54 protein-coding genes and 1 pseudogene (2 of these 55 only partly in view) are annotated in these 56887 nt (G+C 64.4%); 27 read left to right on the top strand and 28 right to left on the bottom strand.

All coding sequences use genetic code 11. The features are described 5' to 3' along the window. Positions 1-39: the 3' end of a diguanylate cyclase gene (locus F6X37_RS18095; RefSeq protein ID WP_187612266.1), read on the top strand. Its footprint begins 1077 nt before the window's first position; the window shows 39 of its 1116 coding nt (coding positions 1078-1116); its start codon lies off the left edge, out of view; its stop codon occupies positions 37-39. A gap of 29 nt (positions 40-68) precedes the next feature. Here the strand turns inward: F6X37_RS18095 and F6X37_RS18090 are convergent, their stop codons facing one another. Next, a complete protein-coding gene (locus tag F6X37_RS18090; RefSeq protein ID WP_187612265.1) occupies positions 69-908 on the bottom strand; it encodes an SDR family NAD(P)-dependent oxidoreductase in 840 nt (279 codons plus the stop codon). 175 nt (positions 909-1083) lie between these two features. On the opposite strand from F6X37_RS18090, the gene F6X37_RS18085 reads away from it, so the two are divergent. Continuing rightward, the gene (locus F6X37_RS18085; RefSeq protein ID WP_187612264.1) at positions 1084-2019 is read left to right on the top strand and encodes a GlxA family transcriptional regulator; all 936 of its coding nucleotides are present in this window, start codon (positions 1084-1086) and stop codon (positions 2017-2019) included. A 101-nt stretch (positions 2020-2120) separates the two neighbouring features. Beyond that, entirely contained in the window at positions 2121-2546 is a 426-nt protein-coding gene (locus F6X37_RS18080; RefSeq protein ID WP_090805510.1) for an HIT family protein, read from the top strand. A gap of 204 nt (positions 2547-2750) precedes the next feature. On the opposite strand, the gene F6X37_RS37635 is transcribed toward F6X37_RS18080, so the two are convergent. Further along, positions 2751-2930, bottom strand: a complete 180-nt coding sequence (locus F6X37_RS37635; protein WP_316251983.1) for a hypothetical protein — start codon at positions 2928-2930, stop codon at positions 2751-2753. Positions 2931-3550: 620 nt separating this feature from the next. Here F6X37_RS37635 and sap1 point away from each other — a divergent pair. Further along, positions 3551-3889: a surface attachment protein Sap1 gene (gene sap1 / locus F6X37_RS18070; protein ID WP_018418921.1), complete on the top strand. Its 339-nt coding sequence runs from the start codon at positions 3551-3553 to the stop codon at positions 3887-3889. A 252-nt stretch (positions 3890-4141) separates the two neighbouring features. Here sap1 and araH read toward each other — a convergent pair whose 3' ends face one another. From araH to F6X37_RS18050, 4 genes are all read right to left on the bottom strand, one after another. Then, entirely contained in the window at positions 4142-5146 is a 1005-nt protein-coding gene (gene araH, locus F6X37_RS18065; protein ID WP_090802302.1) for an L-arabinose ABC transporter permease AraH, read from the bottom strand. A gap of 74 nt (positions 5147-5220) precedes the next feature. Next, complete coding sequence (gene araG, locus F6X37_RS18060; protein ID WP_187612262.1) at positions 5221-6780, bottom strand: L-arabinose ABC transporter ATP-binding protein AraG; 1560 nt, start codon at positions 6778-6780, stop codon at positions 5221-5223. Between the two features lie 92 nt (positions 6781-6872). Beyond that, positions 6873-7874, bottom strand: a complete 1002-nt coding sequence (locus tag F6X37_RS18055) for an arabinose ABC transporter substrate-binding protein (RefSeq protein WP_187612261.1) — start codon at positions 7872-7874, stop codon at positions 6873-6875. A gap of 160 nt (positions 7875-8034) precedes the next feature. Then, positions 8035-9483, bottom strand: a complete 1449-nt coding sequence (locus F6X37_RS18050) for an aldehyde dehydrogenase family protein (protein WP_187612260.1) — start codon at positions 9481-9483, stop codon at positions 8035-8037. A 171-nt stretch (positions 9484-9654) separates the two neighbouring features. Between F6X37_RS18050 and F6X37_RS18045 the strand changes: the two genes are divergently transcribed. After that, complete coding sequence (locus F6X37_RS18045; protein WP_090802307.1) at positions 9655-10632, top strand: LysR family transcriptional regulator; 978 nt, start codon at positions 9655-9657, stop codon at positions 10630-10632. Positions 10633-10774: 142 nt separating this feature from the next. Further along, positions 10775-11329 (top strand): YaeQ family protein, encoded by a 555-nt coding sequence (locus F6X37_RS18040; RefSeq protein WP_026228986.1) that lies wholly within the window; start codon positions 10775-10777, stop codon positions 11327-11329. Positions 11330-11373: 44 nt separating this feature from the next. On the opposite strand, the gene F6X37_RS18035 is transcribed toward F6X37_RS18040, so the two are convergent. Further along, positions 11374-11799 (bottom strand): VOC family protein, encoded by a 426-nt coding sequence (locus F6X37_RS18035; protein WP_184060970.1) that lies wholly within the window; start codon positions 11797-11799, stop codon positions 11374-11376. Between the two features lie 462 nt (positions 11800-12261). Here F6X37_RS18035 and ada point away from each other — a divergent pair, with 462 nt between their 5' ends. The 4 genes from ada (at position 12262) to F6X37_RS18015 (ending at position 16938) form a co-directional block, all read left to right on the top strand. Next, positions 12262-13452, top strand: a complete 1191-nt coding sequence (ada, locus tag F6X37_RS18030) for a bifunctional DNA-binding transcriptional regulator/O6-methylguanine-DNA methyltransferase Ada (protein ID WP_410451379.1) — start codon at positions 12262-12264, stop codon at positions 13450-13452. Further along, complete coding sequence (locus F6X37_RS18025; RefSeq protein ID WP_187612259.1) at positions 13449-14369, top strand: DNA-3-methyladenine glycosylase family protein; 921 nt, start codon at positions 13449-13451, stop codon at positions 14367-14369. Before ada ends, F6X37_RS18025 begins: the two co-directional genes overlap by 4 nt. Positions 14370-14582: 213 nt before the next feature. Continuing rightward, positions 14583-16199: a glutamate--cysteine ligase gene (gene gshA, locus F6X37_RS18020; protein WP_187612258.1), complete on the top strand. Its 1617-nt coding sequence runs from the start codon at positions 14583-14585 to the stop codon at positions 16197-16199. Positions 16200-16422: 223 nt separating this feature from the next. Further along, the gene (locus F6X37_RS18015; protein ID WP_187612257.1) at positions 16423-16938 is read left to right on the top strand and encodes a hypothetical protein; all 516 of its coding nucleotides are present in this window, start codon (positions 16423-16425) and stop codon (positions 16936-16938) included. A gap of 51 nt (positions 16939-16989) precedes the next feature. Here the strand turns inward: F6X37_RS18015 and F6X37_RS18010 are convergent, their stop codons facing one another. Both F6X37_RS18010 and F6X37_RS18005 read right to left on the bottom strand, forming a co-directional pair. Then, a complete protein-coding gene (locus F6X37_RS18010; protein ID WP_187612256.1) occupies positions 16990-18552 on the bottom strand; it encodes a DHA2 family efflux MFS transporter permease subunit in 1563 nt (520 codons plus the stop codon). Between the two features lie 211 nt (positions 18553-18763). Then, positions 18764-19270, bottom strand: a complete 507-nt coding sequence (locus F6X37_RS18005; protein ID WP_090802317.1) for a MarR family winged helix-turn-helix transcriptional regulator — start codon at positions 19268-19270, stop codon at positions 18764-18766. 258 nt (positions 19271-19528) lie between these two features. Between F6X37_RS18005 and F6X37_RS18000 the strand changes: the two genes are divergently transcribed. Beyond that, complete coding sequence (locus tag F6X37_RS18000; RefSeq protein WP_187612255.1) at positions 19529-19927, top strand: hypothetical protein; 399 nt, start codon at positions 19529-19531, stop codon at positions 19925-19927. 279 nt (positions 19928-20206) lie between these two features. Then, complete coding sequence (locus F6X37_RS17995; protein ID WP_187612254.1) at positions 20207-21811, top strand: efflux transporter outer membrane subunit; 1605 nt, start codon at positions 20207-20209, stop codon at positions 21809-21811. A gap of 138 nt (positions 21812-21949) precedes the next feature. Here the strand turns inward: F6X37_RS17995 and F6X37_RS17990 are convergent, their stop codons facing one another. The 8 genes from F6X37_RS17990 to gspG form a co-directional block, all read right to left on the bottom strand. Next, positions 21950-22729, bottom strand: coding sequence for a type II secretion system protein N (locus F6X37_RS17990; protein ID WP_187612253.1), 780 nt, complete (start codon positions 22727-22729; stop codon positions 21950-21952). A 28-nt stretch (positions 22730-22757) separates the two neighbouring features. Beyond that, complete coding sequence (locus tag F6X37_RS17985; RefSeq protein ID WP_090802323.1) at positions 22758-23261, bottom strand: type II secretion system protein M; 504 nt, start codon at positions 23259-23261, stop codon at positions 22758-22760. Continuing rightward, positions 23258-24667 carry a type II secretion system protein GspL gene (gspL, locus tag F6X37_RS17980; RefSeq protein ID WP_187612252.1) on the bottom strand — a complete coding sequence of 470 codons (1410 nt, stop codon included), beginning with the start codon at positions 24665-24667 and terminating at the stop codon, positions 23258-23260. The genes F6X37_RS17985 and gspL overlap by 4 nt, the downstream gene beginning before the upstream one ends. Positions 24668-24695: 28 nt before the next feature. Next, positions 24696-25811: a type II secretion system minor pseudopilin GspK gene (gene gspK / locus F6X37_RS17975; RefSeq protein WP_187612251.1), complete on the bottom strand. Its 1116-nt coding sequence runs from the start codon at positions 25809-25811 to the stop codon at positions 24696-24698. A 1-nt stretch (position 25812) separates the two neighbouring features. Next, the gene (locus tag F6X37_RS17970) at positions 25813-26487 is read right to left on the bottom strand and encodes a type II secretion system protein J (RefSeq protein ID WP_090802328.1); all 675 of its coding nucleotides are present in this window, start codon (positions 26485-26487) and stop codon (positions 25813-25815) included. Continuing rightward, positions 26465-26857, bottom strand: coding sequence for a type II secretion system minor pseudopilin GspI (gspI, locus tag F6X37_RS17965; protein WP_090805517.1), 393 nt, complete (start codon positions 26855-26857; stop codon positions 26465-26467). Before gspI ends, F6X37_RS17970 begins: the two co-directional genes overlap by 23 nt. A 52-nt stretch (positions 26858-26909) precedes the next feature. Beyond that, positions 26910-27437, bottom strand: a complete 528-nt coding sequence (locus tag F6X37_RS17960) for a GspH/FimT family pseudopilin (RefSeq protein WP_410451378.1) — start codon at positions 27435-27437, stop codon at positions 26910-26912. Positions 27438-27626: 189 nt separating this feature from the next. Beyond that, positions 27627-28091, bottom strand: a complete 465-nt coding sequence (gspG, locus tag F6X37_RS17955) for a type II secretion system major pseudopilin GspG (RefSeq protein ID WP_187612249.1) — start codon at positions 28089-28091, stop codon at positions 27627-27629. A gap of 135 nt (positions 28092-28226) precedes the next feature. Here gspG and F6X37_RS17950 point away from each other — a divergent pair, with 135 nt between their 5' ends. Further along, positions 28227-28640 (top strand): general secretion pathway protein GspC, encoded by a 414-nt coding sequence (locus F6X37_RS17950; RefSeq protein WP_187612248.1) that lies wholly within the window; start codon positions 28227-28229, stop codon positions 28638-28640. Positions 28641-28716: 76 nt separating this feature from the next. On the opposite strand, the gene gspF is transcribed toward F6X37_RS17950, so the two are convergent. The 3 genes from gspF to gspD are packed head-to-tail and all read right to left on the bottom strand — an operon-like array spanning position 28717 to position 33843. Then, positions 28717-29934 carry a type II secretion system inner membrane protein GspF gene (gene gspF, locus F6X37_RS17945; RefSeq protein ID WP_184036826.1) on the bottom strand — a complete coding sequence of 406 codons (1218 nt, stop codon included), beginning with the start codon at positions 29932-29934 and terminating at the stop codon, positions 28717-28719. Between the two features lie 4 nt (positions 29935-29938). Beyond that, on the bottom strand, positions 29939-31459 hold the full coding sequence (gene gspE / locus F6X37_RS17940; RefSeq protein WP_187612247.1) for a type II secretion system ATPase GspE: 1521 nt from the start codon (positions 31457-31459) through the stop codon (positions 29939-29941). Beyond that, complete coding sequence (gene gspD / locus F6X37_RS17935; RefSeq protein WP_187612246.1) at positions 31456-33843, bottom strand: type II secretion system secretin GspD; 2388 nt, start codon at positions 33841-33843, stop codon at positions 31456-31458. The genes gspE and gspD overlap by 4 nt, the downstream gene beginning before the upstream one ends. Before the next feature lie 497 nt (positions 33844-34340). Here gspD and F6X37_RS17930 point away from each other — a divergent pair, with 497 nt between their 5' ends. Continuing rightward, positions 34341-34784: a lytic transglycosylase domain-containing protein gene (locus tag F6X37_RS17930; protein WP_187612245.1), complete on the top strand. Its 444-nt coding sequence runs from the start codon at positions 34341-34343 to the stop codon at positions 34782-34784. Positions 34785-34929: 145 nt separating this feature from the next. Beyond that, positions 34930-36222, top strand: coding sequence for a GTP-binding protein (locus tag F6X37_RS17925; RefSeq protein ID WP_187612244.1), 1293 nt, complete (start codon positions 34930-34932; stop codon positions 36220-36222). Positions 36223-36369: 147 nt separating this feature from the next. On the opposite strand, the gene F6X37_RS17920 is transcribed toward F6X37_RS17925, so the two are convergent. After that, positions 36370-36648 carry an HU family DNA-binding protein gene (locus F6X37_RS17920; protein ID WP_018418891.1) on the bottom strand — a complete coding sequence of 93 codons (279 nt, stop codon included), beginning with the start codon at positions 36646-36648 and terminating at the stop codon, positions 36370-36372. 18 nt (positions 36649-36666) lie between these two features. Beyond that, complete coding sequence (locus tag F6X37_RS17915) at positions 36667-36864, bottom strand: hypothetical protein (RefSeq protein WP_090802341.1); 198 nt, start codon at positions 36862-36864, stop codon at positions 36667-36669. Positions 36865-37094: 230 nt separating this feature from the next. Here F6X37_RS17915 and mnmC point away from each other — a divergent pair, with 230 nt between their 5' ends. The 7 genes from mnmC (at position 37095) to F6X37_RS17880 (ending at position 46408) form a co-directional block, all read left to right on the top strand. Then, positions 37095-39062: a bifunctional tRNA (5-methylaminomethyl-2-thiouridine)(34)-methyltransferase MnmD/FAD-dependent 5-carboxymethylaminomethyl-2-thiouridine(34) oxidoreductase MnmC gene (gene mnmC, locus F6X37_RS17910; protein ID WP_187612243.1), complete on the top strand. Its 1968-nt coding sequence runs from the start codon at positions 37095-37097 to the stop codon at positions 39060-39062. A 904-nt stretch (positions 39063-39966) separates the two neighbouring features. Beyond that, positions 39967-41172 carry a cation:proton antiporter gene (locus F6X37_RS17905; protein WP_090802344.1) on the top strand — a complete coding sequence of 402 codons (1206 nt, stop codon included), beginning with the start codon at positions 39967-39969 and terminating at the stop codon, positions 41170-41172. A gap of 87 nt (positions 41173-41259) precedes the next feature. Next, positions 41260-42375, top strand: a complete 1116-nt coding sequence (locus F6X37_RS17900) for a YbdK family carboxylate-amine ligase (RefSeq protein WP_187612242.1) — start codon at positions 41260-41262, stop codon at positions 42373-42375. Positions 42376-42944: 569 nt separating this feature from the next. Next, positions 42945-43583 (top strand): MarR family winged helix-turn-helix transcriptional regulator, encoded by a 639-nt coding sequence (locus F6X37_RS17895; RefSeq protein WP_090802348.1) that lies wholly within the window; start codon positions 42945-42947, stop codon positions 43581-43583. Between the two features lie 142 nt (positions 43584-43725). Next, a complete protein-coding gene (locus F6X37_RS17890) occupies positions 43726-44439 on the top strand; it encodes a glutamine amidotransferase (RefSeq protein WP_187612241.1) in 714 nt (237 codons plus the stop codon). Positions 44440-44548: 109 nt separating this feature from the next. Further along, positions 44549-45661, top strand: a complete 1113-nt coding sequence (locus F6X37_RS17885; RefSeq protein ID WP_184036845.1) for an NADH:flavin oxidoreductase/NADH oxidase — start codon at positions 44549-44551, stop codon at positions 45659-45661. Between the two features lie 213 nt (positions 45662-45874). Further along, positions 45875-46408 (top strand): SET domain-containing protein, encoded by a 534-nt coding sequence (locus F6X37_RS17880; protein WP_187612240.1) that lies wholly within the window; start codon positions 45875-45877, stop codon positions 46406-46408. 83 nt (positions 46409-46491) lie between these two features. Here F6X37_RS17880 and F6X37_RS17875 read toward each other — a convergent pair whose 3' ends face one another. Continuing rightward, a complete protein-coding gene (locus F6X37_RS17875) occupies positions 46492-48006 on the bottom strand; it encodes a sensor histidine kinase (protein ID WP_187612239.1) in 1515 nt (504 codons plus the stop codon). 167 nt (positions 48007-48173) lie between these two features. Next, the gene (locus F6X37_RS17870; RefSeq protein ID WP_013090980.1) at positions 48174-48860 is read right to left on the bottom strand and encodes a response regulator transcription factor; all 687 of its coding nucleotides are present in this window, start codon (positions 48858-48860) and stop codon (positions 48174-48176) included. Positions 48861-49009: 149 nt separating this feature from the next. On the opposite strand from F6X37_RS17870, the gene F6X37_RS17865 reads away from it, so the two are divergent. After that, a complete protein-coding gene (locus tag F6X37_RS17865; protein WP_187612238.1) occupies positions 49010-49234 on the top strand; it encodes a DUF3717 domain-containing protein in 225 nt (74 codons plus the stop codon). Positions 49235-49338: 104 nt separating this feature from the next. Here the strand turns inward: F6X37_RS17865 and F6X37_RS17860 are convergent, their stop codons facing one another. Further along, a complete protein-coding gene (locus tag F6X37_RS17860) occupies positions 49339-49629 on the bottom strand; it encodes a 4a-hydroxytetrahydrobiopterin dehydratase (RefSeq protein WP_187612237.1) in 291 nt (96 codons plus the stop codon). A gap of 116 nt (positions 49630-49745) precedes the next feature. Continuing rightward, a pseudogene (locus F6X37_RS36395) lies at positions 49746-50138 on the bottom strand (phenylalanine 4-monooxygenase); the annotation flags it as partial. A gap of 243 nt (positions 50139-50381) precedes the next feature. On the opposite strand from F6X37_RS36395, the gene F6X37_RS17850 reads away from it, so the two are divergent. Then, on the top strand, positions 50382-50873 hold the full coding sequence (locus tag F6X37_RS17850; protein ID WP_187612236.1) for an Lrp/AsnC family transcriptional regulator: 492 nt from the start codon (positions 50382-50384) through the stop codon (positions 50871-50873). Between the two features lie 86 nt (positions 50874-50959). Here F6X37_RS17850 and F6X37_RS17845 read toward each other — a convergent pair whose 3' ends face one another. Both F6X37_RS17845 and F6X37_RS17840 read right to left on the bottom strand, forming a co-directional pair. Then, positions 50960-51496, bottom strand: a complete 537-nt coding sequence (locus tag F6X37_RS17845; protein ID WP_184051682.1) for a class IV adenylate cyclase — start codon at positions 51494-51496, stop codon at positions 50960-50962. A 235-nt stretch (positions 51497-51731) separates the two neighbouring features. Further along, positions 51732-52631 carry a LysR family transcriptional regulator gene (locus F6X37_RS17840; RefSeq protein WP_187612235.1) on the bottom strand — a complete coding sequence of 300 codons (900 nt, stop codon included), beginning with the start codon at positions 52629-52631 and terminating at the stop codon, positions 51732-51734. 145 nt (positions 52632-52776) lie between these two features. Between F6X37_RS17840 and F6X37_RS17835 the strand changes: the two genes are divergently transcribed. From F6X37_RS17835 to F6X37_RS17825, 3 genes are all read left to right on the top strand, one after another. Continuing rightward, positions 52777-54330 (top strand): CoA-acylating methylmalonate-semialdehyde dehydrogenase, encoded by a 1554-nt coding sequence (locus tag F6X37_RS17835; protein WP_262419954.1) that lies wholly within the window; start codon positions 52777-52779, stop codon positions 54328-54330. Between the two features lie 150 nt (positions 54331-54480). Further along, on the top strand, positions 54481-56196 hold the full coding sequence (locus F6X37_RS17830) for a GMC family oxidoreductase (RefSeq protein ID WP_187612234.1): 1716 nt from the start codon (positions 54481-54483) through the stop codon (positions 56194-56196). Between the two features lie 289 nt (positions 56197-56485). Next, positions 56486-56887: the 5' portion of an ABC transporter ATP-binding protein gene (locus tag F6X37_RS17825; protein WP_018418872.1), read on the top strand. It continues 378 nt past the right edge of the window; the window shows 402 of its 780 coding nt (coding positions 1-402); its start codon is at positions 56486-56488; its stop codon lies beyond the right edge, outside the window.

The following is a 56887-nucleotide window of genomic DNA, read 5'->3' as shown; positions in this document are numbered from 1 at the left end:
AAACACGACGGCAAGAATCAGGTGGCCGTGAGCGGCTGAGTCTGGCGCCGCCCTCCTCAACCTTCGGCTTACGCGGCCACGGCGCGCGTATAGCGCTCGGCCGGCGCGCTGCGCGACAGATTCGGCTGCAGATGCAAACGCGCGCTGTTCAGACGCTCCCAGTCGGCGGCATCGGGCAACGACGGGATCGTCACCAGCTCGCCCTGGTCGAGACCGGCAAGCGCCGCGTCGACCATGTCCTCGGCGCTCATCACGATCTGCGAAGGCAGGTTCTCGACCGCGAGACCCGCGCGATCCCAGAACGCGGTGCTCGTCGCGCCCGGCAGCACCGCTTGCAGCCGCACGCCCTTGCCGCCCACCTCGTGATGCAGCGACTGCGTGAGGTTCAACACGTAGGCCTTGGTGCCGCTATCGGTGCCGTTCAACAATTCCGGCGCCAGCGCGACAATCGACGAGATATTGATCACCGTACCGGCGCCGCGCGCGATGAAGCCCGGCAACACCGCCGCCGTCAGGCGCGTGAGCGAGGTCACGTTCAGCTCGATCATCTGCTCGAGTTCATCGATGTCGGAGTCGAGCAGCGTCGCGGTCGCGCCGACGCCCGCGTTGTTGATCAGCATCGTGATGCCGCGCTCGGCGCGCAACTGGTTCTCGATGCGGCGCACGTCGGCCTTGTCGGTCAGATCGGCGCTGAAGGTGCTCACGCGGCGGCCGGTTTCCTTCGTCAGCCGGTCGGCGAGGCTGCTGAGGCGTGCGCCGTCGCGCGCGATCAGCAGCAGGTCGTAGCCGCGTCGCGCGAGCCGGTCCGCGTAGACCGCGCCGATACCCGACGATGCGCCCGTGACCACCGCCGTACCGTTGCCTTCGTTCGAATTGCCTTGTACGCCCTTGTCTGCCTGCGTTGCCATTGAAGCTCTCCTTGCGGGCTGCGCATAATGCGGCCGCCCTGTCCGGTGAATGGGAACATCCGTGAACTCGCCGCCTTGCGGCCTTTGCGCTGATACGGCGGGGTTGACGAGCTGAGTCTAGGCGCGTACTGTTTTGTCTCAAATGTCGTATTTCCCTCGTTTCAGGACATCGCAAATGAAACGCATCGGCGTGGTGGTCTTTCCGGGCTTTCAGATCCTCGACATGGTCGCGGTATCGATTTTCGAACTCGCCAATCAGGACACCGGCGAGCCCGCGTACGACGTCGCGGTGATCTCCGAGCACGGCGGCATGGTGCGCAGCTCGGCGGGCGTCGAGGTCGCGACGTGCCCGTTCGGCGATCCCGCCTACGACACGGTGATCGTCACCGGCGCGATGGAGATCGCGCCGTCGTCGCCGGGGCTGCTCGCGTTTCTGAACGACGCCCTCGCCGCCTCGCGCCGCACCGCGAGCATCTGCACCGGTGCGTTCGTGCTCGCCGAAGCGGGCATCCTCGACGGCCGCCACGCGACTACGCACTGGGCGCATGCGCGCGATTTGCAACGGCGCTTTCCGCGCGCGCGGGTCGACGAGGACCGCATCTTCATCGTCGACGGCTCGGTGTGGACGTCGGCCGGCATGACCGCGTGTATCGATCTGTGCCTCGCGCTCGTCGAGAACGACCTCGGCGTCGCGGTTTCGCGCGCGATCGCGAAGAAGCTCGTGGTCTATCACCGGCGCACCGGCGGGCAATCGCAGTACTCCGCGATGCTCGATCTCGAACCGAAATCCGATCGGATCCAGAACGCGCTGTCGTATGCGAAGAGCCATCTGCGCGAGCCGCTGAGCGTCGAGCAGCTCGCCGACGTCGCGCATCTGAGCCCGCGCCAGTTCAGCCGCGCGTTTCGCGACGAGACGCGCCAGTCGCCGGCCCGCGCGATCGAGGCGCTGCGTGTCGAGGCGGCTCGCACGATGCTCGAAACCGGCCGTCATTCGATCGAAACCGTCGCAGCCGACACTGGCTTCATCGACCCCGAGCGGATGCGGCGCGCGTTTTTGCGCGCGTTCGGCCAGCCACCTCAAGCGATCCGGCGTGCCGCACGCGTGGCGTAAGCGTTCGGGTAGAGAATAGGAAACCCGCGGTGCGAAGCTACGCGAAAAAAGTATCCCGCTCGACCCGTGAATCGAACCCAGCCCAAATGAAAGGAAACGCGATGAGCTACAACGACAGCAACCCGTTCGCCAAAATCTTGCGCGGCGAACTACCGTGCATCAAGGTGGCCGAAAACGACCAGGCGCTGGCTTTCATGGACTTGATGCCGCAGGCCGACGGCCATCTGCTCGTCGTGCCGAAGGAAGCGGTCGCGGAAATTTTCGATCTGTCGGATGCGGCGCTCGTCGCGTCGACGCGCATGGCGCAAAAGCTCGCGATCGCGGTGCGCGCGGCACTGCGCCCTGACGGCGTGTTCATCGGCCAGTTCAACGGCGCGGCGGCGGGACAGACAGTGCCGCACGTCCATTTCCACGTGATTCCGCGCTGGGAAGGCCAACCGCTGAAGCTGCATGCGCGCGAGGTCGCCGATCCGGACACGCTCGAAGCGCTCGCCAAACGGATTCGCGCGCACTGGCGCGCCCATTGACGCGCGACGCGAGGCCTGCCGACGCAACGTCGCGCCCCGCATTACGGTCACGCCCGGTAACAACTGTAAAAGCCGTTGAAACCACCGATTGGCGCGTCGCGACTAGACTGCTATTGCCTTGTGTTCAAGGCATTGAGTGTGGATCTCTTTTTTCAGCCTGCCCCTGTGGCAGGCTTTTTTTCTTTGGGGACCCGCTTCGCAATCTCAGGGCCGCTCGCGCGAACGGCGTAGCGGATGCCGCCAGTCGATGCGTCGGCGACGCGCTCGCAACGGCCGTCCGTCGTGCAGGTCTCGATGCTCCTGCCACAGTTCGTCGGAAAAAAGAAACATGACGATCAGCAGCGGAACGACCAGAAAAATCCCGAGTATGACGTGCTCGTTCACGATAGCCTCCGGGTGCAGGAGATTCGTTTTCATTGTAGAGCACCGCCTGTACCCGCATACCGGCTCGACGAAGATCCACCTGGATTCAGGCCGCACGCGAAGGGTACATTGCACTGCGATCGCGCCCCCCTCGCCTGTCCACGCGGCTTTGCGCCGCGCGGCTTTTTTCATGCGTTTTCGGCAATGGCGCGTTGCAAGCGTTTCATCAAGGCCCTGAGAGACGGCTGGCACTGTTTATTTTCTGCACTTGCCTCGTTATTGCGCATCGCCGCTTTTGCCTGTGGAATGACTTTGTGTGCAATGCACAAACCCATTGATTAAATTGTATTAAATCGCTTAATTGACGCTACGCGTTTACGTGAATGCGCGCGCAAAGCTTTACCAGCTAAGGCGTGTTCGAGAGTGGATTTTTAGTTATTCATTTCATTGCCATTCGGTCGGGCGTGTGCTTAAGCTTTAATCAGCTTCGACAGCAGGTGCGACAATTCGCCACTGTTGCGATCGCACACAAGATGTGCTTGTCGTTCTCATCGGTTCTCCTAAAGTGCGAGATGCGGGACCACCGTTAAAGTTAAATACATAGCTAACCGAGATGTTTTCGGCCCGCCCCGGAGGAACGAATGAAAACTCGAATTGCCGTTGTTTTCGCCATCGCGGGTTTGGCTGCCGCTAGCGTTCAGGCGCAAGACGTCGTGATCAAGCCGCAGCAAACGATCCAGTTCAAGGCCAATGCCTATGGCTGCGTATCGAAGGACAAGCTCGATGCCGCCGATCACCACGCGCAAGCCGGTGAACAGCAGCAGATGCAGGAATTCTTCTCCGGATATCAATGCGTGTCGACTCCGACCGACTCGAGTTTTCGCGTGGTGCGCGTGGTCGGCCACGACGTCGAGTTCGTGAATTCAGCCAATAGCGATACCGAGGGACTCTGGGCGAACGACCGATTCATCAAGCAATAAGTACAACACCGGTATTCCGGCAAAAGCCGGAATACGGTCGCATGCGAATCCGCTTCGGCTTTAAAAGTCGCAGGCGTGAACGCGTGAGCTAAAAGAGACGGCTTGGGCATTCCGATGCCAAGCCGTTTTTTATTGCTTTTGATACTTGCCAGACTTCACCTGCAATAAAAAAGCCGATGCGGGTTTTATCGACCCGCATCGGCAGTACGCCTTCTCGCAAAGCGCAGGAAACCGGCCACGAGCAACGGCGCGTCAGTGCACGCGCTTGCTGCGGCGGAACTGGTCGAACAGAACCGCGAGCAGCAGGATGCCGCCGCGAATCAGATACTGATAGAACGTCGGTACGTTCAGCAGGCTCATGGCGTCCTGCACCGAGCCCATGATCAGCACGCCGACCAGCACGCCGGAGATCGTCGCGACACCGCCCGTCAGCGACACACCTCCGAGCACGCACGCGGAAATCACGCCGAGCTCGAGCCCGACCGACGTCTTCGGATCGCCGAGGCTCATGCGCGACGCGAGCATCACGCCCGCGAAGCCGGTCACGAGGCCTTGCAGCACGAACACGGTGATCTTGATCCGCGTGACGGGCAGCCCCGCGAGCACAGCCGCTTCGCTATTGCCGCCGACGGCCAGCACGTTCTTGCCGAACACGGTCTTTTTCAGCAGGAAGCCGAACAGAACGAAGCCGACGATGTTGCTCCAGATCGGATAAGAAATGCCGAGGAACGAGCCGCCGCCGAGGTCGAAGAAGCGCTCCTCGGAGATCATCACCGCGTCGCCGTTCGAGGTGATGTACGCGAGGCCGCGCACGACCTCCATCATCGCGAGCGTGACGATCAGCGAGTTGATCTTGTAGCGCGCGACCAGCGTGCCGTTGACGAGCCCGACCGCGCCGCCCGCGAGCACGCCGGCCGTGATGCCGACTAACACGCTGTGCGTCGCGGTGATCAGCACGGAAGCCACCACGCCCGAAAACGCGACGATCGACGCCACCGACAGGTCCACCTCGCCTAGCGCGAGCACGAACATCATCGTGACGGAGATCGAGCCGATCAGCGTGACCGACAGCAGCAGGCCCTGGATATTGCGCGTGCTCAGAAAGTCTGGGACCGTGAACGACAGCACCGCGAACAGGACGATGAACACCATCACGATGCCGGATTTGTTGATCAGGTCCCAGGTGCGCGCCGCGCGCGCGGTCAAGCCCACGGAGGCGACGGCGGGGGTCGAGGAATCGGTGGAAGGTGTATTCATGATGTCTGTTCCATTCAATGCCGTTTTCGTTGCGGTATTCGGTAAGAGGTCTGGTGGCGCGATCCGTTGGGCGATCAGCGCGGCAATGCCAGCTTGATCAGCGCATCCGGCGTGGCCTGCGCCTTCGGCAGATCGCCGACGATGCGGCCTTCCTTCATCACGATCACGCGATCGGTCACGCCGATCACCTCGGCGAGATCGCTCGACACGACGATGACCGTGCGGCCCGCCTCGGCGAGCCCATACAGCAACCCATAGATCTCGCTGCGCGCCCCGACGTCGATGCCGCGCGTCGGCTCGTCCATCAGGAACACGTCGATCTCTTCGGCGAGCCAGCGCGACAGGATCACCTTCTGCTGATTGCCGCCGGACAGCGTGCCGATCGGCGTGTCGCCGTTGCGCGTCTTGATCGCGAGCTTGCCGATGAATTCACGCGTGGTCTGCGCTTCCTTGCGGCCGTTGAGCACGTTGAAGCGGCTGAAGTGGCGGCGGCAGCTGATGTTCAGGTTGTCCGACACCGACGCGATCGACACGATGCCTTCCTGCTTGCGATCCTCGGGACACAGCGCGACACCGGCGCGCACCGCGTCGCGCGGCGTCGCGAACTGCACGCGCTTGCCCTTCAGCGCGACCTCGCCGGCGCTCGGCATGACCGCGCCGTAGATCAGCTTCATCAGCTCGGAGCGGCCCGCGCCGACGAGCCCGAAGAAGCCGACGATCTCGCCCTTGCGCGCCGAAAACGATGCCGGTTCGCGCAGGCCCGGTCCCATCAGGCCGTCGACCTGAAGCTGCACGTCGCCGTGCTCGCGCGCGCGATAGCCGTACACATCGGTGATCGAGCGCCCCACCATGCAGCGGATCAGCCGATCGCGATCGAGTCCCGCGCCGGCCTCGAAGGTGTCGATGCGGCGGCCGTCGCGAAACACGGTGACGCGATCGCACAGTTCGTAGACTTCATCCATCCGGTGCGTGACGTAGATGATCGCGTGGCCTTCGGCCTTCAGCGCGCGGATGATGCGGAACAGTTGCGTGGTTTCGCGCGACGACAGCGAGCTGGTCGGTTCGTCGAACGCGATCACGCGCGCGTCGCGCATCAGCGCCTTGCCGATTTCGATCATCTGCCGCTGACCGATCGACAGATGCTTGACCTGCTGCGACGGATCGAGCTTTTCGCCGAGCCGTTCGAGCTCGCGCATCGCACGCGCGACCAAAGCCTTTTCGTCCAGTACGCCGAAGCGATTCGGCAGGGCGCCGAGCATCAGATTCTCGGCGACCGTCAGCTCCGGCACCAGATGCAGTTCCTGATAGATGATCGCGATGCCCGCGGCGATCGCCGCCTTGGTCGTCGCGAACTGCTGCTCGACGCCGTCGAGCGACAACGTGCCCGAGACAGGATGATTGACGCCGGACAGCACCTTCAGCAGCGTCGATTTGCCGGCGCCGTTTTCGCCCATCAGGCCGTGCACCTCGCCGCGGCGCACTTCGAGCGAGACCTGGTCGAGCGCGAGCACGCCCGGAAAGCGCACGGTGATGCCGTCGAGCCGGAGATAGGGGGCGTCGGATGCGGGCGTCGATGCAGGCGAGGGCGTGCGCACCGCCTCGCCGGCATGAGACCCGGTGAATAAGGACGTCATCGAAAAACCTCGAACGGATGAAAGCTGAGCGGGCCGCGCTCGCGCTAAACGCGAGGCACGAGGCGGCCCGCCGTCTGCTGCGAGAACCTCGCTTAAATACCCAGTTCCTTGCGCACGTCCTGCCAGTTGCCGCGCACCATCAGCTTGCCGGTGGTTTGCGTGTCGGCGGGCGGCTGCTTGCCGTCCTTGATCCACTCGATAAGGTTCTCGGTGCTTTCCTTGCCGTGGTTCGTCGAGCTGACCGCGATCGTGCCGTAGAAGCCCGTCGGTTCCTTCTTCTGGAACTCGGCGAACGCCTCGCCCGCGCCGTTGATGCCGACGCCGATCACGTCCGCGGCCGGAATATGCAGCTGTTCGGTCGCGCGCACGCCGCCGAGCACGCTTTCCTCGTTGAGCGCGAAGATCACCCACTTCTTGATGTTCGGATGCTGCGCGAGCACCGGCGACACCGCGTTGAAGCCGCCTTCGTCGTCGGTGGTTTTCTGCGGCGCGTCGAAGACGTTTTCCTTCTTGAAGCCGCCGGCGAGCAGCGACTGCGTCGCGCCGTCGGTGCGCAGCTTCGCGGTCGGCAGTTCATAGTCCGTGATACGCAGCGCGCCGACTTCCTCGGGCTTCCAGCCGCGGCGCTTCATTTCGTCGGTGATCGCCTGGCCCACCTGGTTGCCGATCTTGAAGGCCGACATGCCGAGGTGCGGCACGTTCGCCAGCGGCTTGCCGGTCGAATCGACCAGTTGGTCGTCGACGGTCACGAACTTCATGTTGTAGCGCTTCGCGCGCGCCTGAATCGCCGGTCCGAGACGCACGTCGGGCGCGCAGATCACGAAGCCCTTCGCGCCTTGCGCGCCGAGATTGTCGATCGCGGCCAGCACCTTTTCGCCGTCGGGCGTGCCGATGTTGACGACCGAGAAGCCGTCCTTCTTACCGAGCGCGGTCGCGGCTTTCTGTTCGTTGATGAACCACGCCTGTTCGGGCATCTTCACGAGGAAGCCGACTTTGAGCGGCTCATCCGCGTGGGCGGACAGTTGTGCGGCGAACGGGGCGGCGAGGGCGGCGGCCATCGCGGTCAGGGTCAAACGGCGAAGCTTGCTGGTCATCTACTGTCTCCTGAGGGTGAAAAGCTGCATTGATGTCGTGTAGTTGCAGCGGGGTAACGCGGGCGGCGTCAGCCGTCGCGCGAATCGGGGCGGATCTGCGCACGGCACGCCGGGCGGTTCGCGCAAGTCGCGGTGAAAACGGTGGCGTGGCTCATTGCTTCTAGCTCGCCAGGTACGCCGTTTTCACGGCGGTCCAGAACGCGGCATCGCTCGCGCCATAGGCCGACGCCTTGCGGCCGCCGCCGGGTCCGTGATGCTCGACGGTCGTGGTCGGCAGATTGATCGTGACGAGACCGCTCTGCACGTGGCGGCGAAAATGCCGCGCGCGTTCGAGCGAGCGCGTGCAGATGCCGGCGCACAGTCCGTAGGCGGTGTCGTTCGCGAGATGTAGCGCGTGTTCGTAATCGTCCGCGCGCAGCACGACCGCGAGCGGCCCGAAAATCTTTTCACGCGCGATGCGATGCTCCGATTCGCCGATAAACAGCGCCGGCTCGAAAAAATAGCCGCGCGTCGCGCGCTCCAGTCGCCGCCCGCCGCGCAGCAACTGCGCGCCTTCCTGCTCGCCGACGCGCACGTAGTCGAGATTGCGTTCGAGCTGCGCGGCGTTCGCCACCGGGCCGATATCGGTGCCGTGCTTCAACGCGTGATCGACGGTGAGTTTCGCGAGCTTTGCCTGCAACGCGTCGACGAACGGCGCGAACACCGCGCGTTGGACGATCAGCCGCGCGGCAGCCGTGCTGCGCTGGCCGGTCGCGCTGAAGGCACCGGTGAGCGCCGCGTCGACCGCGCCGTCGAGATCGGCGTCGGCCAGCACGACGAACGGATTCTTGCCGCCCATCTCGAGCTGCACGCGCGCCTGGCGCGTCGCGGCGGCCTGCAGCACGCGCGTGCCGGTGTCGGACGAACCGGTGAAGCTGATCGCCGCGACGAGCGGATGTGCGACGATGCGCGCACCGACCTTGCGTCCGCTGCCCATCACGAGGTTGAACACGCCGGCCGGCAAGCCCGCGCGACTGACGATCGACGCGAGCGCCGCCGCACAGGCCGGCGCCGATTCGGCCGGCTTGTAGACGACGCAGTTGCCGTGCGCGAGCGCGGCGCCGATCTTCGCCGCGGCGATCGCGAGCGGCGCGCTCCACGGCGCGATGATGCCGACCACCCCGAGCGGCTCGCGCGTCACGTCGATTTCGACGCCGGCACGCGCCGACGCGTGCGGCTCGACGAACGCGCGCAGCGCCTCGGCCGCGAATAGCTTGAACAGTTGCCCTGCGCGCGTCGCTTCGGCGAGCGCCTCGGGCAGCACCTTGCCGACTTCACGCGCGAGCAGCCGGGCCAGCTCCTCGCGGCGCACGAGCATTTCGCTGCCGATCGCGTCGAGCGCGTCGGCGCGGCGCTGTGCAGAGGCGAGCGACCAGTCGCGAAATGCCGCGTGCGCAGCCTCGATCGCGCTGTCGGTCTGCCGCACGTCCGCGCGCACGTATTCGCCGACCGGCTCGTCGAGATCCGACGGATTGAGCGACACGCCCGTGGTCGCGCCAGTCTCCCATCCGCCATTGATGTAGTGGCGAAACGGGCTGGCAACGAGGGGGACGAGCGGATCGCGGTTCATCGGCGAAAAAAAGCGCACCGTAAGTTCACAAAAGTCCACGAATGGTATGAGCCGGCCCAATAACTTTCCAATCCCTTTTTAGGCTTCTCCGATATCAGTTTCGGTATGGCATCATGGAGCTTCAGAGGAAGAACGTACAAAAATCGCTCGTAAAGACCTGGAGACCAGACGATGACGCGTAGCTATTCAAACTGGTTCGTGCGCGCGCGGCTGAAGACGCGCCAGTTGCTGCTGCTTGCCGCGATGGAGGAGGAGGGCAACGTGCGTCGCGCGGCCGACGTGCTCGGCATGACGCAGCCGGCCGCGTCGCGCCTGTTGAAAGAGCTCGAGGACATGCTCGGCGTGAGCCTGTTCGACCGCACGCCGCACGGTATGCACGCGACGCTGTACGGCGAGGTGATGATCCGCCACGCGCGCATGGTGCTGTCGAACCTGAGCCAGGCGCACGACGAAATCTCGGCGCTGCGCTCGGGGCTCGCGGGTCAGGTGCGTATCGGCGTGATCGCCGCGGCCGCCGCGACGATGGTGCCCCGCGCGATCGCGAGCGTGAAGGCGCGTTATCCGCAGTTGCAGATCTGGACCGAGGTCGAGACCTCCGACGTGATGCTGCCGCGGCTCGCCGAAGGGGATCTCGACATCATGATCGGCCGCGTGCTCGAAAGGCAGAACCAGTTCAAGACCGACGTGCGCTACGAACCGCTCGCCGACGAACCGTTGTGCGTGGTCGCGCGTCCCGGCCATCCGCTCGAAAATGAAACGGGATTGACGCTGCGCGGCATCGTCAACGCGAGCTGGGTGCTGCATCCGCCGGGCAGCGTGCTGCGCCATCGCTTCGATCTGATGTTTTCGCAGATCGGCCTGAATCCGCCGCAGAACGTCGTCAATACGAACAACTTCCTCGCGATTTCGAGCCTGCTGCTGCAAAGCGACATGTTGGCGGTATTGCCCGATGAAGTGGCGCGCCAGTACCAACAGTACGGGGTATTGAAGCGCGTACCGATCGATTTGCCTTGCAGGATGGATACATTCGGTATCATCACGCGCCAGTCGCATCTGTTGTCGCCGGCGGCCGCCGTCGTGCTCGACGCGCTGCGAGATGCGGCTCGCGACGTATACGGCACGGCCACGGAACCCGCGGTGGCCCGGTAAATGCTTCCTTCTGTGTCATAGGCACCGGCTGACGGCGCGGGAGGAACATACGATGTACAGCAAACACAAGAAACGGCAACGCGCCGTCGACGATTCATTTTCGCTGCGCTCCGGTGGAGCGAGCGCCTGGTTTAGCAACGGCATGGCTCTCAAATCGACGATATACAAGGCGGAATTGCAGATCGCTGACATGGACCGGCACTATTACGCCGACCATTCGCTGACGATCGCCCGTCACCCCTCCGAAACCGACGAACGGATGATGGTCCGCGTCGCCGCGTTCGCGCTGTTCGCGCAGGAACGGCTGGAGTTCTGCAAAGGTTTGTCGGATGTCGACGAACCGGATTTGTGGGCGAAGGATCTGACCGGCGCGATCGACACGTGGATCGAGGTCGGCCAGCCCGATGAGCGCCGCATCGCCAAGGCGAGCGGGCGGGCGAATCACGTGGTCGTGATCGCGTATGGCGGGCGTACTTCGGAAATCTGGTGGCAGGGCGTGCGCAACAAGGTCGAGCGCCTGCGCAACGTGACGGTCTGGACGCTCGGCGAAGACGTCGCGGCATCGCTCGGCTCGCTTGCCGAACGCACGATGCGGCTGCAATGCACGGTGCAGGACGGCGAAGCATGGCTCGGCAGCGCCGAAGCCGATGCGGTGAAGATCGACTGGACCGTACTCAAGGCGCCCGCCGATGCGTGACGGCTCAGGTCTGAACCAGTTTTTGCGCCGCTTCGTTCTCGCATTCAGAGCGACGTGACCCGCGCCGCTTCCGGCGGCCCCTTCAGTTCGACCATATTGCCCTCCGGGTCGAACAGATACAGCGACGGCCCGAATCCGTCCGCGCCATAGCGCACTCCCTGTTCGCCGAGCCGCGCGCCATGCGCGCTCAGATGCGCCTTCAGCGCGTCGGCGTCGAACGACTCGACGCGCAGACACAGGTGGTCCATGTTGCGCCCCGTGCCCGCCGCGCCGTTTTCCGCGCGATCGAGCTTCGCGCCGACCTGCAGCAGATCGATCAGCGATCGGCCCGCGCGCAGTTGCGTGAGGCCGAGTTCGCGCTGCTCCTTTTCAACGCTGCAACCGAGTACGTCGCAGTAAAAGCGCGCGAGTGTTTCGACCTGCGTCGCCCGGATCACGACGTGGTCGATCTCGCGAATGTGGATTTTCATGTCGAACGCCCTTTCGCTAGTTCGGAGAACCGATTAGGAAGTGTAGGAGAAAGGAAAGGGCGGGGTGGGTCGGCGGGAAGTCGTGGGCGAACCGGACCAAATGCGGACCGGGCGCGGACAAAAACGCAGGCAAAAAAAAGCCCGCTCAAGTGGAGCGGGCTGAATCCATATCAGGAGGAGACATGGAGGAGACAAGCACTAATATACACATCGGCTTGGTGCGACGCAATAACTTTTTAAGGGAAAACCCGATATCGTGCGAAATTGCCGCACTTTGAGGCAAAACGTCCGGCCGCAGGGCATTCCAAGGCGCTTCGGATTGCGATTTGCCGGGTTTGACCCCACTACGGGTACGGACAAGCGCGTCCGAATGACAGAGCAAGATCCGGCGCGTACTGTGTAGCGCTCGGGCCTAGATTGATGAGCATCGACACTGCCTGCCCATCCGGGCCCCAGGACATCATGAACGCCACCACTCGCCATTCCGTCCCCATGCGCACCGCCGCCGACGTCGACACCACCCAGTGGCGCACCGACGACGAACGCTGGGACGCCGTCACCCACCGCGACCGCGATGCCGACGGCGCATTCTTCTACGCGGTCAGGACGACCGGCGTGTTCTGCCGGCCGTCGTGCGCGTCGCGCCAGCCGCGCCGCGAAAACGTCGCTTTCTTCACCGATGCCGCCGCCGCGCGCGCCGCGGGCTTTCGCGATTGCAAGCGCTGCCAGCCCGGTGGTCTGCCGCGCGAGCTCGACGTCGTCGCCAGGGCGTGCGCAGCGCTCGACGCCGATCCGCAGCAGCGCCTCACGCTCGCGCAACTGAGCGATGCCGTGCACGTGAGCCCGTTCCATTTGCAGCGCCTGTTCAAGCGCGTGGTCGGCGTCTCGCCGCGTCAGTACCAGGCCGCGCAGCGCGGCGCCGCGTTGCGCGATGCGCTGCAGGGCGGCGCCGACGTTACGCGCGCGACGCTCGACGCCGGTTTCGGCTCGCCGTCGCGAATGTACGACAGCGCGCCGGCCGAGCTCGGCATGGCGCCGTCCGCGTATCGCCGCAAGGGCGCGGGCCTGACGGTGCGCTATGCGAGCGCGCCGACCTCGCTCGGCTTCGTGCTGGTCGCCGCGACTGACAAGGGCATCTGCAAGATCGGTTTCGGCGACGACACCGCGCCGCTGATCGACGAATTGCGCGGCGAGTTCGCGAATGCCGAGCTGCGCGAAGACGCCGGCCGGCTCGCGCCGTTCATCGCACAGATCGACGCGTATCTGCGCGGCACGCGCCAGGACTTCGAGTTGCCGCTCGATATCGCGTCGACCGCATTCAAGCAGCGCGTGTGGGATGCGCTGCGGCGGATCCCGTACGGCGAGACACGCAGCTATTCGCAGATCGCCGAGGCGGTCGGCTCGCCGCGGGCGGTGCGCGCCGTCGCGAGCGCATGCGCGACCAACCCGGTCGCGCTCGCGATTCCTTGCCATCGCGTCGTGCAGAAGGGCGGGGCGCTCGCCGGCTATCGCTGGGGGCTGCCGCGCAAGGCCGCGTTGCTCGACAATGAGGCGCAGCATGCAGGCGGCGTTTCAGCCAGCGACGCGCCCCGCCGCGACGCAAGCCGCACAGATGCCGACTCCCACAACTCCCAACTGGATCACGCCGCTTGAGCACGCTGAACGAGGTTGCAACTCTCGAATTACCGTTCAAGGCACCGTTCGACTGGCCGCGGCTGCTGCGCTTTTTCAGCGGCCGCGCGACGCCTGGCGTCGAAGCCGTCGAGGACGGCGCGTATCGTCGCGCGATCGACTGGAACGGCGACAGCGGCACACTCAGCGTGCGGCTGCATCCGCGCAAGCGCTGCATCGTCGCGAGCATCGAAGGGCCGGCGAGCCGCCACGCCGATGCACTCGCCGCGCCAATCGCAAGAATGTTCGATCTGCGCGCCGATCCAAAGAAGATCGCCGCCGGACTCGCGGCGGACCCGTGGCTCGCGCCGCTCGTCGCCACGGTGCCCGGCCTGCGCGTGCCGGGCGCGTGGTCCGGCTTCGAACTGGTGGTGCGCGCGATCGTCGGTCAGCAGGTCAGCGTGAAGGCCGCGACGACCATCATCGGACGGCTCGTGCAGCGAGCGGGCGAACGCATCGACGGGCATCCGCACGAAAACACCGCGTGGCGTTTTCCGACGCCGGCCGCGCTCGCCGAAGTCGATCTCGCGCAGATCGGCATGCCGGGCAAACGCGTCGCCGCGTTGCAGGGCTTCGCGCGTGCGGTCGCGAGCGGCGACGTGCCGCTCGACAGCAGCGACACCGTCGATGCCGCGAGCCTGCGTGCCGCATTGCTCGCGCTCGCGGGCATCGGCCCCTGGACCGTCGAATACGTCGCGATGCGTGCATGGCGCGACCCCGATGCATGGCCCGAGGCGGATCTCGTGCTGATGCAATCGATCTGCGCGCGCGATCCTTCGCTCGTACGGCCCGCGCAACAGCGCAGCCGCACCGACGCGTGGCGGCCGTATCGCGCGTATGCCGCGATGCATCTGTGGAACGAGGTGGCGGATCGGGCGGGCGCTGCGCGCGGGGGATGAGCTGAGCGTCGTCGCGACGTGCCGATGCCGATGGCGTAGTTCAGCGCGACCTCGACGTGCCCGCTGAAACTCCGCCGAAGCGGCCGCAAGCAGCGGTTCTGGCGAGATGTTAAAGTGCCCGCTACTGAAAATTCCGCCGAACGTTGTCAGCCGCTATACCGTCTGTGAATCGTCTGGCGATACACGGCGACCGGCAACGCCCAACTTGCATCAATGCCAAACACCACACCTTCCTGCACGACCGACGCGCTTTCGCACCGCCTGTCCGTGCTCGACTCGAGCCCGCAGCGCGATGTGCTGATACGCGGCCTGCGCGGCATCGAAAGGGAAAGCCTGCGCGTGACGCGCAACGGCCAGCTCGCGATGACGCCGCATCCGCGCGGGCTCGGCTCGGCGCTCACGCACCCGTCGCTGACGACCGACTACTCCGAGGCGCTGCTCGAGCTGATCACGCCGGCTGAGCAGGACGCCGCCGAAACCCTCGCGCAACTCGACGTGCTGCATCGCTTCGTCTACGCGGAGCTCGGCGACGAGATCCTGTGGAACAACTCGATGCCGGGACTGTTGCCCGCCACCGACGATGGCATTCCGATCGCGCACTACGGCACCTCGAACATCGGCAAGCTGAAGTACGTGTACCGCGTCGGCCTCGCGCTGCGCTATGGCCGCACGATGCAGTGCATCGCGGGCATCCACTACAACTATTCGCTGAGCGAAGACGTGTGGCGCCTGCTGCACGCCGATCAGCAATCCACCGCGAACGCCGTCGACTTCCAGTCCGACCGCTACCTCGCGCTGATCCGCAATTTCCGCCGCACGAACTGGCTGCTGATGTATCTGTTCGGCGCGTCGCCGGCGCTCGATCGGCGCTTTCTCCGCGATCGCAAACACACGCTCGAGACGTTCGACGCCGACACGCTGTACCGCCCGTACGCGACCAGCCTGCGCATGAGCGATCTCGGCTATTCGAACACGGCCGCGCAAGCCGCGCTGCACGCCGACTACGACACGCTGCCCGGCTATCTCGACGCGCTCGCGAAAGCCGTGAGCCAGCCGTATCCCGCCTACGAGCAGATCGGCACGCAACGCGACGGCGAGTGGGTGCAGATCAACACCAACGTGCTGCAGATCGAAAACGAGTTCTATTCGACGATTCGTCCGAAGCGCGTCACCTATCCGGGTGAGCGGCCGTTGCATGCGCTCGCCGCGCGCGGCGTGCAATACGTCGAAGTGCGTTGCATGGACATCGATCCGTTCGAGCCGGCCGGCATTTCGCTCGAAACATCGCGCTTTCTCGACGCGTACCTGCTCGTGTGCGCGCTCGACGACAGCGCGTCCCTGCCTCCGCCCGCGTACACCGAAGCGAACCAGAACTTCGGCCGCGTGACGATGGAAGGCCGCAAGCCAGGCCTCGAACTGGTTCGCGACGGCAAGCCGGTCGCGATGATCGACTGGGCCGACGAACTGCTCGTGAAAATCGACGCCGCGGCGGCCGTGCTCGACAGCCTGAAGGGCGGCGACGAACACGCGCGCGCGGTCGCCGCGCAACGCGCGAAGCTCGCGGACGTGTCGCTGACGCCATCGGCGCGCGTGCTGCAAACGATGCGCGACCAGCAGCAAAGCTTCCTCGCGTTCGGCCTCGCGCAAAGCGAAGCGCACGCCGCGTACTTCCGTGCGCGTCCGCTCGATGCCGCGCAGTCCAAGGCGTTTGCCGACCTCGCGGTGCGATCGCTCGACGAACAGGCGAAGCTCGAACGCGACGAGGTTGGTTCGTTCGATGCGTTCGTCGCTGCGTATCGGGCCTATACGCTCAATCGCTTCAGCGTCTGAGCGTTCGGACCACAGCATCCCGGAAGTGCTTCAAGCGGCCCACGTGGCCGCTTTTTCTTTGCCCCGAATAACGCGCAGGTAACCTCTACGGATTGCGCTCTTCAGGTGTCCGCGGAATCGGCAAATACTCCGCGCGACGTCGCGATTCTCCGATCTGGGTGAAACACCGCTTCGATGGGGTAGTCCAAAATCTTATGACATGCTCCACAGGGGAGGTATCGACGTGAAGAACAAAGCTCTGTTGGCCGCGCTGTGTCTCTTGGCGACGACGGCATGCTCGACCCAGGGTCAGGTCGATCCCGATGTCATGCAGATCGCGACCAGGCCGTTGACGTGTTCGAACAAGGCCGAATGCGACCTCTGGTGGCAACGGGCGCAAACGTGGGTCACGAGTCATTCGAAGTACAAGATCGAGACCGCTAACGACTCGCTGATCCAGACCGCCGGCCCGGACGGCGGCAAGCGCGCGCTCGCGTTTGAGATCACGCGCGCCGCAGGTCCCGATGGCACTACCACGATCGGCTTTTCGGCGCATTGCGACAGCTCGCTCGGCTGCAAGCCGAATCCGTGGGAAGCCGGTGCGGATTTCAAGCAGTATGTGAGAGGCACCACGGGCACAGCCGCCAGCGCGCCGCAAGGCGGCGCGACGCCACCGCAGAACGCGCCCGATGCGACGCATCCGGAGACGACGCCCCGTAACACGACCAGGCTGCCGAATGGCGAGGCGATGTCGCAATAGATCGAGCGGTGGCCGCAGCGGCGATGCGTTCGCCGCTGCCGCGCGTTTGCTTCAGTGTCCTAATGAAGGCCCGGTGCCTTTGCGCGGCTTCGTGATCCACACGAGCACCGCCAGCACGATAAACGCCGCGCCCGAGATGCGGAAGAAGTCGTTGGTGGCCATCATGTACGCCTGACTCGTCACCACCTGGTTCAGCTGCGCGGTCAGGCTGTCGCCGGAGAGCCCGGCGCCCGCCAGCGCATTCGTATAGGCGTTGGTGTTCGCCGAATACGTGTTGACCGTATCTGCAAGCATCGCGTGGTGATAGATCGTGTCGTTTTCCCAGAACGTCGTGCTGATCGCGGTGCCGATCGCGCCCGACAACGTGCGGAAAAAGTTCGACAAACCCGACGCGCTTGCAAGACGCTCGTCGGACACGCTCGACAGCGTGATCGTCGTCATCGGCACGAAGAAGCAGGCGACGCCGATCCCCTGCACGAGCCGCGGCAGGATCACGTGGCCGAAGGGCACGTCGAGCGTGAACGTCGAGTTCCAGAACGATACGATCGCGAACACGATGAACGCGAAGCTCGCGACCATGCGCAGATTGAGCCGATGCATGTTCTTGCCGATCATCGGCGACAGAAACAGCGCGAGCAATCCGACCGGTGCCGTGGCGAGACCCGCGAGGCCGGCCGTATAGCCCATCACCGTTTGCAGCCATAGCGGGAAGATCACCACCGAGCCGAAGAACGCCATGAAGCCGAACGAGACGATCACGACGCCGAGCGCGAAGTTGCGATCCTTGAACAGCGACAGGTCTACAATCGGCTCCTTCTCGGTCAACTCCCACACGAGCAGGAACGCGATCGACACGAGCGCGATCACGGCGAGCGCCACGATGAACGTCGAGTTGAACCAGTCGCGGTCCTTGCCGAGGTCGAGCATCATCTGCAGACACGACACGCCGGTCACGAGCAGCACGAGGCCCACCGCGTCGATGCGCTGGCGCGTCGTCTGCGTCTCGCGGCCACGCAGCAGCAGATACGCGCAGAACGCCGAGAACAGGCCGATCGGCACGTTGATGTAGAAGATCCACGGCCACGTGAAGTTATCGGTGATGTAGCCGCCCATCACCGGGCCGAAGATCGGCGCGCAGATCACGGTCATCGCCCATAAGCCGAGCGCGAGTCCACGTTTGGCGGGCGGGTAGGAGCGCATCAGGATCGTCTGCGACAGCGGCACCATCGGCCCGGACACGAGCCCTTGCACGAGCCGGAATGCGATCAGCGATTCGAAGTTGTGCGCGAAACCGCAGGCCGCCGACGCGATCGTGAACAGCAGCACGGACAGCGTGAAAAGTCGTACCTCGCCGACGCGTCGCGCGAGCCAGCCGGTCAGCGGCACAGCGATCGCCGAGGCGACCGAGTACGACGAGATCACCCAGGTGCCCTGGCTTGCGGCGACGCCGAGGCTGCCGGAAATGGTCGGCACCGCGACGTTCGCGATCGAGGTGTCGAGCACCTCCATGAAGGTGCCGAGCGCAAGGCCGACGGTCAGCAGCGCGAGCGTGCCGCCCTGGAGCGGGGCGAGTTCTGCTGCGGGCAGCGTGGCGTTGGAAGCCGTGGCATCCATAGGTTTGTTCTCCTCAGGCGGCGAAAGCTTGTCGCGGCAGCCTTATCGCGTGTTTCAGATACGATGCTTGCATGCCGCATCACCCTCTGCCCAGACAGATATCTGATGACAATGACGCCTTGGAAAAGCGCCTCGTGATTGTCCCGCTAGTACTTCGTGATGACGCGCCGCCGCCATCCGACGACGACCGTTGTTTGACGCATGCCTCGGCTCATCCCGGCGGCTCGTCCGGCGGTGGCGCCGGTCCGCAACCCACGTCGGCGTCTGCCTCGGGACCGTTTGCGATGAAACGGGCGAGCAGGTGAATCAGCGTCGCGTGCTCCTCGGCGGTAAAGCCGCGCAACTGGTCGTTCAGCACAGTTGCGCCGAGGTTCGGCAACTGGCGCGCGGCCTCGTGGCCCTGCTGCGTCAGCTCGAGTTTCACCATGCGTCGGTCGTCGCTGCTGCGGGTGCGCACGACGAAGCCCTTCTTTTCCAGCCGGTCGAGCAGACGCGTCATCGAGCCGCTGTCGTACGACATCGCGCGCGACAGCTCGAATGGCGTGCTCGCGCGCCGCGACGACAGCATCAGAATCACGCCGATCTGCTGCGCGGTGAGCCCGAGCGGCTTGACCGCACGGTCCGTGCGCTCGACCAGCACGTTGCGCGCTTTCGTCAGGTAGTAGCCGAGACTGCTCGTGAGCTCGACCTCGTCCGCTTTGTAGGGGCCATCAGTCATGGGGTATCCGCAACATCCAGGCAAGACGAAGTTTAGCTGCCTAAGCAGACAAGTCAAATCGCATTTTGCGGTGCGCAACGAGGCCAACCGAAATACAACAGTCGAATCAATTGCGCCGCACAGTATCTTGAAATTTGATTGCATAGTCAATATTATGACAAGCAATGAGTTTCGCGCGTCCTGCGCCATTCGAGACCATGTTCTGACCGATCGACCGCACGCCGCCCGCCTCGCGACGCGCGCCAAAGGATTTCCCCGATGCTGTACCTCAAAAACACGCTTGGCAGCCTCAGCCGCTCACTGACCGATTCCGCACTCCATACCTTCCAGGGCCGACACCGCTGGTGGAAGCTCGCGCTGTTTGCGGGACTGTTCGTGCTGCCGGGTGGGTCGGTGGGTGTCGCGTTGCTCGCGTGGGCCGAGCATCGAAGGGGGACGAAGCGGGCGAGCAAAGGCAGCGTTGTGGGCGCGGAGTCCAGCGAGATCGTGCTGCCGAAGGAAAGCTTCGTGATAAAGGCGGGAAACGTCGTCCCCGCGACGGCCAACAGCGGTAACGCTTGCCTCGCGCCTGGCGGTGCGTCGTGCCGGGCCTCCGCTGGCAAGCTCGCGTGTCAGCGTCAACGCCAGCAGACCCAATCCACGGAATCGCGGCTCTGAAGGTGCACCGATTCGCAGCGCGCTTTTCGGCACACAGTTTCGCTTCGTCTAGCCATCTGAACCACCGCGAACCCGCAGCCCCTCGCGCCGCCGGTAACAACGCGTAACCAGCGCGTCACCGCAAGTAACACACCTGCGCACCGCCTCGCATTAACCTTTCGGCTTCCAGTTTCCCGCGCTCGCGCGGGCTCATACGCTAACATTCCGGCAGACCACGATCTCGCCCGGCCGGTGGCGCCATTCCCGGCCGCATTGCGGCGTCCAGAAGGAATTCATTGCATGCAGTCTGATCGAATGTCGCGGGCGCTTGCGCCGCGCGTCCTGTCCCTTGCCGTGAGCGCGGCCTGCGCGACGCTCCTGGCCGCCTGCGCGGTCGGTCCGAACTATCAGCGGCCGGCCACCGAGATCCCCGCGTCGTTCAAGGAAGCCGCGCCCGGCTGGAAAGTCGCCGAACCCGCCGATCAACACGACCGCGGCGACTGGTGGGCGATCTACGAAGACCCGAAGCTCAACGAACTCGAAGACAAGCTCAACACCGCGAACCAGACCATCGCGCAATTCGCCGCGAGCTACCGGCAGGCGCGCGCGCTCGTCGGCGAAGCGCGGGCAGCGTACTTCCCGGCGATCGGTGCGTCGGCGGGCGCGACGCGCTCGGGCAACGGCACGCAAACCAGTGGCAATGCGACTACGGCGACCAGTCGCGAGGGCATCACCAACAGCTTCAACGTGCAGATGACGGCGAGCTGGGAGCCCGACCTGTGGGGCTCGGTCACGCGCTCGGTCAACGCGCAGAAAGCCGGCCAGCAGGGCGCGGCCGCCGACCTCGCGAACGCGCGCCTGTCCGCCCAGGCCACGCTCGCGCAGACCTACTTCCTGCTGCGCGCGCTCGACTCCACGCAGAAGCTGCTCGACGACACCGTGATCGCCTATCAGCGCTCGCTGCAACTCACGCAGAATCAGTACGCGGCCGGCGTCGCCGCGCGCTCGGACGTGATCCAGGCGCAAACGCAGCTGCAATCGGCGCAGGCCGCCGCGATCGACAACGGCATCCAGCGCGCGCAGGACGAGCACGCGATCGCGGTGCTGGTCGGCGTGCCCGCGTCGATGTTCTCCCTGCCGCCGATGCCGCTCACCGCGACGCCGCCCGCCGTGCCTGCGCAGATGCCCTCCGCGCTGCTCGAACGCAGGCCGGATATCGCATCGGCGGAACGCAAGGCCGCGGCGGCGAACGAGCAGATCGGCGTGGCGATCGCCGCCTTCTTCCCGTCGCTGACGCTGTCGGCGACCGGCGGCTTCGAGAACTCGGTGTTCTCGCAATTGTTGACGTTGCCGTCGCGCTTCTGGACGCTCGGCCCGCAACTGGCCGGGACGATCTTCGACGCCGGCCTGCGCAAAGCGCAAACCGAGGCCGCGCGTGCCACCTATGACGCGGATGTCGCGACCTATCGGCAGACGGTGCTCGCCGCGTTCCAGGACGTCGAGGACAACCTCGCGTCGCTGCGCATCCTCGAACAGGAAATCGTCGTGCAGCGGCAGGCGGTCGACTCGGCTCGCCAGGCGCTCGCCATCGTGACGAACGAGTACAAGGCGGGTACGGTCGGCTTCGTCAATGTGCTGACCGCGCAGACCACGGCTTTCACGGCCGAACAGAAACTCGAGAATATCGCCGGGCAGCGGATGGTGTCGTCGGTGGGGCTCGTGAAGGCGCTCGGCGGCGGCTGGGACGCGTCGCAGATGAATCGCGAGACCGGCGATGTCGCGGCGCCCGCGCCGCTGCCGGCATCGGCGCCGAGGGCTGCGGCCACGTCAGTCGGCGCGCCGTCCATCGCACAGAGCACCGCGTCGGGCACAGACGCGCTGCAAGCGCGGGTGCAGAGCAAATAATGTCCGCTGTGCTCGCCGCGCAGCAACGCCACGAAACAGAAGAGGCATGGTCGCAACTCGCGGCCATGCCTCTTTTTTCATCGCGCCACGCGCGCGAAACACGCGCCTCGGCACACATCAGCGCACGTCAGCCCCAACTCAGTGCACGAACGTCAGCGCCACCGTATCCGGCCCGCTAGGCCGGCCAAGCAGATTCAGCAGGCCGGCGAGGTTATCGTGCTGTTCCGGCGCGGCGCTCGCCGTGCCATGAAACGACGTCGATGCGGCCGACACCGTGCCGCTGCCGGTCAGCGTCAACGGACCCTTGATCGTGCTCAGATCGAGCGCCGACGACGTGCCCTGCGCCTGAAACCTGACCCGGTACGACCCGAGCGGCTTCACGAGCGACACCCGGGAGCTGACGTCGTCGAACATCATCGTCAGCTGGCCGAACGCTTCGCCGTTGAAACTGCGCCACTCGGACCACGACAACTGCACGTTGCCCTGCAGATCGAGCGTGTTGAATGGCGCGCCAAGCCCCGCGAGCAGCGACGCCGGCACCGCGAGCACGCCCGGCGTGACGGTTGCGCCGCGCGGCGTCGCTTCGACCGTGACCGGATCGGGCATCGCCTCGCTATGGCGCATGACCATGCGCACGCGTCCGGTGAAAAGCGGCCAGAACGACGTGCGCCATTCGATCCGACCAGGCAGCAGCGTCGCCGCGCTCATATCGGCGCCGGCGGCCAGCATCAGGGTCGCCGAGCCGTGCCACAGCGAGCCCTCGGCGTCGACGAGATTGACGTGCCCGTGCGTTTGCCGCGCGAACTGCGGCGTAATCCAGGCGGCCGGCAGTAACGCGAGCGTCACCGCCGCCACCGACAAAACGGCGACCACCAGCCACGGCAGCGCCGCACGCAGGCGCCACATCCAGTAATTCATGCGAGATCCTGTAGCGAGCGGCGCGTGGTTATTTCGCGGTCGACGGTTGCAGCGCGACCGTCAGATCGACCTGGCCGTCGTCTTTCAACGCGGTGATGTGCGCCTCGGAGACCTGCACCTTGAACTGCTTGCGCACGTCATCGACCCACGCGGTCCAGGCCGGAAACGCCACGTTTTTCATTTGCACCTGCACCGCGTTGCCGACGAACTGCACCTGCGTCGCGGCAAGGCCATGTTCGCCGAGCGATGCGGAAAGCGCGTCCTTCAGCGCCGCGCCGGTCGGCGCGACACCTTGCGCGGCCGCCGACAGCGAGCGCGCCTCGTTCGACTGCGCGGTCATCTGCGCAAGCTGCCGCTGCAGGCTGGGCAGCGATTCACGCAGGTGCGCGCGGCCTTCCTGCGCGGGCGCCCACAGCACCGACCACGCAATCGCCACGGCGAGCGCGGCGCCGCCCCACGTCAGCAGCGCCTTTTCGCGATCGGTGCGCTGGTCCCAGAAGCCAGCCCATGTTTGAGCGAGTTCAGCTTTCATTGTCCGTTCCTGATGGTCCACTTGCCGGTACTGCTGTCGATCGCGCCGGTAAGGCCGTTGCGCGCGAGGCGCTTGGCGAAGTCGGGGTCGACCTTGACCGCGGGTTTGAAGGTCACGTCGAGGCGGTGATCGTGATAGTCGAGCGCGGCAATGCCGTTGACCGGCAGCGGCGACAGCGAGCGCGCGAGGCCGTCGGCGAGCGACAGGAAATCCTCCGGCGACAGCTCGCCCGCCGCCACGCGCAGCTGTTGCACCTGACGCGCCATCTGATCGGGCGCGTCGAGTACGACGGTCGTCTTCGGGAACGTATTGAGCAGCAGCTCCGTCATCTGCGTGTTGATCGCGTCACGCTGACGCGCAAGCATCAGCCACTGCACGTTCGCGCCGATGATCGCGACGACGAGCGCGGCGAGCGCGAGCACGATCGGCAGACGCAGACGCCGCAGCGTCGCGCGATCGAGGCGCCACGGCTGCGACGCGAATTCGAACTGGCACAGGTCGAAGCGGCATTCGAGCGCGCGTCGCGCGAGCTGCTCGAACGGCAGCGGACTCGCGCCGTGAATATGCGAGGCGAGCCGCGCGGGACTCGTCGTGGATTGGTTCGGCTCGTTGCCGGGCACCTCGGTCAGCATGTACAGCGACACCGGCGCCGCACCCGCTAGCGCGGACAGCGTCGCGTTCACCGCATCGGCCGGCGCCGCGAAACCCTCGCCCTGGACACCGCGTGCAATCGCCAGTTCGACGCGCGGCACGCCGCTGTCGAGCGCGCCTTCGACGAGCAGCGCGGGTGCGGTCTGCACGACCGCACCGAGCACCGCGGCCACCATCGGCACGATGGACGGCGCTTCAGGCGCGACCACCGGCGCGATGCCCGGTAGCGACGTCGCGACGCTCGCCGCGCCAGCCATCGCCGGCTCGCGCACTTCGGCTGTTTCATCGTCGTTCGCGGCAACTTCGGTCACCGGCGCCAGCGGCAGGCAACGCGTGACCGGCACCGCGCGCAGACTGCGATGACCGGCCGTCGTGAACGCCTCACAGATGAAACGGAACCAGCCGCGATCAATGATCGCGAGCAGGTGCCGACCTTCACCAAGCCCCTGCGGATCGACCGCGATATGGCAGGTCTGCGGGTCCTGGATCAGTTGATCCTCGACGATATTGGGCAGCGCCTGGCGCAGCTTCGGGCCACGCAGCGGCGGCAGCGTCGCGGGCATCAGCAGCAGGTCGCGCGCGGCGAGCATCAGCACCGTCGTGCCGGCGCGCGGCAGCAGCGCGAGCGCCGAGCGGCCGGCGCGCTGCGTGCGCCCCGTCTTGTCGAGCAGCACGAACGGCAGCTCGGGCAGTTGCCATTCCTGCGAGGGCACCGCCGGATCACGCGGTGGCAATAGGACGATCAGCGTGCTCAAAGGCCACTCTCTCTATGGATTGCGTTGTTCACAGTTGGTCTTGTACCCGCACGATACGCGTGGTGTGAGTCAGTGGATCGCGATAGACGAGCGTCGTGCGATCCACTTCGGCGCGCTCGTGCTGCACACTGCCGTGGACTAAAAAGTAGCTCGAGTTGACGTCGAACTGATTCGGATCGATCGACACCGATTGCACACCGGCGGCGGTCAGCGCGAGCTGCACGTCGCCGACGTTGCGGAAAAACACGGTCTGGCGCCGCGCGACGAGTGCTTGCGCCTGCGACACGGTCATGCCCGGCACCACTGCCGCGATCACTTCGGCCGACGCGGTGTTCATGTTGATCGCGGTGGTCGTAGGCAGCACGGTGACGAACGGCCGCAGCTTCGCGACGATCTCCGGCGTGTAGCCCGGAATGTCGAGCAGCGAATCGACGCTCGTCATCAGCAGCGGCGCGACCGCCACGTTGTCGTCGCCGTCCTCGATGCCGGGCTGGTTCGTGAAGTTGCCGCCCGTCATACCGCCGCCGCCACCCACCTGCGGCGTGCTGCTGATCGACGTGCCGGTCTGAAAGCGCGTCGCCGATTGCGACAGCCCCGCGCGCACGTGCAGCGCAGTCACTTTGGCGAGCTGCCCGCTCAGGCCGAGCGACACCAGCAGGCGCTGATACGCGGCCATCTCCTCGGCGCTGATTTGCGTCACGCCGGGCGCCGGACTTGCGACCAGATTGCGCAGATTGAATCGGGACTGCGCGTCCTCGATCGAGCCCGACAGGTAGGTGGCCGCGCCTTGCTCAGCGCGTACCTCGCCAATCTGGCCGAGAAAATCCGACAGCCGGGTTTTCGCGATCGGCACGCCCCACAAGCCGCCCAGATACGTGATGCCAGCCGACGTATCGCCTTCGGAGCGCAGAATCAGCCGGGTCCAGTCGAGCGCGCCGCGCGCGACCCATTGCGCCTGCGACAACAGCCGCTGATTCTCGATGCGCCGGATTTGCACCTGCTGGCGCCACAACATGCCGGACACGAGGATCGCCGACAGCGCGACGACGAGCAGCGCGCTGATGATGGCCACACCGCGCTCGCGCGCGCCGGCCACGCGCGAACCGGATGCCGACTTTTTCGACGACGACGAGGAGAACGTCATGTCATTCTCCGACCAGAAAAACGCGCGTGACCGGCCGCGCGAGCGATGTTGCGCCGATGCTGACCTCGAGCCCCGTCACCGAGCGTGGCATCGGCGCGTTGCCGAGCTGCGGCACCTTCAGGTTGTTGACGGCTTCGGTCATCGCGGTCTGTACGTCGTTCATCCGTATGGTCCAGCCGAGCTTCGGCACGTACATGCGCGCCGAGATCGAGCCGACGCCACCCATCAGCGGCACCGCGCTCCAGCCTTCGTCGCTGCCGTGCAACGCGCGCCGCAATTCGCCGACGTTGCCGAGCGGCGGCGACGCGTAGCGCACCACGCGGCCGTTCGAGATCTGATAGCGCACCACCTGCAGACGCGGCGCGGTGGCCGGCAGCACCATGTGCCGCACGATCTGCAGCGCGTTGCCGGACACCGAGACCGCGGCCTGGCCCGATTCGTCGTCGCTGGCGGCCTGGCGTGCGTCGATGCGCATCTGGTCGAACAGCTGCGCGAACACGCGTTCGTCTTCCATCGCGTTCGTGATCGTCGTGCGGCCGCGGATGATCTGATCGAGCCCGCGCCATGACAGCACGGCGATCACCGCGAGGATCGCGATCGCGACCAGCAGTTCGATCAGCGTGAAGCCGCGCGCGCCATAACGGCGGCGGCGCTCACAGCGAGCGGTTGTTTTCATTCGCGACCACCGTGACCATCTGCGCGAGATTGCCGGACTGCCCAGGCATCGTCACCATCACTTCGACACGGCGAAACACCGGATTCGGCGTCGCCGTCACATGCTCGGTACAGCGCAGTTGCAGATTGCCTTGCGAGCAATCGAAGCTCGTTGAGCCGATGTTGGGCCATGCATGCTTCAGATGAAGGTCCGCGAGCGCGTTGTCCGCGCTCCAGCCGGCGAGCAGACGCCGGTGCAGCTCGGCTTCGCCGCTCGCGAGACTGCCGACCGCGCGCAGCGACGCGGCAAGCGCGACCGCGATGATGGCGAGCGCGACCAGCACCTCGATCATCGTGAAGCCACGCTCCTCGCGGCACCCGACATCGCGCATCGTGAAGAGGGAAGGGGCACGGACCGACCTGCCATAGCGAAGCATCCGCATCTCAGCGCACCTCGTAGCGGCCATTGCCGGTACCGACGATCGTCGCCTGGCCGGCCGCCGAAAACAGCGTGACCTGCACCGGCACGTCGATCGCCTCGGTACCGAACACGATGCGATCGGCGTGCGAATCCGAGCCCGGGTAACTGATCGCGACACTGGTCACGCCGCCTTCCCACTGACGCGGTCCGAGCAGATCGTCGCGCAGCGGACGCCAGCCGTCCTGGGTGCGCTGATCGAAACGGAAGCCGCCCTCGAACGGCTGCCACGCGATCGGCCGCGCGCGCACCTGCGCTTCATCGCCAGCCGATTCGAACAGCAGCGCGAGACGCTGCGCTTCCTCGTTCAGATCGGTGCGCGGATTGCGGGTCATCGTGACCGCGGTCAGCGACACGAGCAGGCCCGCGATCACGAGCACCACCATCATTTCGAGCAGCGTGAAGCCTGCCGCGCGGCGGCGGCGCAGGCGGGAGCGCGGCCGCGAAGCCGTACACGGAGTGTCAACACGGGACTTGAAAACGGACGTGCGCATAGTGCCGGCCATCGACGATCAACGGAAATTCATACAGCAATGCATCGGTGAAGCACGCACGCTTGCACGCGCCGCGAACATAACGGCGTGGCGGGCAGGGCGCCTCGCGAAACAAGCGGCCGAACCGGTGGCAAGGAGGGCGCGTGCATGAACATCATCGAGTCTGCCGGGATGCCAGGTTCAGCCTGTTCATTGCCAGGACCCGACGTCGGAGTCGTTGCCTTCGCCGCCCGGTTTGCCATCGGCGCCGTAGCTGAACACATCGATCTCGCCGTGCACGCCCGGATTCAGGTACTGGTACGCATTGCCCCACGGATCGTTCGGCAGACGCTCGAGATAGCCGCCGTCCTTCCAGTTGCTCGGCACCGGGTCGGTGGACGGCTTTTCGATCAGTGCGTGCAGGCCTTGCTCCTGGGTCGGATAGCGGCCGTTGTCGAGGCGATAGAGCTTCAACGCCTGCATCACGGTGCCGATGTCCTGCTTCGCGGCAACGCGCCGCGCTTCGTCCGGACGGCTCATGATCTTCGGCACGATCAGCGCGGCGAGAATGCCGAGAATCGCGATCACGACCATGATTTCGATCAGCGTGAAACCGCGTTGACGACGGCCGCGCGAACCCGCGTTGTCAGCGCGGCGAATGGTCGACAGTTGCATAGGTTGCTACCTCTTTTCAGGTGAAATTTTCGGCCCGGCTTATCAGATTGAACACGCCGGGCCGTCATTTTAATGTCATGCAGTTGAAGGGTTTCAACCCACCGCAATTTTCACAATAGTCCGTACAATGTGCGCATGAACGCCATCCAAATCCGCCTCCTGTCGCTCGCGCTGTTCGCCGCTTTCTGCGCGACGCTGACCTACTGGGTCATCACGCTCATCACGATGGCCGGCGCGCCGTTGCCGGCTGCGGCGGCGCATGCGCAGGTCTCGACCGATCAGGCCGCGACGCTGTTCGGCGGACAGCTCACGCGCAACGTCAATCAGGACATCCATCTCTTCGGCATCCTCGCGTTGAGCGAAGGCGCCGCGGCGATCGTCAGCGTCGGTGGCGAGCCGCCGCACGCGGTGTCGCTCGGCAGCACGCTGATGCAAGGCACCAGGCTCTCCGAAGTCCGCGCCCGCTCGATCATCATCGACCGCAATGGCGCCCACTCGGAAATCTTCCTCCCCGCCTACTCCAGCGGTCCCAGCATTTACGTGCGCTGAAACCCGAAGCGGTTGCGCAGCTGATACCGCATGCCGCGCAAATCCTTTCTCTTCCTTCCTCGCGCTACGACGACTACTACTGCACGAGGTTGTTCAGTTCGATGATCGGCAGCATCACCGCGAGCACGATTACCAGCACCACGCCCCCCATCGCCAGGATCAGCAGCGGCTCCAGCAGGCTCGTCAGGAACATCGTGCGACGCTCCAGCTCGCGCGCTTCGCCATCGGCCGCGCGATCGAGCATCGTCGTCACGTCGCCGGTCGCTTCGCCCGAGCGGATCAGGTGCACGAGCACCGGCGGAAACGTCTTCGTGTTGCCGAGCGCGCGCGACAGCGACGTACCTTCGCGCACTCGCACGATCGCGTCGTCGATGTTCTCGCGCATCGCATTGTTGCTGAGCGTTTCGGCCGCGGCTTGCAGCGCGCGCAGAATCGGCACGCCCGCCGCGGTCAGAATGCCGAGCGTGCTGGCGAAGCGGACCGTGTTATAGCCGCGCACGAGCTTGCCGATCAGCGGCGCGGTCAGCAGCCAGCGGTCGAAGGCGAGCCGTGGGCCCGGTTGCCTGAGGGTCGCGCGCACCAGATAGACGACCACGATCGCGCCGATCAGCATCGCCCACCACCAGTGCCGCACGAAGCCGGACAGCGCCATCATCACGATCGTCAGAAACGGCAGTTGCTGCTTGGTGCTCGCGAACACGTTGACGACCTGCGGCACCACATAGCTGAGCAGGAACGTGACGATGCCGAACGCGATGATCGTGACGATCGTCGGATACGTGAACGCCAGCACGATCTTCTGCTTCAGTGCATTGCGCTGCTCGATGTAGTCGGCGAGCCGCGACAGCACCAGGCCGAGCTTGCCCGTGTGTTCGCCGGCCGCGACGAGCGCCCGGTAGATCTCGGGGAAATCCTTTGGATGCTGCTGCAGCGCATTCGCGAGCGAATGACCGCCGAGCACTTCGGCGCGAATCGCCGCCATCAGCTCGCGGATGTAGTCGCGCTCCGACTGCTCGGTGAGCACCGCGAGCGCTTCGTCGAGCGGCAGACCCGCGATCAGCAGACTCGCGAGCTGCCGCGTCAGAATGGCCTGCTCGCGCTGCGACAGACGACGCCCGAGCGCGAGCCGCTGATTGCGCTCGCCGCGGGTGCGCGACGCCGCCGGTTCGACGACGAGCGGAGTGAGTCCTTGCGAGCGCAGGTTGGTGCGCGCGCCGCGTGCACTGTCGGCGTCGAGCACGCCTTTTTGTGCCTTGCCCGCCGCGTCGATCGCTTCGAAACGGAATGCCGGCATGCGCTTATGCTCCGCCCGTCACGCGAATCACTTCTTCGAGCGACGTCAGTCCCGATGCGAGCCAGCGCTCCGAATCCTCGCGCAGCGTGCGCATGCCGTGCGCGCGGCCCGCTTCGAGAATTTCGGCGTCCGCCGCGTTGCGGTGGATCAGCGAACGGATCGTTTCATCGATCAGCAGCAGCTCGTAGACGCCGCGCCGTCCCGCGTAACCGGATTGGCCACAACGGTCGCAGCCGACCGGATGCCAGCGCTTGCTGCCGTCTTCCTCGGTGCGCTCTTCGCGGCACACCGGGCACAGCCGCCGCACAAGCCGCTGCGCGAGCACGCCGAGCAGCGACGAGGCGAGCAGATACGGCTCGACGCCCATGTCGGTCAGACGCGTGACGGCGGATGCCGCGTCGTTCGTGTGCAGCGTCGCGAGCACCAGGTGGCCGGTCAGCGACGCCTGCACCGCGATCTGCGCGGTTTCGAGGTCGCGGATTTCACCGATCATGATGATGTCCGGATCCTGACGCAGAATCGAGCGCAACGCGCGCGCAAAGCTCATGCCGATCCGCTCGTTGACCTGGGTCTGGCCGATGCCGGACAGGTCGTATTCGATCGGGTCTTCCACCGTCATGATGTTGGTGGTCGCCGTCTCCAGTCGCGACATCGACGCATACAGCGTCGTGGTCTTGCCGGAGCCGGTCGGGCCCGTCACGAGCACGATGCCGTGCGGCTTGCCGATCAGCTTGTCGAACTTGCCGAGCGTGTCGGATGCCATGCCCAGCGCTTCGAGATTCAGTCGCGCCGCGTCTTTTTCGAGCAGCCGCAGCACCGCGCGCTCGCCGTGGCCGGTGGGCAGCGTCGATACGCGCACGTCGACCGGACGACCGCCGACGCGCAGCGTAATGCGGCCGTCCTGCGGCAGACGTTTCTCCGCGATGTCGAGCTGCGCCATGATCTTGATCCGCGAGATCAGCGCGCCGTGCAGCGCTTTTTTCGGCCGCACCACGTCGCGCAGCGTGCCGTCGACGCGAAAGCGCACCACGGACGCATTCTCGAACGGCTCGATATGAATATCCGATGCCTGTTCGCGCGCCGCTTGCGTGAGCAGCGCGTTGATCATGCGGATGATCGGCGCGTCGTCTTCCGATTCGAGCAGATCCTCGACCTCGGGAATGTCCTGCATCAGACGCGACAGATCGACTTCGCCTTCCACTTCACCGACCACCTGCGCGGCGCTGCCGTCCTGGCGCGCATAGGCCTGGTTGATCGCCTGCGCGAGATCGTCGGCGGGCACGCGCACCACCGATACCGTGCCGTAGTTGCGCGCGATTTCGGCAAGCGCGGCTTCGCTCGTGCGCTCGCTGATCCAGACTTCGAGGCTATCGGCATACTGATGCGCGACCAGGACCTGGCCGCTGCGCGCGAAACCGTACGGCACGAGCCGGGCGGCGAGCGGCGAGGGCGCCGCGCGCTCGCCGGCGGCGTCGCCGTTCAACCGACCTTGCGATGGCGCGGTTTGCGCGGACGTCTGCGTCACGGACGCGCTCCCGGCGATACCGTACTCGGCACCACTGCGCTGGCCGGATCGACGACCGCCGGTTGCGGCACGGTTTGCGGCATCGATTGCGGCACAGGTTGCGTGGTGGGCTGCGCGTTGGCTTGCGGCACGGCCTGCGGCGGTACCTGTTGAGGCACCTGTTGCGGTGCCTGCTGCGGCATCATCTGCTGGCGGCGCATCTGGTTCAGATCGAACAGGTTCAGCGCCGGCACACCGCCCTGGCTCGGGCCGAGCGGCATCGGCGGCACGACCGGATCGTCGCGATCCTTCATGATGTTGTTGTCCGAACGGTACGCACCCTGCACACCCTGGACGTAGTCGTAGCGGTTCGCCGTGACGGCCTGGGTGGTGTCGCGATCGGCGAGAATGACCGGGCGCAGGAATACCATCAGGTTAGTCTTGTTGCGGTTCTTCTGCTCGGAGCGGAACAGCTGGCCCAGCCACGGAATGTCGCCGAGGAGCGGCACCTTGCTGTTGCTGACCTGGTAGTTATCCTGCATCAGGCCGCCGAGCACGATGATCTCGCCGTTATCGCACAGCACGGTCGACTGGATCGAACGCTTCGTGAATTCCGGGCCCGCCGGGTTCGTCGCCGCGTTGTTCGTACCGTTCACGATCGCCGAATCTTCCGTGTAGAGCTGCAGCTTCAGGATGCCGCCGTCGGTAATCTGCGGCTTCACGTGCAGCGTCAGACCGACGTCGACACGGTCGAACGTGTTGAATGCCGCGCTCGTCGTGCCGCTCGTCAGGTTCGAGTACGAACCGGTCTGGATCGGCACGTTGGTACCGACGATAATCTTCGCTTCTTCGTTATCGAGCGTGATCAGGTTCGGCGTGGACAGCACGTTCGCGTCGGCGGTCTGCGACAGCGCCTGCAGCAGCGCGCCGAGACCCTGCACGCCGAAAATGTTGTGGATCCAGCCGACGTTCAGGCCCTGTTGCAAGTTCTGGGCGCCCAGTGCCGTAGCGAGACCGCCGGTCGAGCCGGCAGCGGCCGCGGCCGCCGTCAGGTTGACGATGCTGTTGCCCGAGCCAGTCGACAGGTTGGTACCGGCGTACAAGTTACCGTTCGCGACCTGCCACTGAATCCCGAGGTTGCCGCTCGTATTCGAGTTGAGCTCGACGATCAGCGCCTCGATATACACCTGCGCGCGACGTGCATCGAGCTGGTCGATCACCGCGCGCAAGTTGCGGTACGTTGCTTCGGGCGCCGTGATGATCAGCGAGTTGGTTGCGGGATCGGCCGTGATCATGCCGCCGCCCTGGTCTTCGCTCTTCTCCTTTTCTCCGCCGAGAAAGCCGCCACTATTACTATTCGAGCCCGAGGCGCCGCCGCCCATCGGCGAGTTCATCGAGCTGCCGCCGAGTCCGCCTGACGGCAACGGTGGCGTGCCCGACGTGCCCGTCGAATTGCTGGCGTTCGACAGACCGCCGCCGCCCCCACTGCTGTTCTGGTTGAACGAGTTCGCCTCGTTCGAGGCGCCCGACGAGCCTTCGCCGCCGCCCTTGCCGAGCATGTTGCGCAGCGTGCGCGCGAGCTTCGTCGCGTCCGCGTTGCGCAGCGGCACGACGTGCATGTTGCCCGGCATCGTGGTCGGCACGTCGAGCTGTTTCGCGAGCTCCTTTGCCGCCGCGAGACGTGCGGGGTTCGACGCGCGCATTAGTAGCGAGTTGGTGCGCGGATCCGACGCGATCGACACCTTCAGCGTCGCGTCCGTACTGCCTATCGAGCCCGGATCGAGCATCTTGTTCATCTGCTGCGCGATGTCGATCGCATTCGCATTCTTCAGCGGCACGACCGCCACCGACTGGCCTGCCGCGTTATCGATGCCCGCGATGATCTGCGCGATGCGCCGCACGTTGTCGGCGTAGTCGGTGACGACGATCGTATTGTTGGCGGGGTAGGCCGCGACGGTGTTGTTCGGCGAAATCAGCGGACGCAGTACCGGCAGCAGGTTGTTGGCCGATTCGTTCCTCAGCGTGAAGACCTGCGTGACGACCTGGTCGCCGCGCGCCGTCGGCGCGTTGCCGACGTAGGTCGGCACGCCTTGCAGCTTGGCGTCGGCCTCGGGCACCACTTTCAACACGCCGTGATCCTGCACGAGCGCGAAGCCCTGCATGCGCAGCGCGGACTCCAGGGTTTTGAGCGCCTGATCCTCGGGTACCGCGTTTTCGGACACGAGGTTCAGTTGCCCCTTCACCCGCGGATCGACGATGATCGTCTTGCCGGTCGCCGCGCCGATCGCCTTGGCGACCTGGTCGATGTCGGCGTTGACGAAGTTGAGTGTCACCTCTGCCTGTGCTGTCTGCGCGGTGATCAGTCCAGCCACCAGCAGCGCCGTTGCCACGCGACGCAAAGCCATACAATTTCTTCTCATGGAATGTGATATCGATGCCGGCAGCCTCTGCCACCGACGGTCATGCGATGCGGGCCTGGCAGCAAGCTACCGCCCGGTCGGTCTGTGAGCCGGCCCCAAAAGCGAGTTTCGCTTGGAGCTCCAGCGTCCCGACGCCCGAAAAAAACGAACAGTAACAGCTTTTCATGTCGGATTTGAAACAAAACAAGGGGCCTCATGCGAATCCTTACGGAATCGCAGGCTGGTTATTCAATTGAAAGCTAACCGGCACCGTACCTGGACGCCATTACCCGGCTTTGTACGGTCTTATGTCGGTTAGCCAACTTGACGAAGGTCGGACTGCCGGTATGATACGAGCCGTTCGACTCACTGCTATGTGTTTGCTGACGCGGGTTTTCCCCGATGCTCGACAAATGCCCGGCCAGCTTGCCGTTGCGGCCGAAATGCGGCCGGCAAACTGCCTTACCGATTCTTACCTCGGGTTTATCCAGTCCTGTTGACCGATGAAACGTCCGCTCGTCACCGTTGCCGCCACGCTCGCGCTGCTCGTCGCAGCCGGCTCCGCGCGCGCCGACTGCTTCGACGAAGCGGCGAAGTATCAGAAGGTCAACCCATTGATTTTACGGGCTATCGCGTGGCAGGAGTCGCACAACCGGCCGGATGCGCAGCACAAGAACGCGAACGGCTCGACCGATTACGGTGTGATGCAGATCAATTCGGTGCATCTGCCGGTGCTCGCCCAGTACGGGATCTCGCAGGGCACGCTGATGGAGCCGTGCAAGAACGTTTATATCGCGGCGTGGCATCTGCGCCGCCAGATGAACAAGTACGGCAATACCTGGCAGGCGGTCGGAGCATACCACTCTGAGACGCCGGCGTTGCGGGACAAATACTCGCAACAGATCGCCGCGATTCTGCGCAGGTGGAAGTTGATGCCCGCGCAGTAGGCTTGTCCAGCGCCGTCGCTTGCGCAGGCTGCGCCCGTTTTAATGCACAATGCGGCTTCATGCTGCTGTCGCGCCGTCGCAGCGACGCCGACCATTTGGCCCCGCCCCCGGCACGCCTTTCAATCCTCCCGTATTCCGTACCGCGATGAACCAGCCGCTATTGCCCATCACCGTGCTCTCCGGTTTTCTGGGCGCCGGCAAGACCACGCTCCTGAATCACATCCTTGCGAATCGCGCCGGTTTGCGCGTCGCCGCGATCGTCGACGATCTCGCCGCGGTCAATATCGACCCGACGCTCGTGCGCCAGGCGGCCGACCTGTCGAGCGTCGACGAGCAGGTCGTTGAACTCAAGAACGGCTGTATCTGCTGCACGCTGCGCGACGAGCTGCAAAACGAAATCCGTCGCCTCGCCGGCGAAAATCGCTTCGACGCGCTCGTGATCGAATCGAGCGGCATCGCCGAGCCAATGTCGAGTGCCGAAACCATTACATTCGAGGGCCACGAAGGCGCGTCGCTCGGCGACGTCGCGCGGCTCGATACGATGGTCACGGTCGTCGATGCGTTCAACTTCCTGCGCGATTATGCGTCGGCCGATGCGCTCGCCGAACGCGGCATTACGGTCGACGAAGACGACGACCGTACGATCGTCGAATTGCTGATCGAGCAGATCGAGTTTTGTAACGTGCTCGTCGTGAACAAGATCGATCTCGTCAGCGCCGACGAACTCGCGCGATTGCAGCGCATCCTCGCACGCCTGAACCCGCGCGCGGTGCAGCTCCTGAGCCGCTTCGCCGACGTGCCGCTCGAGCAGATCGTGAACACCGGACGCTTCGATTTCGACGAAGCGTCGAATGCGCCGGGCTGGCTCGCGGCACTCGAGCACGAGCACGGCGGTCAACACGGCCACATGCATCGCAGCGAAGCCGACGAATACGGCGTCGGCCATTTCGTCTATCGCGCACGCCGGCCGTTTCATCCGCAGCGGCTGTGGGAGCTGCTGCATCGGCAGTGGAAGGGCGTACTGCGTAGCAAGGGATTCTTCTGGCTCGCGACGCGCAACGATATCGGCGGTTCGCTATCGCAGGCCGGTGGCGCTTGCCGGCACGGTCCGGCGGGCATGTGGTGGGCCGCGCAGGATCGCAGCGAATGGCCGGCAGGCGACGACGAGCTGGCCGCCGAAATCGCCGCCGACTGGTACGGCGCGCCGGACGATACCAGCATCGGCGATCGTCGTCAGGAGTTCGTGCTGATCGGCGTGGATATCGACCCCGCCATCTGGCGCGCGAAGTTCGACGCCTGTCTGCTCACCGACGACGAATACGCGCTCGGGCAGCAAGCCTGGCAGCAGTTCCCTGATCCGTTCCCGGCGTGGGAGTTCGACGACCACGATCATGATGATGATCGCGGCCATCATCATCACGGGCACGGCGACGACTGAGAACATGGCGGACATGACCACGGCGGGAACGCGCATCGTCATGACTGAACGAAGCACGTCCCGCGCTTGAACCATATGCATGGACGAAAAAAAACCCGCCACTGGCGGGTTTTTCTCGCGGGTGTCAACTGCCCGGCAGGAATCTGCCTAGCGCTTGTTGACCGAGTCCTTGAACGCCTTGCCTGCCGTGAATTTGACGGTCTTGGCAGCCGGGATCTTGATAGTTTCGCCGGTCTTCGGATTACGACCCGTACGCGCTGCGCGCTTGCCCGAACCAAAGCTACCGAAGCCAATCAACTGGACCGCCTCACCCTTCGACACAGACTTCTTGATCACTTCAAGCAACGTGTCCAGCGTTTCACCGGTTTGAGCCTTGCTGGCGCCCGTCTGTCCTGCGACAGCGTCGATCAGTTCCTGTTTGTTCATTAAGGTTCCTTTCTGAGTTTAGGTTGATACGAACAGCGCGACCGCGCCGATTATACGTGCGCGCACCGCGCCGTCGAGCAGCTGCGGCCCTGATCCTGACGATCTCCCGCGACGGACAAAACCCTGTTCGGCGGCCGTGCTGCCGCTCCCTTCGCGGCGCTTGCTATGATAGCGCAGCGCAAACCCAATCAGGATAAGGGTTTCGAGGAATTGCACGGTTTTCGGGCCGTTCTTGCAAGGAAATCGAAATTTTGCCCCTCAGCACCCCCTAAACGAGGGCTGAAACCCAGTCCTGGCGGGGGTTAGCGTTGGTTTTTGCCAACGCAGCAAAGCGTCTAAATGCGTCCTGATGGGTCTTTTACGGCGACTCGCGCGCAGCGCGCGCCGGCTCGAACCATCGAACCCGCTCTTTCGAGCGACCTTTTGAGCGAGTTTTCCCGTCGCGCATGACCGATCCGCTGATCCCCGCCGTCCTCGCTTTCCGCGACAACGGCAACCCCTTTTCACCACACTACGACGACATCTATCACAGCGCCGTCGGCGCGCTCGAGCAGGCTCACTACGTCTTTCTGCGCGGCAACGAATTGCCCGAAAGATGGCAGAGCCGCCGTACGTTCACCGTGCTCGAAACCGGCTTTGGCATCGGCATCAACTTTCTCGTCACGTGGGCCGCATGGCGCGCCGATCCGGCTCGCTGCGAGCGGCTGCATTTCGTGTCGACCGAAAAGCATCCGTTTAGCGCCGCCGATCTGCGCCGCGTTCACGCAACGACGATCTCCGATCCGCTGATCGCCGGGCTCGCGGACACGCTCGCGAACGCTTGGCCGATGCTCGTGCCCGGCACGCACCGGGTCGAATTCGAAGGCGGCCGCGTCGTGCTGACGTTGATCTTCGCCGATGCGCTCGACAGCCTGCCCACACTGCGGCTGCGTGCCGATGCGTTCTATCTGGATGGCTTTGCGCCCGCGAAAAATCCAGAGCTGTGGAGCCCGGCGATCTTCAAGGCGCTCGCGCGCGTCGCGGGCGATGACGCGACCTTCTCCACCTATAGCAGCGCGGGCGACGTCAAACGCGCATTGACGCAATGCGGCTTCGAGTATCGCAAGGTCGACGGCTTCGGCTGGAAACGCGCGATGCTGGTCGGTCGCTTCGCGCCGCGCTGGCGTGTGCGCCGTTATGAGCCGCCCGCGCCGTTCGGGCACGACGAACGACACGCGGTCGTGATCGGTGCGGGACTGGCCGGCTGCGCGGTGATCGAGCGGCTTGCGGCGCGCGGCTGGCGCGTGACTTCGCTCGAGCGGCATGCGTCGGTTGCACAAGATGCGTCTGGCAATCCAGCCGGCGTATTCCACCCAATGATTTCGCGCGACGACAGCGTCGCGTCGCGCGTCACGCGGGCGGGCTTTCTGTACGCGCTCAATCGTTGGGCCGCGCTCGAAAGTGCAGGGCATCGGCTCGCGCGCGGCGATCGCGGTCTGCTGCAGATCGCCGCGGACGACGACGAGGCGCGCGCAATCGGCGAGGCCATTGGCGCGTTCCGCTATCCGTCCGACTACGTGACGCCGGTGTGCGCGTCCGATGCCGAGCGACTCGCCGGCGTGCCGCTCGCGCGTGGCGGCTGGTTCTTTCCGCGCGGCGGCTGGATCGATCCGGCTTCGCTGTGCGCGGCGCAATTCGCATCGGCAGGCGGCTTGCTCGAACGACGCTTCGGTGTCGAGGTCGCGCGGCTCGAACGTGCCGGCGATCAGTGGACCGTCTTCGATATCGCGGGAAAGGTAGTCGCGCGAGCGCCGGTCGTGATCGTCGCTGGTGCGCATGAAGCTGCGCGCATCGCTGGCTTGCGTCATGCGCCGACCCGCAGCATTCGTGGTCAGTTGAGCTTGCTGCCGGCGGGTACCGTCGCGCCGCTCGCGCTGCCGGTGATCGGCGAGGGCTACGCCGTGCCGCTCGCGAACGATGTCACGCTGACAGGCGCGACCTATGAACTCGACGACCCCGACACGTCGCTGCGCGCGGACGGTCATCGCGAGAATATCGAGCGCGTCGCGCAGATGTTGCCGTCGTTCGCAAGCGCACTCGATGCCGCGCCGCTGACCTCGCTCGGCGGACGCGTTGCGTTTCGCTGCGTGAGCTCGGATCGCATGCCGATGATCGGCCAGTTCGCCGACGAAGCCGCTGCCGCCCGCGATGCTGCCCGCCTGCGCGGCGCATGGCCGCTCGATCTGCCGCGCCTCGACGGTCTGTACGGCGCATTCGCTTATGGTTCTCGCGGGCTGGTGTGGGCCGCGCTCGGCGCTGAACTGATCGCCTCGCAGATCGAAGGCGAGCCGTGGCCGCTCGAACGCGATCTCGCGGAAGACATCGACCCTGGGCGTTTTCTGCTGCGCGCCTTGCGACAGGGAACGATCGGTTAACCGGCTTCGACCATTGCGAAGTTATCTCTGCGCCCGGCACGTTAACTCCGCCCGCCCTGTAAACCAGGTGAACCAGGATTCCGGCTTATCCACTGCGACCTGTGGATAACCGCGCGGTTAACCGGCGCAAGTCGTGTGGAACCGTTGTGGACGTAAACGGGGTAACTGGGACATCGCGAAAAAGTGCGAAAAGTTGCTCGCGTATACCGGCAGCAGCCGCACATGCTGTGCATCCGGTTATGCGGCCGGGAACTCGATGATTTGTTTCGGTAAACATAGGTTATCCACAGAAACGGAGGCAGCTTGTTAACTGTTACTACGTATACATACGGTAAACCAGTAAACAGCAAAGACGGGGGCTAACGCCCCGCCTATCGGGCTTGCGTTAACGACAAAACCGCGCATCGAAATCACCGTAGCAGCGGCAACCCCCGGGAGCGGATTCGCCGTTTGCGACGTGGTCGAAACTGATGCGATACCTCGAAAAAAGGTCGCTTTTTCCGTTCACTGGGAAAATAACGTTCTTTTTTACCGTTTTGCCTGCGAGTTAACGTCTTTTCGGTTAACCCGGAAAAAGCTATGGCACAATCCCCGTTTTTCCGCGTCGTGCCACAGCAACTGACGGCACGCGCAGCAATGGAACGGTGCCGGTCAAACAGAATCTGATTCAAGGTCGACGGCGTTCCTTCAGCATGCCTGTTGCTACTGCCGCATCCCGTGTATGTGCCCGACTCCGTGCGGTTCTTCGCGGCCGTGGCGCATTCCGATCATCCGATCATTGAAACCTCGCAACGCTGATTTCGCGAAGCGCTTGCGACAACGTGCGCTCCCCGTGCGCTCGTGACGGCGTGCGTGTGCGCCGGTTCGTGTCGTCTGCCGTTGCTGCCAAGGAGAACCCATTACGATGAATTCGGCGTTTTCGTTTTTGCCAGCGTGGCCGCTTTCGCCCGACGCCATTTTCTGGGCGGGTCTTGCATTGCTTGCCGCCGGTCTGTGCGGCGAGCTTTGCTATCGCGCGTGGCGTTTACCGCGCATTTCCGGCTATGCGGTGATCGGACTCGTGGCCGGCGCGGCAGGCTTTGGCGTGATCGATGCGGATTCCGCGAGCGCCGCGCGGCCGCTGCTCGACGTCGCGCTCGGCCTGTTGCTGTTCGAACTCGGCAGCCGGCTCGATCTGCGCTGGATCCGCCGTAATCCGTGGCTGATTCTGTCGAGCGTCGCCGAAGCCACGCTGACTTTCGTGCTGGTGCTGCCCGTGTTGCTGTTTCTGCACGTGCCGCTGATGGTCGCGACCGTACTCGCCGCGATCGCGATGGCGACATCGCCCGCGATGGTGATCCAGCTCAAAACCGAACTACGCGCGGAAGGCCAGGTCACGCAGCGTCTTCTGACCTTGACCGCGCTGAACAGCATGTACGCGGTCGTGATCGAAAAGCTCGTGTCGAGCTGGCTGCATCAGGAGGTTTACGGCAACGTGTTCGCGACCATCCTGCAGCCGTTGTACCTGCTGGTCGGCTCGCTCGTGCTCGCGTATCTGCTCGCGCGCACCTGCACGTTCTTCTATCGGCGCCTGAACATGCAGGACGAGCATTCGTTCGTGGCGCTGTTCGGTCTCGTGCTGCTCGCGATCGCGATCGCGCATCTGTTCAAGCTGTCGACGATTCTCGCGCTGCTCGCCGCGGGCATCATCGTGAAGAATCACGAAGTGCGTCCGCAGTTGTGGCCGGAGCATTTCGGCACCGCGGGCTGGCTGCTGACGGTGATCCTGTTCGTGCTGACGCTGACGTCGTTCGAATGGAAGCACATCGCGTTGGGCGGAGTCGCCGCGCTGGGTCTGATCGTTGCTCGCCTCGTCGCGAAGCTGGTCGGCGTGCTGGCGTTCGCGAAGCCGAGCGGCCTGAACTTGAAGCAGGGCATCGCGCTCGGCCTGTCCTTGTCACCGATGTCGGCGCTCGCGTATCTGCTCGTCGACGACACGTACAACCTGTATCCGAACTTCGATCCGCAGCTGCGCGCAATCGCTATGTGTTCGATTTTCGTGCTGCAGATTCTCGGGCCGTGGCTCGTCTATCGCAGCCTCGCGCTCGTCGCCGAGCGGCGCGAGGGGTAAGCGTGAAACACGCATGGGCTGCCATGCGCGTTTCACGAACCCGTCTTTCAATTCCTTCGCCTCAAACGACCTGACTCAGGGGACGCCATGTCACTCGAACCCTTCATCGACTCGAAACCGTTCACGTTCGGTATCGAGCTCGAAATGCAGATCGTCAATACGCATGACTATGATCTGACCAAAGCCGGCACGGATCTGCTGCGCCTCATCAAGGACGAAAAAATCCCCGGCAATATCACGCCGGAAATCACCGAAAGCATGATCGAGCTGTCGACCGGGATCTGCACGTCGCACGAACAGGCGGTCACCGATCTGCGCAAGATTCGCGACACGCTGGTGTCCGCGGCCGATCATCTGAACGTCGGTCTGTGCGGTGGCGGCACCCATGCTTTCCAGCAATGGAGCGAGCGGCAGATCGTCGATACGCCGCGCTTTCAGTATATTTCCGAGCTATACGGCTATCTCGCGAAGCAGTTCACCGTGTTCGGCCAGCACGTGCACATCGGTTGCCCGAATCCGAACAGCGCGCTGTATCTGCTGCATTCGATGTCGCGCTTCATCCCGCATTTCATTGCGTTGTCCGCGTCGTCGCCTTTCGTACAGGGCGTCGATACCGGATTTCATTCGGCACGTCTGAATTCCGTGTTCGCGTTTCCGCTGTCGGGCCGCGCGCCGTTCGTGCTGACGTGGGACAGCTTCGAGGAGTATTTCTCGAAGATGGTCCACACGGGCGTGGTCAACAGCATGAAGGATTTCTACTGGGATATCCGTCCGAAGCCGGGCTTCGGCACGATTGAGGTCCGCGTGATGGATACACCGTTTTCGGTGGATCGCGCCGCGGCGATCGCCTGCTACATCCAGACGCTCGCGCGTCATTTGTTGCTCGATAAGCCGATCACGCCGCAGGAAGACGACTATCTGGTCTACACGTTCAACCGTTTCGAAGCCTGCCGGTTCGGACTCGGTGGCACCTGCATCAATCCGCAAACCGGTGAACGCAAGACGATTTCCGAAGATATTCTGGAAACGCTCGAACAGATCGGACCGCATGCGGAAGCGCTCGGCTCGGTGAATGCGCTGGCCGAAGTCGGCGCGATCGCGCGCGGTCAGGTCAACGACGCGACGTGGCTGCGCAGTGTGTTTGCGCAGGAAAAGTCCTTGCACGAAGCAGTACGCCAGCAGTGTCTGCAATGGCGCGCCTAGTCGCGAAGACTTCCTGAAACCGTTTGCGTGCGCCAGCTACGCGACGTTCCGACGAAACCCGCCGCGTGCGGGTTTTTTTTCGTAAGAAAATTTTTATGGTTTTTCGCGCGCGCAACCCTTCAGGTTTTTCGAAAGTTTACGTATACCAGCGTAGTAGTCGTAAGCAGGCATTGCCAAAGGCTGTGGACAACTGAATAATTTCCTGCAAAGTCAATGCGCTGGGGAAATGATAACTGGGCTCGTAAAACGGGCTCCGGCCACGCCTGGCAAGCGCAACCGAGGAAACGCTCAACACGCTGCAAGTGCTTGTTGCAAAACGGTACACAGGCTGTCCAAACGTTTTCCCCTGCTTATCCACAGCTTGCGTTGGATAAGTTAGCTGTACGATTAGCCGCTGTCGCATAGAATGTCGTTTTTCGCCGCCTTCGGCTTCCAAGACGGTGTATTTTTGAGATAGTACAAACGGTTTCATCCGCGGTTGGACGAAGCTACCCCACACACGCAACGGGTGTACTCCGGCAGGCAGCCGCCGGCATTGCACCAAAGCGGTAAATAAACGATCGAAGATTATGAGCGAAGGCGTATACGGAGAACAGGCAGCCGGGCGAGTGACCCACAGCCTCTTGCGATTGAGCACGGCGATGCGAAGCCAGGCTTGGGAATGGGCGGAAGGCGCGGGCCTTACGCCGACCCAGGGCGAGATCCTCGTGCTGTTGATGCAACGTAAGGGGCCGATGCGTCTCGGCGAAATCGCGCGTGAAACGGCGCTGACTGCCGCGACCACCAGCGATGCGGTCAGCACGCTCGAGACCAAGGGCCTCGTCGAAAAGCGTCGCGCACTCGACGACGGTCGCGCGCTCGCGGTACGTCTGACCTCGCGTGGCCGCACCGCTGCCAAACGCGCCGCGCAATGGCCGGACTTCCTCTCGAAGGCGGTCGGCACGCTGCGCGACGACGAGCAGTCCGTGTTCTATCGCACGCTGCTCAAGACCATCTATCAGCTCGAAGCGCAAAACACGATTCCGTCGCATCGTATGTGCCTGAGCTGCACGCATTTCCAGCCGAGCAAGAATCCGAAGAAGACGCCGCATCACTGCGCGCTGCTCGACCTGAACATGTTGGACACCGATGTGCGTCTCGACTGCTCCGTGCATGAAACGGCGGACGTCGCCACCCAGAAGAAGACCTGGAAGATCTTCGCCCAATAACAGGCGTCTTCCTGGGCAATCCGCTAACATGGCCTGGCCGGCGACGGCGGGCGGTATGCGCCGCCTGCTTGCCGGCTGGTGCCGTGCAAGGATAAAGTCGTTGGCGGCAGGTCGTTAGTCAACCTGAAGATAGGGCAGGCCGATGAATCGGGAAGTACTCGCCATCCGCCATGTGCACTTCGAGGATCTGGGCAGTCTCGAGCTCGTGCTCGGCGAGCGCGGGCGTCCGGTCCGTTATCTCGATGTGGGCGTTGCCCGTATCGAGGCGCCCAATCCGGTTGCCGCGTCGCTGATGGTCGTGCTGGGCGGCCCCATCAGCGCTACCGACGACGCGCTGTACCCCACGCTCGCGCCGCTGCTGTCGTTGATCGAAAAACGCATCGCGGCCGGCCTGCCGACACTCGGTATCTGCCTTGGCGCACAACTGATCGCGCGGGCGCTCGGTGCGCGCGTCTACCCCGCGGCTCAGGCCGAACTCGGCTGGACGCCGCTCAGGCTGACCGATGCCGGCCGCGCCTCGCCGCTGCGTCATCTCGATGGCGCTCATACCTCGATGCTGCATTGGCACGGCGACACCTTCGATCTGCCGGCCAACGCGACCCGTCTGGCATCGACTCCGGCTTGCGAGAATCAGGCCTTCGCATGGGGCGATCACGTACTGGGCTTACAGTGTCATCCCGAGATCCGCACCGATCGGTTCGAACCTTGGCTGATAGGGAATGCGAACGAACTCTCGGGCCACGGCATCGACGCGCGTCAGTTGCGCGCCGACACCGGCCGATACGGTCCCGTGCTCGAAGCCGCCGCGTGCCGCATGTTCGGCGAATGGCTCGATCACGTCGAGACGCAAGCCTGAATGGCTAGCCGAATGGCGACGTAAGCGTCCAGCCAGGTGCCACGTTCATGCAGTAAACCGCGTGCGGTGCTATCCTCGATCGCTCTCGGGCTTTCACTGGGCGTAATCCATGAGCGCGCTTTTCTCTCCGCTCACGCTGCGTAGCGTGACGCTTCCCAATCGGATCGTCGTCTCCCCGATGTGCCAGTACTCCGCCGAACGCGGCGAAGCGACCGCCTGGCACATGATTCACCTCGGCGGTCTCGCGCTGTCCGGCGCGGGCATGCTGTGCATCGAAGCAACCGCCGTCGAGCCGGACGGGCGCATCACCCCCGGCGATCTCGGCTTGTGGGACGACGCGACCGAAGAGGCGCTCGTGCCGGTGCTGGCCGCGATCCGCAAGCATTCGCACGTCAACGTGACGATGCAACTGGCGCACGCGGGCCGCAAGGCATCGAGCCACGTGCCGTGGGAAGGCGGCCAGCTGATTTCGGTGTCGCAAGGCGGGTGGCTGCCGCATGCGCCGTCGGCGCTGCCGCACAAGCCGGGCGAGGAGCCGCCGCTCGCGCTCGATGTCGTCGGCCTGAACCGGATTCGCGAGGCGTTCGCCGCGTCCGCGCGGCGTGCCGCGCGTCTTGGCATCGATGCGCTCGAAGTGCATGCCGCCCATGGCTATCTGCTGCATCAGTTCCTGTCGCCGATCGCCAATCAGCGCACCGACGACTACGGCGGCTCGGTCGAAAACCGCATGCGTTTTCCGCTCGAAATCTTCGACATCGTGCGTGCCGCATTTCCTGCCGACAAACCGGTCGGCGTGCGCGTGTCGGCGACGGACTGGGTCGAAGGCGGCTGGACGCTCGAAGACACGATCGCGTTTGCACACGAGCTGGAAAAGCGCGGCTGCGACTGGATCGACGTGTCGTCGGGCGGTGTCTCGCCGCTGCAGCAAATTCCGCTCGAGCCGGGCTATCAGATTCCGTTCGCGAAGGCGGTCAAGCACGCAACCGGTCTGACGACGATCGGCGTCGGACTCATCACTGATCCGCTGCACGCCGAGCAGCTGATCGAAGCGGGCGATGCCGATCTGATCGCGCTGGCTCGCGCGCTGCTCTATAACCCCCGCTGGCCGTGGCACGCCGCCGCTAACCTCGGTGCGACCGTCGAAGCGCCGCCGCAGTACTGGCGTTCACAACCGCGTGAGCAGAAAGCGCTGTTCGGCGACATTTCGTTTGGTCAACGGTGACGCCCGTCGCACGTTGAACGAACGCATCGGCTGACGGTTGAAGGAAGCCGTGGACAACGTGTAGGATGCCGGTTGTGGCGCGGTGCGCGTCGCAAGTCGACGCGGCGCTTTCAGGGCGCCGCGTTTGCTATTCGCGTCAGAAAAAAGCCGCGCGCACGACGTGCCTGACGATTGCCAGATTTGATTCCCCAGTTCTTCACAAGGATTCATTCAATGAATTCACGCAGGATCGCCGTGCGCCGTTCGGGTGTGCACGGCAAAGGCGTGTTTGCTCTCGAACCGATCGCGGCCGGCGAGCGACTGATCGAATACAAGGGCGAGCGGATTACCTGGAAAGAAGCGTTGCGCCGCCATCCGCATAATCCGGCTGAACCGAATCACACGTTTTATTTCGCGCTGGATAACGGCAAGGTCATCGACGGCAAGGTGAACGGCAATAGCGCGCGCTGGATCAATCATTCATGCGCGCCGAACTGCGAAGCCGAGGAAATCGACGGACACGTGTACGTGCATGCGGTGCGCGATATCGCGGAGGGCGAGGAAGTCTTTTACGACTACGGCCTCGTGATCGACGCGCGTCAGACGAAAAAGCTGAAAAAGGAATACGAATGCCGCTGCGGCGCGCGCAAGTGCCGCGGCACGATGCTGGCGCCGCCGCAGAAGGGCAAGGGCGGCGGCAAGTCGGGTAAAGGCGCCGACAAGGGGGAAAAGTCGAGCAAATCGGCGAAGAAATCGAAGAAGAAATGAGCCGCGGGTCGCTGCGCGGCGGTAGCTGTCTGCGCTGATCGAAGCGCTGAGGCGAACGCCGCCGCGGCAGCCGGGCAAACCTTCTACAAATCGACCGGCGCCGAGTGCGCCGGTTTTTTCGTGGCGCGCCGTGCGTTGGCATCGTTGGCGGTGGCAGCGCCTGCGGACGCACCGGGCGGCAGCAACGGAATCCTCACGATAAAGCGTGCGCCGCCCTCCGGTGCGTCCTCGTAATGCACGCTGCCATGATGCAGCACCATGATGTCGTGGACGATCGCGAGGCCCAGACCCGCGCCGCTGTCGACGCCCGCCTCGGTCTGCCCGTCGCCGCGGAAGAATCGCTTGAACAGATCCGACTGCTGCGAACGCGGCACGCCCGGCCCGTTGTCTTCGACGACGATCTCGGCCATGCGCAGATCGTCGATCAGCGTCTGCGAAACTGTGACCGTGATACGCCCGCCGTCGGCCCGCGAAGGCGGCACATACTTCAGCGCGTTATCGAGCAGATTCGCGATCACTTCATGGAGCAGCACAGGGTTGCCGCGCGCCATCAGCGGGTCATCGTTGGACGGATCGTCGAGACGCTGGAAGCCGAGGTCCACGTGTACCGGTAGCGCGCGCGGCACCCATTCGGCGCCGGTGTCGAACGCGAGCGCGGCCATGTCGACATTGACGAAGCGGGCCGCCTGTTCGCCCGGCTCGGCGCGCGCGAGCGACAGCAATTGATTCGACAGCCGCACGGCGCGATCGGCCGCGGCGCGCAGTTCGCGCACGGCAGCGAGCGTCTGCTGCGGATCGCGTGCGACGACCGCCTGCTCCGCATGCAGCTTCACGGCGGTGAGCGGCGTGCGCAGCTGATGCGCGGCATCGGCGATGAATTTACGTTGCGCATCGAGGGCGGCTTTCAGACGATCGAGCAACGCGTTCAGCGCGCCCGTCAGCGGACGGATCTCGACCGGCACATAGGTTTCGTCGACCGGCTCGAGCGACGTGTGCGTTTGCCGGTTCAGTGAATCGGCGAGCGCCGTCAGCGGATTGAGCTGCTGATTGACGACGCGCCACACGATCACCCAGCCGGCTAGCAGCAGCAGCAATAACGGCATCATGATCGCGACGAGGAACTCGGCGGCGATGCGGAAGCGGTGATGCACGGGCTGGCCGACTTCGACGACGATCGGATTACCGCTCGGCTGATCGACGCGCACCTGAGCGACCCGCACGGTCACGCCTTCGTGCTGCGTCTCGAACACGTACGCGTAATGCATGCGGCGCACGTTGGTGCCTTGCAGCGGCAGATTGTGATCGCCGGCGATTTCGGTGTCGCCGGTGCTGATCCGGTAGACCAGATGTTCGACCGGGTCGGAGAACATCGCCTGCGCGAGCGGCGGCACCGTGATCGGCGCTTCCGGTCCGGCAATCTGGATCTGTTTGGAGATCGCGGTCGCGAGGTCCGCGAGCGAACGGTCGACCACGTGCTGCGTGTACTGCCATGCGAGCCAGTAAGCGATCAGGCCGCTCATCAGCGCGAGCAGCGACAGGGGAGCAGCGAGGCGCCGCAGCAGCGTGCGGCGCAGACTATTGGCGGCCGGCTGGTGCATGATCGAACGCGCGGGAAAGTTGTGACTGCGGTGGCAACTGCGGTAGTAATGGCGCGAGGCGCCTTGAGACGGCCCGGGGCCCGGCACAAGGCGCCTCGGGCACAGCCGATGCGCGGCGCCGCTCCGGGGCCGTCAGGCCGCGACGCAATGCGCGGCCTTCACGACGATTATGCGGCCTGGCGAATTTCCTGCAACAGGTAGCCAAAGCCACGCACGGTGACGATTTCGACACGGCAGTTCTCGAGCTTCTTGCGCACGCGGTGCACGTAGACTTCGATCGCGGTATCGCCGAGGTCGCCGCCGAAGTGTGTCAGATGATCCTGTAGTTGCGCCTTGCTGACGACGCGGCCATGACGCAGCAGCAGCATTTCGAGCACCGCGAATTCGCGCGGCGACAGTTCGAGCGGTTTGTCGTCGTTGAAGATGCGGCGGTCGACGCCCGACAGCCGCACGCCGCCCAGCGACACTTCCGGACGCGGCATGTCACCGTGAGGACCGCTGCGGCGCATCACCGCGCGAATACGCGCTTCGAGCTCGGCCGGCTCGAACGGCTTCAGCATGTAGTCGTCCGCGCCCGAGTTCAGGCCTTGCACGCGGTCGTTCAGTTCGTCGCGCGCGGTCAGGATGATCACCGGCGTGTGACGGTTGCTCTGGCGGAAACGCGACAGCAGCGTCATGCCGTCGATGCCTGGCAGACCCAGATCGAGGATCACGAGTTCGTGGCGATTTTGCGTGAGGGCCTGCTCGGCAAAGATGCCGTCATGGACCATGTCGACGGTGAAGCCGGCTTGTTCGAGACTGCTTTGGATGCCGCGCGCGATGGGGCGGTCATCTTCGATCAGAAGGAGTCGCATGGATTTCGCTCAAGTACAATGGGTTTAGGCGTTTGGGCAAGCGGTTCGCCGGGGCGCCTGCTACACAGCCAGCGTGCGAAGCGGCGGCAGACGCGCCACGAAGCAGCTGTCGAGCCGAATCGAAGCACCGTGCCAGCCATCACGAAGTCATGTCCGAGATCAGCATTCACGAACTGGAAGCCGCGATCAACTTCTGGCGCACCCGCTCACCTTCAAGCGGCGACGAACACGTTCTGTGCAAGGAGGCAAGCGCGCTCTCCAAGCCGTATGCGCTGCTGATTGTACAGCGTCAGCAGTCGCTATCACTCGATCGTTTCGACCCGATTGCACGGCAGGCCTGGGAAGCTTACGTTCAACTTAACAATAGCCTGTAGAACTGAAGGTTTGCCTAAGGAATTGCCTGCATTGTCCTTTCATGGTCACCTGATTAGGCGGCGAGTTATGCATAAACACGCATAAAGGCCCGTAATTATTGGTATTACATAGTAATCCCGTCGATGAATGCGGCAAGCGCGATGTCGCGTTCGGTCACGCCGTTCGCTTCATGGGTGGACAGCGTGATGTCGACCTTGTTGTACACGTTGAACCACTCGGGATGGTGGTCCATCTCCTGCGCCTTGATCGCGACGCGCGTCATGAAGCCGAAGGCCTCGTTGAAGTCGGCGAACTCGAACGCGCGGCGAATCGCATCGCGCTCAGCCACGCTTTGCCAGCCATTCAGTTTCGCCAGTTGCTGGGTTCGCTCGTCGGAAGTCAGTTTCTGAATCATGGTGTTACCTCGCTCGTCGAACTCGCTCGCCGGCAGGCGGACGAATCCGTCATTTTTTCATGGTTGCGCAACGCTCGCCGCACGCTGGGCCGGATCGGTTTGCGATGGCTTTTCGTTCAAACGTCGCCGCCGGTGTTCCAACCCTCGCGGATTCCGCGCGTAATCACGCAGTCGCCGTCGAACAGGTCGCCCGCCGCGTAGGCAGGTGCGTTGGCGAGCTTCGTCAGCAGCGGCGCGAAGTCGGTTTGCGCGACGTGGAAAAGTTGCGCGAAGTCATCGATGACGAAATATTGTTGGAACGTATCGATGCGATAACGCGTGCGCATCACGCGTTCCAGCGCGAAGCCGAGTCGGTTCGGCGCTGCGCTTCGCTGGCTATCCAGCGTCTCCGCCTTGCTCGAAACGATGCCCGCGCCGTAGATCTTCACGCCGTTCGGACTCGGGTCATCGCGGATCAGCCCGAACTCCACTGTGTACCAATAGACCCGCGCGAGCAGCGGCAGCGGGCCGTAGCGCTCAAGCGGGCTGATCGATCGTGAAGTCGGCGCGGGTCTCGAGACGGCGTCGAACTGTTCCTTGAGTTTGGCGGTGCTGGCGGTGGACATGGCGAGGCTGCTGCAAGACGAATTGCCTGAAATTGGCGTATGCGAGTGTAGAGCGGAGCACGTGCGGAAAGGGCGCAAGTTTCGCGTATAAGCGGATGGTTATGCGATAATCGTGCGCTAAATGGCAGATTAATGCGGGATATCACCATGCTTGAACTCGACCACTTCGATCTCGCGCTGCTCGACGTGCTGCAGCGCTTCGGCCGCGCCACGCATCAGCAGTTGGCGGAGCAGGTGCCGCTGTCGCCGTCGCAGATCGGGCGACGCCTGCAACGGCTGGAACAGGTCGGTGTGGTGGATGGCTATCGCGTCGTGCTGCGGCCCGAAAAGCTTGGGCTTGGCGTCACCGCTTTCACGAGCCTGAAGCTGAAGCATCACGGCGATTCGATCATCGAGCAGTTTCAGCAGCAGATCGACTTGCTGCCCGAAGTGCTCGAATGTCACGCGGTCGTCGGCGATGCCGACTATCTGCTGCGCATCGTCGTGCCGGATCTGAATTACCTGTCGACCTTCGTGATGAAGAAGCTGATGCGCGTGCCGGGTGTCGATAGCGTGCGCTCGAATATCGTGCTGACCACGTTCAAGCGCAACGGGCCGTTGCCGCTCGGGCATCTGGCGCCGGGGGCGGCGGCGGTTTGAGGGTTCGAAGCCGTTGCCGGCAGTGCCGACTGACAGGAAGAGGGAGCCGCGCATGCCTTGCCGCGGCCCCTGCGGTGGCGGGATCTCTATGCCGCCCGCTGCGGCTCGTCGTCGGCATTCAGCAGATCGACATACGCGACCGGCACCAGATCCGCTTCCGATACGCCAAGGCTCTTGAACATCGCTTGTGCTTCCGCGTGGCCGCCTTCTTCGTCGTCGTCCTGCGCGAGCACCACTTCGAGTTCGACGAAATCGCCGAGACCGTCGACGCGATCCAGATGAATCCGCGTGCGCCCGCTCAGATATACGTGCCGCTCTTTCGAGACGATGCCGCGCGTGGTCAGCGCGGTCGCGAGCAGCGCATGCATCGCTTCGGGATTCGTCACCGGACTGCGCGTGTAGTACGACGCCTTCGGGCCGTCGCGGTCGTCGCGCTGATAGAAGATCAGCTCGGCCGGCGTGCCGTCGTCGAACTGGCGCAGCTTCAGGCGGCCGCGCGGCACGTCGTAGAAAAAGTCCTGCTGGCGGAAGATCAGCGGCGCGTCCGTCGCGAGCTGTGCGGCGCGCTCGCGCAGTTGGTCGAAATGCTGGGCGCGGGCTTTGATTTCGATGTTGCGTGCCATGTCAGGCTCCTGTGGATGGGGGAAGTGACCGGCGGCTCCGGAGTTGCTGGTGTTGCCGGGCGGAGGCCGCCGGGAAGGACGAAGCCAGGCGGAACGGAAAGGTGCGAGGGCGCTGCGCGAGCGCAAACCGCTAATCTAGCAAAAACTTCGTGACGGAGCGGTTTCAGCTCGGCGGACAAGTAGAGAGGGCGGGCATTAGCGAGGCTCATATCGCAACGCGTCAGACCGTCCCCGCTCAAATCGCCCACTGCTGTTCGATCAGCTTCAACGCCGCCGCGATCGCTGGCTCGTCCTTGCGCTCGTCGAGCGTGATGAAGCTCAGCTGCGTCGGCACCGTTATGCCATCGACGATCGTCAGCGCGTGCGCATGCGCCTCCGCGATCGCGGTTGCATCGCGCGCAAGCGTGAGACCGACGCCCGATTTGACCAGATCGAGCATCGACGGCTCCTGGTCCACCTCGGCCACCTTGACCGGCTTCACACCCGCTTCGCCGAAACAGCGCGACAGCAGCCGGTTGTGCGCGGACGCCGGCGGCGTCCAGATCCACGGCAGCGCCGCGAGCGAGCGCCAGTCTCGCGCACCCTTCACGCGATCTTTCCAGCCCGCCGGCGCGAGCACGCGATACTGGAAATGCGTGAGCGTGACCGCGTGAAACGTGACGCCGTCACACGTGTCGTCGTCGGCGGGCAGGCCAATGTAATAGCCGACGTCGAGCTCGCCCGCGCAAATCTGTTCGCGCACCCAGCCCGACATGCCGTGGCGCAGCGCGGTTTCGATCTGCGGCCAGGTCTCGACGAGCTGCTTCAGGAAACCGCCGAGGCGCAAAAACTCCGGGTCGAGAATGGTGCCGATGCGCAGGCGCCCGCGTACTTCCTGGCGCAGCGTCTGCGCCGCCCGCTGCACGTCGGCTGCCGCGCCGAGCGCGCGTTCGGCATGCGGCAGCAGCGCCTGGCCGTCGCGTGTCAGCGCGAGCCCGTGCGAAGTCCGCGTGAACAGCGTCACGCCGAGCGTCTCCTGCAAGTGCTTGATTTGCAGGCTGACGGCAGGTTGGGTCAGATGCAGTTGCACCGCGGCACGCGTAAGGTTGCCCTCGCGTGCGACGGTGACGAAGGCCCTAAGGAGAGTCAGATCCATATGCTGATATTAGCGCGGCTTATAGCGCAGTTGAGCATTACTCATTGGATTTGTCGCTCGTAAGGGCCGTACGCTTGGTGTTCAGCACGCTTGTGCGCGCGGCATCGAGCGCGAAGCGGAAGATTTCACAGGAAAGAGGAACGAGATGAGCGAGACATATTCCAACGCAACCGCGCAGGACGAAGCCGCACGCAGCGCGGCGAGTGCACGCGCGCTGAGCCATTTCATCAACGGCAAGACCGTCGAAGGCACGAGCGGGCGCTTCGGCGACGTCTTCAATCCGGCGCTCGGCAGCGTCAGCGCGCGCGTGCCGCTCGCGAGCGTCGCCGAGGTGGACGCCGCGGTCGCTGCCGCCAAAGCCGCGTTTCCCGCCTGGAGCGAAACCGCGCCGATCAAACGCGCGCGGGTGCTGTTCAAGTTCAAGGAACTGCTCGACCGTCATCACGATGAGCTCGCGGAGCTGATCACGCGCGAGCACGGCAAGGTGTTTTCCGACGCCAAGGGCGAGGTGATGCGCGGCATCGAGATCGTCGAATTCGCGTGCGGCATCCCGAATCTGCTGAAGACCGATTTCACCGATCAGATTGGGGGCGGCATCGACAACTGGAATCTGCGGCAGCCGCTCGGCGTGGTCGCGGGCATCACGCCGTTCAATTTCCCGATGATGGTGCCGTGCTGGATGTTCCCCGTCGCGCTCGCGTGCGGCAACACCTTCGTGCTGAAACCGTCCGAACGCGATCCGTCCGCGTCGAACCGGCTCGCCGAACTGCTGAAGGAAGCCGGCCTGCCGGACGGCGTGTTCAACGTCGTGCACGGCGACAAGGTCGCGGTCGACGCGCTGCTCGTGCATCCGGAAGTCAGCGCGCTGTCGTTCGTCGGCTCCACGCCGATCGCCGAATACATCTACACCGAAGGCACGAAGCGCGGCAAGCGCGTGCAGGCGTTGGGCGGTGCCAAGAATCACCTCGTCGTAATGCCCGACGCCGATCTCGACCAGGCCGTCGACGCCCTGATCGGCGCCGCCTACGGCTCGGCCGGCGAGCGCTGCATGGCGATTTCGGTGGCGGTCGCGGTGGGGCATATCGCCGATGAGCTGATCGAGCGTCTGACGCCGCGCGTGAAGAACCTGAAGATCCTCAACGGCATGGAAGCGGCGGCCGAGATGGGGCCGCTCGTCACCGGCGCGCATCGCGACAAGGTGCTCGGCTATATCGACGCTGGCGTCGCCGCGGGCGCGAAGCTCGTCGTCGATGGGCGCGGTCATCAGGTCGCGGGGCACGAGAAGGGTTTCTTCCTCGGCGGCACGCTGTTCGACGACGTGTTACCCGACATGAAGATCTACCGCGAGGAGATTTTCGGACCGGTGCTATGCGTCGTGCGCGTGCCCGACTTCGCCTCCGCGGTCGAACTGATCAACGCGAATCAGTTTGCGAACGGCGTGTCGCTGTTCACGTCCGACGGCGGCATTGCACGCGCGTTTTCCCGGCAGATCGAGATCGGCATGGTCGGCATCAACGTGCCGATTCCCGTGCCGATGGCCTGGCATTCGTTCGGCGGCTGGAAGAAGTCGCTGTTCGGCGATCATCATGCGTACGGCGAGGAAGGCGTGCGGTTTTACACGCGCTACAAGAGCATCATGCAGCGCTGGCCTGACAGCATCGCGAAGGGCGCCGAATTCACGATGCCGGTCGCCAAATAAGCTGGCGGCTTTGCGCGGCATCAAGTCGGCAAGCGCGCCAGGAAAACAATAAATGCGCAATAAAAGCGCAATAAAAGCGCTTCGCGGCGCACGCGTGGAAGCGATCGAGCAGCCACGCGTGCGCCGCAAAAATGCTTGGGAGGCTGAACGATGAGTCATACCGACAGTACGCCTCGCGCCGCACGGCGACTCGAAGGCGAGTTCGACTACGTCATCGTCGGCGCGGGTACCGCCGGCTGCGTGCTGGCGAACCGGCTCACCGAAGATCCCGACATCCACGTGCTGCTGCTCGAAGCCGGGGGGAAGGACGACTATCACTGGATTCACGTGCCGGTCGGCTACCTGTATTGCATCGGCAATCCGCGCACGGACTGGCTGTACAAGACCCAAACCGAGCCGGGTCTGAACGGCCGCACGCTGTCGTATCCGCGCGGGCGTGTGCTCGGCGGCAGTTCGTCGATCAACGGCATGATCTACATGCGCGGTCAGCGGGAAGACTACGACGAGTGGGCGCGTGTGACGAACGACAGGACGTGGTCCTGGAACGCGGTGCTGCCGGTCTTCAGGCGCAGCGAGGATCACCACGGCGGCGCCAACGAAGCGCACGGCGCGGGCGGACCGTGGCGCGTCGAGAAGCAGCGCCTCAAATGGAAGATTCTCGAAGAGTTCGCGCAAGCCGCGCAGCAAACCGGCATCCCCGCCACCGACGATTTCAATCGCGGCGATAACACCGGTGTCGGCTACTTCGACGTCAACCAGAAGCGTGGCATTCGCTGGAATGCGTCGAAGGCATTTTTGCGGCCCGCGTTGAAGCGGGAGAACCTTACTGTCATCACCGGTGCCCACACGCAGCGTGTCGTGTTCGATGGCCGCCGCTGCACCGGAGTCGAATATCGTGGCGGCGAGGTCGACTATCTCGCCAAAGCGCGTTGCGAAGTGATCCTTTCCGCCGGCGCGGTCAACTCGCCGCAACTGCTCGAATTGTCCGGTGTCGGCAATGGCGCGCGTCTGCAGAATCTCGGCATCGAGGTCGTTCAGGATCTGCGCGGTGTCGGTGAAAATCTGCAGGACCATCTGCAACTGCGCATGGCGTATCAGGTGCAGGGCGTGCGCACGCTGAATACGATGTCCGCGCACTGGTGGGGCAAGCTGATGATCGGCATGCAGTACGCGTTGTTTCAGAGTGGACCCATGTCGATGTCGCCGTCGCAACTCGGCGCGTTCGCGAAGTCCGACGCCGACGATCGCTCGCTGTCGCGACCCGATCTCGAGTATCACGTGCAGCCTTTGTCGCTTGATCGCTTCGGGGAACCGCTGCATCGCTTCAATGCGTTCACGGCTTCGGTGTGTCAGCTGCGCCCCACGTCGCGCGGCAGCATTCATATTGCGTCGGCCGATGCTTGCGCGCCACCGTTGATCGCGCCGAACTATCTGTCGACCGACTACGACCGCCGCGTCGCCGCGAACGCGCTACGTCTGACGCGTCGCATCGTCGCGGCGCCCGCGCTCGCGCGCTATCAGCCGCGGGAGATCCTGCCGGGCCTCCAGTATCAAAGTGAAGAAGAATTGCAGCAGGCCGCGGGCGCGGTCGGCACGACGATCTTCCATCCGGTCGGCACCTGCCGCATGGGCACGACCGACGATCCCGCCGCGGTCGTCGACACCCGGCTACGAGTTATCGGAGTCGAGGGCTTGCGTGTCGTCGATGCGTCGGTGATGCCCAACATCACGTCAGGTAACACCAATTCGCCGACGCTGATGATCGCCGAGCGCGCCAGCGACATGATCCGCGAGGATCGTCGCGCGCGCGTGAGCGGCAGCATGGCCGCGCATACCGGTGTTGCCGCGTCGATGTCAGCTGTGTGACATGACTCGGTGAGCGCACCAGTCAGGTTTTCCGCCGCGTACGTGAAGCGTGTGAATCGCGCGTCACATACGCACGGCGCGGGCCTCGTTCCCTAAGTGCAAATCCCAATGATTGCGCTGCATCATTGGCGCGACAATGGCAGCCATGCTGCGTGCCGCGCCATGGCTCACCGTCCGGATTGGTGCAGCACGCCAACGAGCGGCAAGGGGTGCCGCAAAAATAACAAGTCGCGCGGAGCTTCGCGCGGAAAGATCGTAGTGCTTCGCCTTACTCCGTATGGAAGGGAACATGATTCTCGGCGATACGATTCTCGAAACGCGCGGCCTCACCCGCGAGTTCAAAGGCTTTGTCGCCGTGAACGGCGTGAACCTGCGCGTGCGCCGTGGCTCGATCCATGCGCTGATCGGCCCCAATGGAGCGGGCAAGACCACCTGCTTCAATCTGCTCACCAAATTTCTCGAACCCACCGCGGGCCAGATCGTTTTCAACGGTGTCGATATCACCGGCGAACGGCCAGCTCAGATCGCGCGGCGCGGCATCATCCGTTCGTTCCAGATTTCCGCGGTATTTCCGCATCTGACGGCATTGCAGAACGTGCGCATCGGGTTGCAGCGCTCGCTCGGCACCGCGTTTCACTTCTGGAAGAGCGAGCGTACGTTGCGCCGTCTGAACGATCGCGCGATGGATCTG

The organism is Paraburkholderia sp. 31.1, assembly GCF_014397645.1.
In the GTDB taxonomy this organism is placed as follows: Bacteria; Pseudomonadota; Gammaproteobacteria; order Burkholderiales; family Burkholderiaceae; genus Paraburkholderia; species Paraburkholderia tuberum.
This window is presented reverse-complemented; position numbering and strand designations above follow the sequence as displayed.

Excerpts from the sequence above, each read along its gene's own strand:
- F6X37_RS18090 (WP_187612265.1), bottom strand. The coding sequence starts at position 908 with ATGGCAACGCAGGCAGACAAGGGCGTACAAGGCAATTCGAACGAAGGC.
- F6X37_RS18085 (WP_187612264.1), top strand. The coding sequence starts at position 1,084 with ATGAAACGCATCGGCGTGGTGGTCTTTCCGGGCTTTCAGATCCTCGAC.
- F6X37_RS18080 (WP_090805510.1), top strand. The coding sequence starts at position 2,121 with ATGAGCTACAACGACAGCAACCCGTTCGCCAAAATCTTGCGCGGCGAA.
- sap1 (WP_018418921.1), top strand. The coding sequence starts at position 3,551 with ATGAAAACTCGAATTGCCGTTGTTTTCGCCATCGCGGGTTTGGCTGCC.
- araH (WP_090802302.1), bottom strand. The coding sequence starts at position 5,146 with ATGAATACACCTTCCACCGATTCCTCGACCCCCGCCGTCGCCTCCGTG.
- araG (WP_187612262.1), bottom strand. The coding sequence starts at position 6,780 with ATGACGTCCTTATTCACCGGGTCTCATGCCGGCGAGGCGGTGCGCACG.
- F6X37_RS18055 (WP_187612261.1), bottom strand. The coding sequence starts at position 7,874 with ATGACCAGCAAGCTTCGCCGTTTGACCCTGACCGCGATGGCCGCCGCC.
- F6X37_RS18050 (WP_187612260.1), bottom strand. The coding sequence starts at position 9,483 with ATGAACCGCGATCCGCTCGTCCCCCTCGTTGCCAGCCCGTTTCGCCAC.
- F6X37_RS18045 (WP_090802307.1), top strand. The coding sequence starts at position 9,655 with ATGACGCGTAGCTATTCAAACTGGTTCGTGCGCGCGCGGCTGAAGACG.
- F6X37_RS18040 (WP_026228986.1), top strand. The coding sequence starts at position 10,775 with ATGGCTCTCAAATCGACGATATACAAGGCGGAATTGCAGATCGCTGAC.
- F6X37_RS18035 (WP_184060970.1), bottom strand. The coding sequence starts at position 11,799 with ATGAAAATCCACATTCGCGAGATCGACCACGTCGTGATCCGGGCGACG.
- ada (WP_410451379.1), top strand. The coding sequence starts at position 12,262 with ATGAACGCCACCACTCGCCATTCCGTCCCCATGCGCACCGCCGCCGAC.
- gshA (WP_187612258.1), top strand. The coding sequence starts at position 14,583 with ATGCCAAACACCACACCTTCCTGCACGACCGACGCGCTTTCGCACCGC.
- F6X37_RS18010 (WP_187612256.1), bottom strand. The coding sequence starts at position 18,552 with ATGGATGCCACGGCTTCCAACGCCACGCTGCCCGCAGCAGAACTCGCC.
- F6X37_RS18005 (WP_090802317.1), bottom strand. The coding sequence starts at position 19,270 with ATGACTGATGGCCCCTACAAAGCGGACGAGGTCGAGCTCACGAGCAGT.
- F6X37_RS18000 (WP_187612255.1), top strand. The coding sequence starts at position 19,529 with ATGCTGTACCTCAAAAACACGCTTGGCAGCCTCAGCCGCTCACTGACC.
- F6X37_RS17995 (WP_187612254.1), top strand. The coding sequence starts at position 20,207 with ATGCAGTCTGATCGAATGTCGCGGGCGCTTGCGCCGCGCGTCCTGTCC.
- F6X37_RS17990 (WP_187612253.1), bottom strand. The coding sequence starts at position 22,729 with ATGAATTACTGGATGTGGCGCCTGCGTGCGGCGCTGCCGTGGCTGGTG.
- F6X37_RS17985 (WP_090802323.1), bottom strand. The coding sequence starts at position 23,261 with ATGAAAGCTGAACTCGCTCAAACATGGGCTGGCTTCTGGGACCAGCGC.
- gspK (WP_187612251.1), bottom strand. The coding sequence starts at position 25,811 with ATGACGTTCTCCTCGTCGTCGTCGAAAAAGTCGGCATCCGGTTCGCGC.
- F6X37_RS17970 (WP_090802328.1), bottom strand. The coding sequence starts at position 26,487 with ATGAAAACAACCGCTCGCTGTGAGCGCCGCCGCCGTTATGGCGCGCGC.
- gspI (WP_090805517.1), bottom strand. The coding sequence starts at position 26,857 with ATGCGCGATGTCGGGTGCCGCGAGGAGCGTGGCTTCACGATGATCGAG.
- F6X37_RS17960 (WP_410451378.1), bottom strand. The coding sequence starts at position 27,437 with ATGCGCACGTCCGTTTTCAAGTCCCGTGTTGACACTCCGTGTACGGCT.
- gspG (WP_187612249.1), bottom strand. The coding sequence starts at position 28,091 with ATGCAACTGTCGACCATTCGCCGCGCTGACAACGCGGGTTCGCGCGGC.
- F6X37_RS17950 (WP_187612248.1), top strand. The coding sequence starts at position 28,227 with ATGAACGCCATCCAAATCCGCCTCCTGTCGCTCGCGCTGTTCGCCGCT.
- gspF (WP_184036826.1), bottom strand. The coding sequence starts at position 29,934 with ATGCCGGCATTCCGTTTCGAAGCGATCGACGCGGCGGGCAAGGCACAA.
- gspD (WP_187612246.1), bottom strand. The coding sequence starts at position 33,843 with ATGGCTTTGCGTCGCGTGGCAACGGCGCTGCTGGTGGCTGGACTGATC.
- F6X37_RS17930 (WP_187612245.1), top strand. The coding sequence starts at position 34,341 with ATGAAACGTCCGCTCGTCACCGTTGCCGCCACGCTCGCGCTGCTCGTC.
- F6X37_RS17925 (WP_187612244.1), top strand. The coding sequence starts at position 34,930 with ATGAACCAGCCGCTATTGCCCATCACCGTGCTCTCCGGTTTTCTGGGC.
- F6X37_RS17920 (WP_018418891.1), bottom strand. The coding sequence starts at position 36,648 with ATGAACAAACAGGAACTGATCGACGCTGTCGCAGGACAGACGGGCGCC.
- mnmC (WP_187612243.1), top strand. The coding sequence starts at position 37,095 with ATGACCGATCCGCTGATCCCCGCCGTCCTCGCTTTCCGCGACAACGGC.
- F6X37_RS17905 (WP_090802344.1), top strand. The coding sequence starts at position 39,967 with ATGAATTCGGCGTTTTCGTTTTTGCCAGCGTGGCCGCTTTCGCCCGAC.
- F6X37_RS17900 (WP_187612242.1), top strand. The coding sequence starts at position 41,260 with ATGTCACTCGAACCCTTCATCGACTCGAAACCGTTCACGTTCGGTATC.
- F6X37_RS17895 (WP_090802348.1), top strand. The coding sequence starts at position 42,945 with ATGAGCGAAGGCGTATACGGAGAACAGGCAGCCGGGCGAGTGACCCAC.
- F6X37_RS17890 (WP_187612241.1), top strand. The coding sequence starts at position 43,726 with ATGAATCGGGAAGTACTCGCCATCCGCCATGTGCACTTCGAGGATCTG.
- F6X37_RS17885 (WP_184036845.1), top strand. The coding sequence starts at position 44,549 with ATGAGCGCGCTTTTCTCTCCGCTCACGCTGCGTAGCGTGACGCTTCCC.
- F6X37_RS17880 (WP_187612240.1), top strand. The coding sequence starts at position 45,875 with ATGAATTCACGCAGGATCGCCGTGCGCCGTTCGGGTGTGCACGGCAAA.
- F6X37_RS17875 (WP_187612239.1), bottom strand. The coding sequence starts at position 48,006 with ATGCACCAGCCGGCCGCCAATAGTCTGCGCCGCACGCTGCTGCGGCGC.
- F6X37_RS17870 (WP_013090980.1), bottom strand. The coding sequence starts at position 48,860 with ATGCGACTCCTTCTGATCGAAGATGACCGCCCCATCGCGCGCGGCATC.
- F6X37_RS17865 (WP_187612238.1), top strand. The coding sequence starts at position 49,010 with ATGTCCGAGATCAGCATTCACGAACTGGAAGCCGCGATCAACTTCTGG.
- F6X37_RS17860 (WP_187612237.1), bottom strand. The coding sequence starts at position 49,629 with ATGATTCAGAAACTGACTTCCGACGAGCGAACCCAGCAACTGGCGAAA.
- F6X37_RS17850 (WP_187612236.1), top strand. The coding sequence starts at position 50,382 with ATGCTTGAACTCGACCACTTCGATCTCGCGCTGCTCGACGTGCTGCAG.
- F6X37_RS17845 (WP_184051682.1), bottom strand. The coding sequence starts at position 51,496 with ATGGCACGCAACATCGAAATCAAAGCCCGCGCCCAGCATTTCGACCAA.
- F6X37_RS17840 (WP_187612235.1), bottom strand. The coding sequence starts at position 52,631 with ATGGATCTGACTCTCCTTAGGGCCTTCGTCACCGTCGCACGCGAGGGC.
- F6X37_RS17835 (WP_262419954.1), top strand. The coding sequence starts at position 52,777 with ATGAGCGAGACATATTCCAACGCAACCGCGCAGGACGAAGCCGCACGC.
- F6X37_RS17830 (WP_187612234.1), top strand. The coding sequence starts at position 54,481 with ATGAGTCATACCGACAGTACGCCTCGCGCCGCACGGCGACTCGAAGGC.